Annotated in this window: 50 protein-coding genes, 13 pseudogenes and 1 other annotated feature (1 of these 64 only partly in view); of the genes and pseudogenes, 39 read left to right on the top strand and 24 right to left on the bottom strand. The window is 59.9% G+C overall.

Annotated features, from left to right (window positions below; all coding sequences use genetic code 11):
• The 6 genes and pseudogenes from AKL02_RS20965 to proC form a co-directional block, all read left to right on the top strand.
• Positions 1–611 (top strand): annotated as a pseudogene (locus AKL02_RS20965) (amino acid ABC transporter permease); it begins 54 nt to the left of the window's first position.
• Positions 612–621: 10 nt separating this feature from the next.
• The gene (locus AKL02_RS20960; RefSeq protein WP_083080126.1) at positions 622–1,287 is read left to right on the top strand and encodes an amino acid ABC transporter permease; all 666 of its coding nucleotides are present in this window, start codon (positions 622–624) and stop codon (positions 1,285–1,287) included.
• Positions 1,288–1,304: 17 nt separating this feature from the next.
• Positions 1,305–2,078, top strand: coding sequence for an amino acid ABC transporter ATP-binding protein (locus tag AKL02_RS20955; RefSeq protein WP_083080129.1), 774 nt, complete (start codon positions 1,305–1,307; stop codon positions 2,076–2,078).
• Between the two features lie 25 nt (positions 2,079–2,103).
• On the top strand, positions 2,104–3,018 hold the full coding sequence (locus AKL02_RS20950; protein WP_083080132.1) for an aminotransferase class IV: 915 nt from the start codon (positions 2,104–2,106) through the stop codon (positions 3,016–3,018).
• Positions 3,019–3,020: 2 nt separating this feature from the next.
• Complete coding sequence (locus tag AKL02_RS20945) at positions 3,021–4,781, top strand: chloride channel protein (protein ID WP_083080135.1); 1,761 nt, start codon at positions 3,021–3,023, stop codon at positions 4,779–4,781.
• 12 nt (positions 4,782–4,793) lie between these two features.
• Positions 4,794–5,594, top strand: coding sequence for a pyrroline-5-carboxylate reductase (proC, locus tag AKL02_RS20940; protein WP_133052016.1), 801 nt, complete (start codon positions 4,794–4,796; stop codon positions 5,592–5,594).
• Between the two features lie 354 nt (positions 5,595–5,948).
• On the opposite strand, the pseudogene tnpC (AKL02_RS20935) reads toward proC, so the two are convergent.
• Positions 5,949–6,986 (bottom strand): annotated as a pseudogene (tnpC, locus tag AKL02_RS20935) (IS66 family transposase); the annotation flags it as partial.
• 159 nt (positions 6,987–7,145) lie between these two features.
• On the opposite strand from tnpC (AKL02_RS20935), the gene istA (AKL02_RS20930) reads away from it, so the two are divergent.
• From istA (AKL02_RS20930) to AKL02_RS20915, 4 genes and pseudogenes are all read left to right on the top strand, one after another.
• On the top strand, positions 7,146–8,678 hold the full coding sequence (istA, locus tag AKL02_RS20930; RefSeq protein ID WP_083080141.1) for an IS21 family transposase: 1,533 nt from the start codon (positions 7,146–7,148) through the stop codon (positions 8,676–8,678).
• Positions 8,679–8,693: 15 nt separating this feature from the next.
• Positions 8,694–9,425 (top strand): IS21-like element helper ATPase IstB, encoded by a 732-nt coding sequence (gene istB, locus AKL02_RS20925; protein ID WP_083080144.1) that lies wholly within the window; start codon positions 8,694–8,696, stop codon positions 9,423–9,425.
• Complete coding sequence (locus AKL02_RS20920) at positions 9,422–9,583, top strand: hypothetical protein (RefSeq protein ID WP_165757059.1); 162 nt, start codon at positions 9,422–9,424, stop codon at positions 9,581–9,583. The genes istB (AKL02_RS20925) and AKL02_RS20920 overlap by 4 nt, the downstream gene beginning before the upstream one ends.
• A gap of 141 nt (positions 9,584–9,724) precedes the next feature.
• Positions 9,725–9,958 (top strand): annotated as a pseudogene (locus AKL02_RS20915) (IS256 family transposase); the annotation flags it as partial.
• A gap of 149 nt (positions 9,959–10,107) precedes the next feature.
• On the opposite strand, the gene AKL02_RS20910 reads toward AKL02_RS20915, so the two are convergent.
• The 10 genes from AKL02_RS20910 to AKL02_RS20865 all read right to left on the bottom strand — a co-directional run bounded on the left by AKL02_RS20910 (position 10,108) and on the right by AKL02_RS20865 (position 19,611).
• The gene (locus AKL02_RS20910) at positions 10,108–10,872 is read right to left on the bottom strand and encodes a hydroxypyruvate isomerase family protein (RefSeq protein ID WP_083080147.1); all 765 of its coding nucleotides are present in this window, start codon (positions 10,870–10,872) and stop codon (positions 10,108–10,110) included.
• A complete protein-coding gene (gene otnC / locus AKL02_RS20905) occupies positions 10,869–11,519 on the bottom strand; it encodes a 3-oxo-tetronate 4-phosphate decarboxylase (RefSeq protein WP_083080150.1) in 651 nt (216 codons plus the stop codon). Before otnC ends, AKL02_RS20910 begins: the two co-directional genes overlap by 4 nt.
• The gene (otnK, locus tag AKL02_RS20900; RefSeq protein ID WP_083080153.1) at positions 11,516–12,787 is read right to left on the bottom strand and encodes a 3-oxo-tetronate kinase; all 1,272 of its coding nucleotides are present in this window, start codon (positions 12,785–12,787) and stop codon (positions 11,516–11,518) included. Before otnK ends, otnC begins: the two co-directional genes overlap by 4 nt.
• Before the next feature lie 58 nt (positions 12,788–12,845).
• On the bottom strand, positions 12,846–13,559 hold the full coding sequence (locus AKL02_RS20895; protein ID WP_083080156.1) for an alpha/beta fold hydrolase: 714 nt from the start codon (positions 13,557–13,559) through the stop codon (positions 12,846–12,848).
• A complete protein-coding gene (locus AKL02_RS20890) occupies positions 13,549–14,292 on the bottom strand; it encodes an HpcH/HpaI aldolase family protein (protein WP_232621811.1) in 744 nt (247 codons plus the stop codon). Before AKL02_RS20890 ends, AKL02_RS20895 begins: the two co-directional genes overlap by 11 nt.
• Before the next feature lie 44 nt (positions 14,293–14,336).
• Positions 14,337–15,464, bottom strand: coding sequence for a cupin domain-containing protein (locus AKL02_RS20885; protein ID WP_083080162.1), 1,128 nt, complete (start codon positions 15,462–15,464; stop codon positions 14,337–14,339).
• A 39-nt stretch (positions 15,465–15,503) separates the two neighbouring features.
• The gene (locus AKL02_RS20880; RefSeq protein ID WP_083080165.1) at positions 15,504–16,556 is read right to left on the bottom strand and encodes an ABC transporter ATP-binding protein; all 1,053 of its coding nucleotides are present in this window, start codon (positions 16,554–16,556) and stop codon (positions 15,504–15,506) included.
• Between the two features lie 14 nt (positions 16,557–16,570).
• Positions 16,571–17,386, bottom strand: a complete 816-nt coding sequence (locus AKL02_RS20875; protein WP_083080168.1) for a carbohydrate ABC transporter permease — start codon at positions 17,384–17,386, stop codon at positions 16,571–16,573.
• The gene (locus AKL02_RS20870) at positions 17,383–18,267 is read right to left on the bottom strand and encodes a carbohydrate ABC transporter permease (RefSeq protein ID WP_083080170.1); all 885 of its coding nucleotides are present in this window, start codon (positions 18,265–18,267) and stop codon (positions 17,383–17,385) included. The genes AKL02_RS20875 and AKL02_RS20870 overlap by 4 nt, the downstream gene beginning before the upstream one ends.
• Positions 18,268–18,336: 69 nt before the next feature.
• Positions 18,337–19,611, bottom strand: a complete 1,275-nt coding sequence (locus AKL02_RS20865; RefSeq protein ID WP_083080173.1) for an ABC transporter substrate-binding protein — start codon at positions 19,609–19,611, stop codon at positions 18,337–18,339.
• A 133-nt stretch (positions 19,612–19,744) separates the two neighbouring features.
• Between AKL02_RS20865 and AKL02_RS20860 the strand changes: the two genes are divergently transcribed.
• The 9 genes and pseudogenes from AKL02_RS20860 to AKL02_RS20820 all read left to right on the top strand — a co-directional run bounded on the left by AKL02_RS20860 (position 19,745) and on the right by AKL02_RS20820 (position 26,891).
• A complete protein-coding gene (locus tag AKL02_RS20860) occupies positions 19,745–20,407 on the top strand; it encodes a GntR family transcriptional regulator (RefSeq protein ID WP_332836475.1) in 663 nt (220 codons plus the stop codon).
• Between the two features lie 174 nt (positions 20,408–20,581).
• On the top strand, positions 20,582–21,514 hold the full coding sequence (locus tag AKL02_RS20855; RefSeq protein ID WP_083080395.1) for an IS5 family transposase: 933 nt from the start codon (positions 20,582–20,584) through the stop codon (positions 21,512–21,514).
• A 53-nt stretch (positions 21,515–21,567) separates the two neighbouring features.
• Positions 21,568–22,005 (top strand): annotated as a pseudogene (locus AKL02_RS20850) (extracellular solute-binding protein); the annotation flags it as partial.
• A 99-nt stretch (positions 22,006–22,104) separates the two neighbouring features.
• Positions 22,105–22,383, top strand: a pseudogene (locus tag AKL02_RS21335) (sugar ABC transporter permease); the annotation flags it as partial.
• A gap of 421 nt (positions 22,384–22,804) precedes the next feature.
• Positions 22,805–23,983 (top strand): plasmid partitioning protein RepA, encoded by a 1,179-nt coding sequence (repA, locus tag AKL02_RS20840; protein ID WP_083080392.1) that lies wholly within the window; start codon positions 22,805–22,807, stop codon positions 23,981–23,983.
• Between the two features lies 1 nt (position 23,984).
• Positions 23,985–24,944, top strand: coding sequence for a plasmid partitioning protein RepB (gene repB / locus AKL02_RS20835; protein WP_083080389.1), 960 nt, complete (start codon positions 23,985–23,987; stop codon positions 24,942–24,944).
• 172 nt (positions 24,945–25,116) lie between these two features.
• Positions 25,117–26,202 (top strand): plasmid replication protein RepC, encoded by a 1,086-nt coding sequence (gene repC, locus AKL02_RS20830; protein WP_083080388.1) that lies wholly within the window; start codon positions 25,117–25,119, stop codon positions 26,200–26,202.
• 102 nt (positions 26,203–26,304) lie between these two features.
• A complete protein-coding gene (locus AKL02_RS20825) occupies positions 26,305–26,562 on the top strand; it encodes a type II toxin-antitoxin system ParD family antitoxin (protein ID WP_038133673.1) in 258 nt (85 codons plus the stop codon).
• Positions 26,559–26,891 (top strand): type II toxin-antitoxin system RelE/ParE family toxin, encoded by a 333-nt coding sequence (locus AKL02_RS20820; protein ID WP_083080386.1) that lies wholly within the window; start codon positions 26,559–26,561, stop codon positions 26,889–26,891. The genes AKL02_RS20825 and AKL02_RS20820 overlap by 4 nt, the downstream gene beginning before the upstream one ends.
• A gap of 71 nt (positions 26,892–26,962) precedes the next feature.
• Here AKL02_RS20820 and AKL02_RS20815 read toward each other — a convergent pair.
• Positions 26,963–28,056 (bottom strand): annotated as a pseudogene (locus tag AKL02_RS20815) (tyrosine-type recombinase/integrase).
• 156 nt (positions 28,057–28,212) lie between these two features.
• Between AKL02_RS20815 and AKL02_RS20810 the strand changes: the two are divergent.
• The 3 genes and pseudogenes from AKL02_RS20810 (at position 28,213) to AKL02_RS20800 (ending at position 30,785) form a co-directional block, all read left to right on the top strand.
• Positions 28,213–29,096: pseudogene (locus AKL02_RS20810) on the top strand (DUF1403 family protein).
• A gap of 2 nt (positions 29,097–29,098) precedes the next feature.
• Positions 29,099–29,689, top strand: coding sequence for an SMC-Scp complex subunit ScpB (gene scpB, locus AKL02_RS20805; protein WP_083080379.1), 591 nt, complete (start codon positions 29,099–29,101; stop codon positions 29,687–29,689).
• A 385-nt stretch (positions 29,690–30,074) separates the two neighbouring features.
• Positions 30,075–30,785, top strand: a complete 711-nt coding sequence (locus AKL02_RS20800) for an IS6 family transposase (RefSeq protein WP_083080377.1) — start codon at positions 30,075–30,077, stop codon at positions 30,783–30,785.
• Positions 30,786–31,008: 223 nt separating this feature from the next.
• Here AKL02_RS20800 and istB (AKL02_RS20795) read toward each other — a convergent pair whose 3' ends face one another.
• The 3 genes and pseudogenes from istB (AKL02_RS20795) to AKL02_RS20785 form a co-directional block, all read right to left on the bottom strand.
• On the bottom strand, positions 31,009–31,851 hold the full coding sequence (gene istB / locus AKL02_RS20795; RefSeq protein ID WP_083080375.1) for an IS21-like element helper ATPase IstB: 843 nt from the start codon (positions 31,849–31,851) through the stop codon (positions 31,009–31,011).
• Positions 31,848–33,080: an IS21 family transposase gene (gene istA / locus AKL02_RS20790; RefSeq protein WP_083080372.1), complete on the bottom strand. Its 1,233-nt coding sequence runs from the start codon at positions 33,078–33,080 to the stop codon at positions 31,848–31,850. Before istA (AKL02_RS20790) ends, istB (AKL02_RS20795) begins: the two co-directional genes overlap by 4 nt.
• A gap of 113 nt (positions 33,081–33,193) precedes the next feature.
• A pseudogene (locus tag AKL02_RS20785) lies at positions 33,194–33,397 on the bottom strand (IS5/IS1182 family transposase); the annotation flags it as partial.
• Positions 33,398–33,618: 221 nt separating this feature from the next.
• On the opposite strand from AKL02_RS20785, the gene AKL02_RS20780 reads away from it, so the two are divergent.
• Together AKL02_RS20780 and AKL02_RS20775 are read left to right on the top strand one after the other, a co-directional pair.
• Positions 33,619–33,951, top strand: coding sequence for a helix-turn-helix transcriptional regulator (locus AKL02_RS20780; protein WP_083080430.1), 333 nt, complete (start codon positions 33,619–33,621; stop codon positions 33,949–33,951).
• Positions 33,938–35,215: a type II toxin-antitoxin system HipA family toxin gene (locus AKL02_RS20775; protein WP_108722459.1), complete on the top strand. Its 1,278-nt coding sequence runs from the start codon at positions 33,938–33,940 to the stop codon at positions 35,213–35,215. The genes AKL02_RS20780 and AKL02_RS20775 overlap by 14 nt, the downstream gene beginning before the upstream one ends.
• Before the next feature lie 240 nt (positions 35,216–35,455).
• Here AKL02_RS20775 and AKL02_RS20770 read toward each other — a convergent pair.
• The 5 genes and pseudogenes from AKL02_RS20770 to AKL02_RS21185 all read right to left on the bottom strand — a co-directional run.
• Positions 35,456–36,145, bottom strand: a pseudogene (locus AKL02_RS20770) (IS3 family transposase); the annotation flags it as partial.
• A gap of 45 nt (positions 36,146–36,190) precedes the next feature.
• Positions 36,191–37,765 (bottom strand): IS66 family transposase, encoded by a 1,575-nt coding sequence (gene tnpC / locus AKL02_RS20765; protein ID WP_198453311.1) that lies wholly within the window; start codon positions 37,763–37,765, stop codon positions 36,191–36,193.
• Positions 37,766–37,819: 54 nt separating this feature from the next.
• Entirely contained in the window at positions 37,820–38,170 is a 351-nt protein-coding gene (gene tnpB / locus AKL02_RS20760; RefSeq protein WP_081874848.1) for an IS66 family insertion sequence element accessory protein TnpB, read from the bottom strand.
• Positions 38,170–38,583: an IS66-like element accessory protein TnpA gene (gene tnpA, locus AKL02_RS21330; protein WP_408648149.1), complete on the bottom strand. Its 414-nt coding sequence runs from the start codon at positions 38,581–38,583 to the stop codon at positions 38,170–38,172. Before tnpA (AKL02_RS21330) ends, tnpB (AKL02_RS20760) begins: the two co-directional genes overlap by 1 nt.
• An 85-nt stretch (positions 38,584–38,668) precedes the next feature.
• A pseudogene (locus tag AKL02_RS21185) lies at positions 38,669–39,069 on the bottom strand (IS3 family transposase); the annotation flags it as partial.
• Positions 38,801–38,917, bottom strand: a sequence feature (AL1L pseudoknot). It overlaps the preceding pseudogene by 117 nt.
• 110 nt (positions 39,070–39,179) lie before the next feature.
• On the opposite strand from AKL02_RS21185, the gene tnpA (AKL02_RS20750) reads away from it, so the two are divergent.
• The 5 genes from tnpA (AKL02_RS20750) (at position 39,180) to AKL02_RS20730 (ending at position 42,408) form a co-directional block, all read left to right on the top strand.
• The gene (gene tnpA / locus AKL02_RS20750; protein ID WP_108722460.1) at positions 39,180–39,560 is read left to right on the top strand and encodes an IS66-like element accessory protein TnpA; all 381 of its coding nucleotides are present in this window, start codon (positions 39,180–39,182) and stop codon (positions 39,558–39,560) included.
• Positions 39,557–39,904, top strand: a complete 348-nt coding sequence (gene tnpB, locus AKL02_RS20745) for an IS66 family insertion sequence element accessory protein TnpB (RefSeq protein ID WP_075777367.1) — start codon at positions 39,557–39,559, stop codon at positions 39,902–39,904. Before tnpA (AKL02_RS20750) ends, tnpB (AKL02_RS20745) begins: the two co-directional genes overlap by 4 nt.
• A gap of 62 nt (positions 39,905–39,966) precedes the next feature.
• Positions 39,967–41,592, top strand: a complete 1,626-nt coding sequence (gene tnpC, locus AKL02_RS20740) for an IS66 family transposase (protein ID WP_083080477.1) — start codon at positions 39,967–39,969, stop codon at positions 41,590–41,592.
• Complete coding sequence (locus AKL02_RS20735; protein ID WP_083080479.1) at positions 41,592–41,888, top strand: hypothetical protein; 297 nt, start codon at positions 41,592–41,594, stop codon at positions 41,886–41,888. The genes tnpC (AKL02_RS20740) and AKL02_RS20735 overlap by 1 nt, the downstream gene beginning before the upstream one ends.
• A gap of 325 nt (positions 41,889–42,213) precedes the next feature.
• A complete protein-coding gene (locus AKL02_RS20730; RefSeq protein ID WP_083080489.1) occupies positions 42,214–42,408 on the top strand; it encodes a hypothetical protein in 195 nt (64 codons plus the stop codon).
• 33 nt (positions 42,409–42,441) lie between these two features.
• Here AKL02_RS20730 and AKL02_RS20725 read toward each other — a convergent pair whose 3' ends face one another.
• Positions 42,442–42,981, bottom strand: coding sequence for an RNA 2'-phosphotransferase (locus tag AKL02_RS20725; protein ID WP_083080491.1), 540 nt, complete (start codon positions 42,979–42,981; stop codon positions 42,442–42,444).
• Positions 42,982–43,180: 199 nt separating this feature from the next.
• A protein-coding gene (locus AKL02_RS20720) for an IS3 family transposase (protein WP_232621810.1) occupies positions 43,181–44,334 on the bottom strand; the annotation gives its coding sequence in 2 pieces (ribosomal slippage) (positions 43,181–44,082 and positions 44,082–44,334; 1,155 coding nt in all).
• Positions 44,335–44,573: 239 nt separating this feature from the next.
• Here AKL02_RS20720 and AKL02_RS20715 point away from each other — a divergent pair.
• Both AKL02_RS20715 and AKL02_RS20710 read left to right on the top strand, forming a co-directional pair.
• Positions 44,574–45,131, top strand: a complete 558-nt coding sequence (locus AKL02_RS20715) for an IS110 family transposase (protein ID WP_165757060.1) — start codon at positions 44,574–44,576, stop codon at positions 45,129–45,131.
• Positions 45,132–45,340: pseudogene (locus tag AKL02_RS20710) on the top strand (IS5/IS1182 family transposase); the annotation flags it as partial.
• Positions 45,341–45,438: 98 nt separating this feature from the next.
• On the opposite strand, the gene AKL02_RS20705 reads toward AKL02_RS20710, so the two are convergent.
• Positions 45,439–46,107: a hypothetical protein gene (locus AKL02_RS20705; protein WP_083080214.1), complete on the bottom strand. Its 669-nt coding sequence runs from the start codon at positions 46,105–46,107 to the stop codon at positions 45,439–45,441.
• Positions 46,108–47,709: 1,602 nt separating this feature from the next.
• Here AKL02_RS20705 and AKL02_RS20700 point away from each other — a divergent pair.
• The 8 genes and pseudogenes from AKL02_RS20700 to scpB (AKL02_RS20665) all read left to right on the top strand — a co-directional run.
• Complete coding sequence (locus AKL02_RS20700) at positions 47,710–48,495, top strand: hypothetical protein (protein ID WP_083080211.1); 786 nt, start codon at positions 47,710–47,712, stop codon at positions 48,493–48,495.
• Positions 48,496–48,639: 144 nt separating this feature from the next.
• On the top strand, positions 48,640–49,107 hold the full coding sequence (locus tag AKL02_RS20695) for a hypothetical protein (RefSeq protein ID WP_133052018.1): 468 nt from the start codon (positions 48,640–48,642) through the stop codon (positions 49,105–49,107).
• A gap of 133 nt (positions 49,108–49,240) precedes the next feature.
• On the top strand, positions 49,241–49,654 hold the full coding sequence (locus AKL02_RS20690) for a hypothetical protein (protein ID WP_083080205.1): 414 nt from the start codon (positions 49,241–49,243) through the stop codon (positions 49,652–49,654).
• Between the two features lie 556 nt (positions 49,655–50,210).
• A pseudogene (locus AKL02_RS20685) lies at positions 50,211–50,468 on the top strand (type II toxin-antitoxin system death-on-curing family toxin); the annotation flags it as partial.
• 266 nt (positions 50,469–50,734) lie between these two features.
• Positions 50,735–51,184 (top strand): helix-turn-helix domain-containing protein, encoded by a 450-nt coding sequence (locus AKL02_RS20680; RefSeq protein ID WP_083080200.1) that lies wholly within the window; start codon positions 50,735–50,737, stop codon positions 51,182–51,184.
• A gap of 196 nt (positions 51,185–51,380) precedes the next feature.
• Positions 51,381–53,159, top strand: a complete 1,779-nt coding sequence (locus tag AKL02_RS20675; RefSeq protein ID WP_198453324.1) for a hypothetical protein — start codon at positions 51,381–51,383, stop codon at positions 53,157–53,159.
• Complete coding sequence (locus AKL02_RS20670) at positions 53,156–54,559, top strand: site-specific integrase (RefSeq protein WP_083080194.1); 1,404 nt, start codon at positions 53,156–53,158, stop codon at positions 54,557–54,559. Before AKL02_RS20675 ends, AKL02_RS20670 begins: the two co-directional genes overlap by 4 nt.
• 370 nt (positions 54,560–54,929) lie before the next feature.
• Positions 54,930–55,448 (top strand): annotated as a pseudogene (gene scpB, locus AKL02_RS20665) (SMC-Scp complex subunit ScpB); the annotation flags it as partial.
• A gap of 344 nt (positions 55,449–55,792) precedes the next feature.
• Here the strand turns inward: scpB (AKL02_RS20665) and AKL02_RS20660 are convergent.
• The gene (locus tag AKL02_RS20660; protein ID WP_083080188.1) at positions 55,793–56,056 is read right to left on the bottom strand and encodes a helix-turn-helix domain-containing protein; all 264 of its coding nucleotides are present in this window, start codon (positions 56,054–56,056) and stop codon (positions 55,793–55,795) included.
• Between the last annotated feature and the right edge of the window lie 163 nt (positions 56,057–56,219).

Raw genomic sequence — 56,219 nt, 5'->3', positions numbered from 1 at the left:
TGGGAATGCTCAACACTGTCAAAATCGCTGTGGTTTCGATCGTGCTGGGTGTCCTCGTGGGACTCGTTCTCGCGATGATGCGCCTCTCGACACGCAAGTGGCTCACAATCCCGGCGCTTGTCTTCATCGAGTTCTACCGGAACACGCCGCCCATTGTTCACTTCTTTTGGTTCTTTTACGCGCTACCGGTGATGCTGGCCATCAGCCTCGACCCCTATTTCGCGGCAGTTCTGGCTCTGTCGACGCAATCTGGCGCCTTTTATGCCGAAGTTTTCCGAGGCGGCATCGTATCGATCGAGCGCGGCCAGTGGGAAGGCGGAAGGGCGCTTGGCATGACCCATTCCGCGCTCATGCGCCGAGTGATCGTGCCGCAGGCTATCTCTCGAATGGTGCCTCCATTCATCGAAAGAAGCTTCGAACTGCTGAAAACGACTGCATTGGCCTCGACGCTTGCCTACGCAGACCTGCTCTACCAGGCCATGCTTGTAAACGCCGAGACCTTCCGTCCGCTCGAAGTCTACACGACCATCGCGCTGATGTACCTCGTGCTGCTGGTTACAGCCAGTCAGCTCGCCCGCCTCGCCGAAGCCCGGCTAACGGCCTACCAGTAAGGACGCCACGATGAATTACGTCCCCGACTTCAGCGTCGTCACCGACAACTGGATTGTCCTAATGCGCGGGCTCTGGGTCACCATCCAGATTTGGATCCCCTCAATTGTCATTGGCCTCGCTGGTGGCTTCCTATTGGCACAGGCGCGGCTGGCGCGCAGCGGCTGGATCCGCGGCAGTGGACTCGTCTATGTCGAGCTCTTCCGCGACACACCGGTGCTGATCCAACTGATCTGGTTCTACTATGCCTTCCCGATCCTCATCGGCGTGCAGCTCAGCCCATTTGCCGCAGCACTTCTCGGTTTGACCCTCAACACGTCGGCCTATGCCTCGGAAATCTTCCGTGGCGGTATCAAGTCGATCCATCGCGGCCAGATGGAGGGTGCGCTTGCCATTGGCATGACCCATAGGCAGGCCATGCGCCGAGTGATCCTGCCGCAAGTGATCAAGCGTATGCTGCCAGCCTTCACCAATCGCACAATCGAAGTGGCCAAGATGTCCTCGTTGGCCTCGGTGATCTCAGTGCATGAACTGATGTACCAAGGTCGCCTGCTGTCCTCGACATACTACCGACCCTTCGAGATCCTGACCGCGGTGGCTTTCATCTACTTCGTCCTGATCTACCCCGGCACCTTCCTCGCAGGGCGCCTCGAAAAGCACTTGGCGCGGTCCAACTGACCCGGAAAGGAACTCTCATGACCGGCAAACCCATTCTAGAAATTAAGGGGCTGCACAAGCGGTTCGGCGACCACCACGTGCTCAAGGGAATCGATTTTACCGTCGAGCCGGGCGAGCGCATCGCGATCATCGGCGGCTCTGGCTCCGGAAAGTCCACCTTCCTGCGATGTATGAATTTCATGGAAACGCTGAGCGAGGGCGAGATCTGGCTAGACGGAACTCGCATCGGTGTCGAGAAGAAAGGCACCGTCACCTATCCTGAGAAGCAGCTTTGCCAAGTGCGCGAAAGGCTCGGGATGGTTTTCCAGCAGTTCAATCTTTTCCCTCACATGAGCGTTCTCGACAACGTAATGGAGGGTCTGGTGACGGTGAAGGGTATGTCAAAGGCCGAAGCCCGCAAGACCGCCGAAGCTGAGCTCGCCAAGGTCGGCCTGTCGGAAAAGCACGATGCCTGGCCTGGGCTCCTCTCCGGCGGTCAGCAGCAACGCGTCGCAATCGCTCGCGCGCTGTCGATGCAGCCCGAGATCCTTCTGTTCGATGAACCAACCTCCTCACTCGATCCCGAACTGGTGGGTGAGGTTTTGCGTGTCATCAAGCAGCTGGCCGAAGAGGGGCGCACCATGCTCCTCGTCACCCATGAACTTGGCTTCGCCTATCACTTCGCTACCAAAGTGATTTTTCTCGCAGAGGGCGTCTTTCACGAGGTCGGCACCCCGGACGAGGTCCTCAAGCACCCCAAGCAGGCGCGCACCCAGGACTTCCTGCGTCGTTTCGGCGAATTCGCATTCTGAACATCCCTGACTTCAAGGTAAGACTATGACCCCCCTCAGCAATTCCTCTTCTCAAAGCTACGTGAAAGACCCGCGCAATGACGCCGTGGAAATTTACGTGAACGGTGAATTCTTCAGCCGAGACGAGGCCAAGGTCTCGATCTTCGACGCGGGTTTCGTGCTTGGCGACGGCGTCTGGGAAGGCATTCGCCTGATAAACGGCAAGCTTCTTGCCATCGATGAACACATCGACCGCATCTTCGAGGGCGCGCGCTCGATCCAGCTCGACATCGGTTACGACAAGGCCGGCCTCGTCGAGGAAATCTGGAAGTGCCTGCGCCACAACCGGATGGAAGATGGCGTCCACATCCGCATGATGATTTCGCGTGGGCGCAAGTCGACACCGAACCAGGATCCGCGCTTCATCGTCGGCGGTGCCACGATCGTCATTGTCGCCGAATGGAAGCAGCCCAACCCCGAGCTTAAGGCCAAGGGGCTCAAGTTGATGACCTCGACGATTCGCTGTTCGACACCGGACGTCTTCGACCTGCGTCTGAACTCGCACAGCCGACTCAACTTTATCCAGGCGCTGATCCAGGCGATCAACATGGGTGCCGACGAGGCGCTTATGCTGGACGATCGCGGGTTCGTGGCGTCTTGTAACTCGACAAACTTCTTCATCATCCGTGGTGAGGAACTTTGGACTTCAGATGGTTTGACTTGTTTCAACGGCATCACGCGCAAAAAAGCCATCAAGGTCTGGAAAGATGCAGGGCTCACGGTAAGAGAAGCCCCCTTCACACTGGCGGAAACCTACTCTGCAGACGAGGCCTTCTGCACCGGAACGCTCGGTGGCATCACCCCCGTGGCCAGCATTGACGGTCGTCCCATCGGCACGGGCAAGCCTGGACCGAAAACGGCCAGAATGAACGAACTCTACCAAGCCTATATTGAAGGCTAGTGATGGCAGATCGCTTGCGCCTTTTTCGCAGGCGGTCAGTCCTGCGCCGACTTTTCGCCCCTTTCCGGCTGCGAACACTGATCCGGCGCAATGAAATAGCCTATACTGCACTCGCGGCCATCGTTGGGCTCTTTTCGGGGCTCGCGGTGGTCGGGATGCAGGAGCTGATCCAGCTGATGGGGCTCTGGATATTCGGCTCTGAGACTCCCGTAAGCGGGGCTGACACGCTCGCCCCCCTGCGGAGGCTTGCCGGGCCGGTCATCGGCGGGGTGCTCGTCGGGTTGAGCTACCTTATCGGCAGGCGCTGGTTCCGCCGTGTCGCCGACCCGATCGAGGCGAACGCGGTCGGCGGCGGCAAGCTCAGCATTCTTGGCAGCCTGTACATCTCTGCCCAAACCGTCCTGTCGAGTGGTTTTGGCGGCTCGGTGGGCATGGAGGCGGCCTATACGCAGGTAGCCTCAGGTGGCAGCTCCTGGCTGGGGCAACGTTTACGCTTACGGCGCGAGGAATTACGCCAACTCGTTGCTGCGGGTGCCGGTGGCGCCATCGCTGCGGCCTTCGACGCACCGCTGGCCGGGGCATTCTACGCCTTCGAGTTGGTGCTGGCTACCTATAACGTGGCAGCGCTGCTGCCGGTGCTGGCAGCATCCATAGCGGCAACTTCCATTACTAGATTGATCAGCAACAGTCATGGGCCAAACCTCTTCTTTGCTGGCGAGATCCCTGTGGAGGGATACCTGCCCATTGCCCTGCTGGCAGTGCTGTCCGCTGGCGTCGGCATTGTCATCATGCGCTCGGTGGCGATGATGGAGCACGTCTTTGGCAAAAGTCCGATCCCCGGATGGGGGCAGCCAATTATCGGCGGGCTGGTGGTCGGCGTCCTCGCCCTGACCTCACCTCAGGTGCTGTCCTCCGGCCATGGCGCGATGACCTTAGTGCTGGGAACCAACATGACGGTCTGGGCACTGCTGGCGCTTTTCGGCCTGAAGATCGTGGCCTCGATCGTTTCGCTGGGCTCAGGCTTTCGCGGAGGCCTCTTCTTTGCCTCACTACTGCTAGGCGCCATCCTGGGCAAGGTCTTCGCTATCGGCTGGATGCTGGCCTTCGGCCTGCAGGTTCCAATCGTTGTTTTTGCCGTGGTCGGCATGTGCGCGCTCGCCACCTCGATCATCGGGGCGCCAATGGCGATGAGTTTCCTCGCCCTTGAAATGACCCAGAGCCTCCCACTCGCGCTCGCGGTGCTCTTTTCGGCGCTGCTTTCAACTTCGATTGTTCGGCAGTTCTTCGGCTTTAGCTTCTCCACTTGGCGCTTCCACCTGCGTGGAGAAACGATCCGCTCGGCCACCGACGTCGGTTGGATCCGTGATCTCTCAGTCGGCCGCCTTATGCGGCGTAGCCCGAACACGATGCCTACGACCGCGACCATCGCCGAGGCGCGGCGGCGCTTCCCACTCGGATCGACCAAGACGGTTCCGCTGTTGGACCAAACAGACAGTTACGCAGGTATGTGCCAAATGACCGATCTGCACTCGGACGGCCAAGATCCAAAGGAGCGTGTGGCGAGCATCGCACGGCACAAATCCGCCTGGCTGCGGCCCGAACAGACCGTGCGAGACGCGATCGACGCCTTTGCCCGAAACGAGGCTGACACGCTCGCGGTGGTGTCCAACGATATGCAGGTGCTCGGCACGCTCAACGAGCATTACTGCCTCCGGCGCTATGCCGACGAAACGAACAAGCGTCTCTACCCGGCGCGACACTGAAAGGACCTTCTTGTGCGACTTCTTTTTATTGGCTGTGGCAACATGGGAGCAGCAATTGCAGCCGGTGCGTTGCGCAAGCGACCTGCCACCAAAATTACCGTCGTCGATCGTAATCCCGAGCGCGCTCGTGGTCTCTTGCCTGCCAGCGGGGCCGAATTTTACGGAGCGCTGCAGGATGTCACCGATGAAACTTTCGACGCAACCATACTCGCGATCAAGCCGCAGCAATTCCATGCGTTGCCCGGATCCTCTCTACCCAAGAACTGCGGTACGCTTATCTCTATCATGGCAGGCGTGACGCTGGACAGGATGCAGGTCAAGCTCGGCACCGACCGGGCCGTGCGCACGATGCCGAACCTGCCCGCGCTTGTAGCGCGCGGCATGACAGTAGGTGTTGCCGGGAAAGCTGTCTCCGAAGCGGACAAGGCATTGGTATCAGATATCTTCGAGGGCTCGGGCCGGTTCGAATGGCTCGAAAGCGAGGATCAGATCGACAGCGTCACAGCGGTTGCAGGCAGTGGACCCGGTTACATATTTGCCTTTGCACACTACATTACAGAGGCTGCCCGGGCCGAGGGGCTGCCGGGTGATCTCGCTGACACTTTGGTACGTCAAACGCTGCTTGGTGCGGCAGAACTCTTGCATTCCGATGCACGTTCTGCGCTGGAACTGAAGCGGGCAGTTACAAGCAAGGCCGGCACAACGGAGGCGGGGCTTGCCGTGTTCGAAGCCGAGGTTGGGCTGTCCGCCTTGTGCCGACGGGGCGTCGCTGCGGCGCGTGCCCGAGCAGAAGAGCTTGCTAGGGAAGACTGATCGGGACGGGTTTCGCGCTCTGGATGCAGTTGCAGAGGACGATCTTTTCGGAATGCAAAACCGCTCCTAGACATTGCGGAAAGGGAAGATTCGTTCGAGATTGCGTGACGGTGCCTTGGGCCATCGCCAGTTATTATCGGCGTATCGAAAATCGATCGAACAATTTCTCGAGCCGGGGGCATAACACCGCCTGTGCAACAAATGAACGCTCATTCGCCACCCGCTGAGCGGACGTCCGCGATAGGTGCAGCGAATGACCGCTTCCCGCCGATTCTGTGGAAAAACACCCGTTCGCGATTGCAGGAATTGGAAGCTTTCGTGATGTGCGAGTGCCGTAAGCGCTACGGCCTCACCCTATGCGGCGAGGCTTGACGGCTGATTGAATCGCCATGGCATCAGGTCTTCGATACCGCTTTGCGGGTGGCCATCGAGGATGGCGCGCAGGGTGGCGGCGATGTAGTCGACCGGGTTCACGTCGGACATCTTGCAGGTAGCGACCAGCGAGGCGAGCATGGCCCAGTTTTCCGCACCGATTTCGCTCCCGGCGAACAGCGCATTTTTTCTCGTCAGGGCGATCGGGCGGATCTGGTTCTCGACCGGGTTGGTGTCGAGCTCAAGCGTGCCGTCCTCGAGGAAGCGGATCAGTCCGGGCCAGTGCGCCAAGGTGTAGCGGATGTCTTCGGCGAGTTGGGATTTCTGCGGTATGCGCGAGAGCTGGGCTTCCAGCCAGGGTTTCAGCGCTGCAATGATCGGGACCGCATGTTCACGCCGGGCAGCGAGGCGCGCAGCCGCCTCCTTGCCCCGCACGGACTTTTCAATCTGATAAAGCAGCGCGATCTGGCGCAGCATTTCCTCGGCGATGGGCGAGCCGTCGCTCTCGAAGCGTTTCACGAAGCGGCGGCGGACATGCGTCCAGCAATAGACCAGTTGCCACGGGCCATTGTCGCGCGCGATTTCGGTCATCGCGTTGTAGGACTGGTAGGCATCGCACTGCAGGAAGCGGCCGCGGTATCCGGCGAGGAAGTTCAGTGGATGCGCCTTGCCCCGGCCGGGGGCGTAGTGGAACAGCACGATGGGTGGGTCGGCACCGCCATGGCCGCGATCATCGGACACGACGGCCCAGAAGAAGCCGCTCTTGGTGCGTTTCAGGCCCGGTTTCAGCACTGGCGCGCGAGTTTCATCCACGAAGATACGGTCGGCGCCACGCAGATTGGCACGCATGTGGTTGATGACGGGTATCAGGTGGAAACAGGCGCGCCCAACCCAGTTGCCGAGTGTGCCGCGGTCCAGATCGATCCCTTGCCGCTTGAAGATCTCGGCCTGCCGATAAAACGGCAGGTGGTCACCGAACTTCGAGACGATAATCGAGGCGATGAACAGCTCGGTGGGCAGCCTGCGCACACCGACGCATCCGGTCGGTCATTCCGACAACATCCGGTCAGGTGTTCCGGGGTATCCGATCATCCCGGTTTCGAGTTGTGAGACCGGCTGCTGGGCGATCGTGCAGCAGGGTAGCCTTGCCGTCATCGAGGACGAGCAAGGAGCCCCAGAATGAGACGATTGCCAATGCGCAAAATTTCAGAAGCCCTTCGCCTGAGGGCCACCGGATTGTCGACGCGGAAGATCGCGAGGAGCCTGAACGTCGGGCAGTCGACGATCAGCGAGTATCTCAAGCGGGCGGAACGGGCCGGACTGTGTTGGCCGCTCCCGGACGGGCTCGACGAAGCCGCGCTGGAACGACGGCTGTTTGCACCGCCGGGCGGCCAAACGCGCCGAGGATTAGCGCAGCCGGATTGGGCTGCGGTTCATCGGCAACTCCGCCGCAAGGGGGTCACGCTGTCGCTGATCTGGGAGGAGTATCGCGCCGCCCATCCGGACGATGGCTATGGATACAGTCGGTTCTGCGACCTCTACCGTCGCTGGGAAGGTCGCCTGTCGCCCACCATGCGCCAGCACCATGCGGCTGGCGAGCGCGTGTTCGTCGACTATTCCGGCGATACCATCGAGGTGATCGATGGCGAGACCGGCGCGATCCGCGTGGCGCAAATCTTCGTCGGGGTCCTGGGGGCCTCGAACTATACCTATGTCGAGGCGACCTGGACCCAGAGCCTGCCGGACTGGATCGGCGCGCATGTTCGCATGCTGGCCTTCTTCGGCGGTGTGCCCGAGCAGATCGTCTCGGATAATCTCAAGGCTGGTGTGACCAAGGCCTGCTTTCATGAGCCGCAGATCAACCGCACCTATGCCGAGATGGCCGCTCATTACGGCACGGCGATCCTGCCGGCGCGTCCCTACAAGCCTCGCGACAAAGCGAAGGCCGAGGTCGGCGTTCTTGTCGTCCAGCGCTGGATCATCGCGCGGCTGCGCAAACGGCGGTTCTTTTCTCTGGGCGAAGTGAACGCGGCGATCCGCGATCTGCTGCCGGGACTGAACGGCAAGGTGACCCGGCACCTGGGCGCCAGCCGCCGGGATCTGTTCGAACAGCCCGACCAGCCCGCGCTCCGGCCGTTGCCCGCGGCCCCCTACGAGTATGCCGACTGGGTCGAGCGGCGGGTCGGCCTCGATTACCATGTCGAGGTTCATAAGCACTACTACTCCGTGCCCCACCAACTCCTGAAGAAGACGCTCTGGGCTCGGATCACGGCCCGGACCGTCGAGATCTTCCATGAAGGACAGCGCGTGGCATCCCATGTCCGGACGTCCGGGAACCGCAAGCATACGACCGTGGCCGCGCACATGCCCGCCAGCCATCGCCGATATGCCGGGCTTACCCCCGCCGAACTGCGGCGCATGGCCGAGAAGATCGGTCCCAACACGGCGACCCTGGTGGATCTGATCCTGCGCGCCAAACCCCATCCCGAGCAAGGCTTCCGCGCCTGCATCGGGATCGTGCGCCTCGCCAAGCCCCATGGCCGGGACGCCCTTGAAGCCGCCTGCCTACGTGCTGGCGAGATTGGCGGCCTGTCTTACAGCTCGGTCAAATCAATCCTCCGGAACAACCTGCATCGCCGACGGCCAGAGACCCCCGCGGAGGGCCCGGCGATCACCCATCCCAATATCCGCGGCGCCAGCTATTTCCACTGAGAAGGAGACATCCGAATGCTCGACCATCCCACCCTGAACCACCTGCGTGCCCTCAAGCTCGATGGCATGGCGGAGGCCTTCGCCGAGTTGCAGCGGCAAGACGATGCCACCGAGCTCAGCCATGCCGAATGGCTGGGCCTTCTGATCGACCGCGAGGCCGCGAACCGCAGCACGAAGCGCTACCAGAGCCGGATGCGCGCGGCCAAGTTGCGCCATGGTGGCGCCGCCATCGAGGACGTCAATTACCGCGCCCCGCGGCAACTCGACCGGGACCTGTTCCGCCAGCTCGCGCACGGCGACTGGATCGGAAAGCGGCAAAATCTGATCATCACCGGCCCCTGCGGTGTCGGAAAGACCTGGCTGGCCTGCGCGCTCGGACAGAAGGCCTGCCGCGACGGTCGCACCGTCCTCTATCACCGCTTGTCGCGCCTGTTCGCCGATCTCGAACTCGCCCATGGTGACGGGCGGTTTCCCCGCTTGTTCCGCCAGATCATTCGCACCGACCTGCTCATCCTGGACGACTGGGGGCCCGAACGGCTGACAACATCGCAGCGCCGGGACCTGATGGAAATCGTCGAGGACCGCTACCAGAACGGATCGATCATCATCACCAGCCAACTGCCCGTCGACGCCTGGCACGACGTCATCGGCGAGCCGACCTTCGCCGATGCAATCCTCGACCGCATCGTCCACAACGCTCACAGGCTGCCCTTGGACGGCCCCTCAATGCGAAAGAACGAAACATGACGCGCGACAGCGTCACCGCCACGCGCGACGCCGCGCCAGCGTCGTGGGGCGCGCACGGCGCCGCGCGCGGCTCCCCTATCGCGAGCCTCGAAAAGCTTGACCGCATCAAACAGAGGCGACATCAAGAAAGCACGCTCAGTGGCGACGTCTCGCGGTGACCGGATATCCGGAACACCTGACCGGATGTTGTCGGAATGACCGACCGGATGCGTCGGTGTGCGCAAAAGGGGGGGCATTTTTGGATGCCTATTACCCCGCTACGGGGTCAAAATTGCATGCCTGTTCACAATCATAAGGTCTGGAAACACGTTCGCACCTCAAACCCTATCGAAAGCACCTTCGCCACCGTCCGGCACCGCACCGGCAAGACCAAGGGATGCCTGAGCCGGAAAACTGGGCTTGCCATGGCCTTCAGGCTGATGATGTCGGCGCAGGCGAAATGGCGAAAGCTGGACGGGGCCAATCGACTGCCCGAGATCGTCCAGGGCATTGCCTTCAAGGACGGGATCAAGCAACTTCAAGACGCCGCCTGATCAGGCCGTCACCAACTTTCGGGCATAGCTCATGTAGTTCAATGGCAGAAGCTCTTCGACCCTGTACATATTCCCAGCCACGATGGCGCTTAGGATAGCGGGCAGCCATCAAGAAGGGTCGACTGTGTTGAGCTTGCAGGTTTTTGCCCTTAGCCCAGAAACTTACGCATCCAACCAAGAGTCTCGCCGGTCTCGCCCACAGGTTTGTATTCTGCCCCGAGGGCCGCGTGATACCCCAGCTTGGAAATCAGCTCGAAAACATGACGGTAATCGACCTCGCCATGATCGGGCGCGCCGCGGTCGGGAACAGAGGCAAATTGGATATGCCCAATGTCACCTTGCAATGCCATAAGCCGATGAGTCAGATCTCCCTCAGTTAACTGCACATGATAGCAATCGAACATTAATTTCAGGTTTCGCTCACCAACTTGCCGAATGATTTCTAGAGCCTGGTCAGTCGTCTTCAGGAAATAACCGGGCGCGTCATAACCGTTAAGCGGCTCTATCAAAATGGTGATATTGCTTGGCGCAGCGGCGGCGCAGGCGTGGCGGAGCGCCTCTACAAACGTTGCATGCGCGGTGGGACCACTTGAGAACCCAGCCATGACATGCACGTTGGAGGCTCCAATCTCGCGCGCGTAGGTGATGGCCTCGTCAATGCTAGCCTTTGCCTCATCTTCACGACCGGGAAGCGCACAAAGTCCGTTATCGCCCGCGGCAACATTTCCACGCGCGGTATTGATCCCGAGCATTTTCAATTCCGTCTCGTCAAGCGCGGACCGGACTTCTTCAGAAGCGACGTTGTAAGGCCAGTGACATTCGACCGCGTCGAAACCTGCGACACTCGCGGCGCGTATCGCGTCGGGCAAAGGTTTGTCCGCCCACAGAAATCCAAGATTGGCTGAGAATTTCATGCATCCCACTCAACATTGAAGGTTTTGACTAGCTTCTGAATCTGGCCCGCATCTAGACCGCGCGGCGCCAAGCCCCTCGTCATCAAACTCAGACGCGCGGTATCCTCTAGCTCCTCGATTGCATTGCAGGCAGCCTCGACATCCTTGCCCGCAACGACCGGCCCATGATTGGCCAGCATTACCGCCGATCGTTTGCCGGCAAGTCCCCGAACCGCCCTACCCATCGCGGCATCGCCCGGCATGAAGTAGGGCAACAACGTCACCTTTCCCAGTTTCATGATCGCGTAAGGGGTGAGCGGAGGCAGGAAATTATCGGGGTCCGCGCACGGGAGCATCGACAAAGCAACCGCATGGCACGAATGAAGGTGTACCACCGCACCCGCATTAGAGCGTGTTTCGTAAAAAGCACTATGCAACGGCATCTCTTTTGTGGGTGCGTCACCGTCAATCAACCTGCCCTGAGCGTCAAACAGGCTCAGCCGCACGGGGTCAAGGCGGCCAAAACTCGTGCCAGTAGGACTAACCAACAACCCACCATCGTCTGTACGCGCTGATATATTGCCCGTACTACCACCAGTCAGCCCACGATCGAACATTGATTTGGCAAGCAGACAAATTTTTTCGCGAAGCCGCGTTTGCGCGCTCATGCTGTTTCCAACCTCCTTTGGGCCTCCGAAAAAAATGCCTCGGTTCCAAAATTACCGGATTTCAGCGCGAGCGCTATCTGAAAGCCATCTGATTGACCGTATGTCCATGGCACTCCAGCAGAGATCTCAGCCCCGATATGAAGCCGATCGAGCCCAAGAGCATTGGTTACCGCTCCAGAAGTCTCGCCCCCCGCTACGATGATCCGCCGTGCGCCCGCATCACGCGCAGCGCACGCGCAGGCAGCAAGAGTTTCTTCAACAATGCGACCCGCTTTTGCGACACCCAGCCGGTCCTGAACCGCCTTAACTTTTGCCGGCTCGGAAGTGGCATAGACCAACGGTGCCGCGGCAAGATCCTGTGCCATCAACCAGTTCAGGACCGGTTCGGCCCCAGTGGCAGCCAGTTCCAGCGGATCAAGGCAGAAGCCAGCTGCCCCTGTCGCCAAGTAGTGTAGCACCTGCTTTTGTGTCATTGCCGAGCAACTACCTGACAACACCACTGTTTCGGGCGGGACCAAAAGAGGCCCGATTCTGACCGCCTCACGCGGCAAAATCTGATCTGCCATTAGCAACTTCGGTAGCGGCATCGCCACCGAGCTTGCCCCCGTAAGAAGGGGCATTTCCCGACAGGCCGTCGCGATCGCTTCCAGATCAGATTCGGCTACGGCATCAATCACTATATGTGTCGTGCCCGAGGCCTTGAACGCCGCTAATTCGGAACGTATCACCTCTGCTCCCCGCGCCACGCTCAATCGGTCCACCAGACCGACCGGCTGCGTTACCTGGGGGCCAAGTAAACGGAGAAGATTGCTGTCGCGCATCGGAGTCAGCGGATGGTCCTTCATCGGGCTTTCCGCTAAAGGCTGCTGCCCCACGAATAGATTGCCCATAAAGATCGTACGGCCGTTTTCTGGAAAGGCAGGACAGTAAATCGTTTGATCGGTATTCAGATCGCGCATTAACGCTTCAGCCACCGGGCCTATGTTTCCGGCTTCTGTGCTGTCGAATGTCGAGCAGTATTTCCAGAAAAAACGTTGCGCACCTGCCTCTTGGAGCCAATGCAATGCAGCACGAGCTTGCGCCACCGCATCCTCGACTGGCGCGGTTCGCGTTTTGAGCGCCACCACTTCGACCATATCCGTTGCCGCGGGCGGCTCTTTGGGCACTCCAATACGCAGCGAAACCGGCACACCACTGCGCGCGAGCAGCGCGGCGAGATCCGTCGCTCCGGTGAAGTCATCCGCGATACAGCCTAGAACCGTCATAATCTATTGCCCTTTCAAAACTGCCATGCACAGCTGACGTGCTCGCGCGAAACGTTCGCGCTCATAGGATATTTGCCCCGTCTTCGTCATCAGGCTGAGTCATAGCCCGGCTGCATCTATCGGGGTCTTCCAGTAGCGCGAAATGACCAAGACCGTGCAATGCGATGACGCGACTTTTCGGCGCAGCTCGCGCTGCTTTCTGCGCGAGATCGAGCGGCGTCATCGTATCACACGTCCCGGTTAAAAACGTTACCGGTACCAGTGTGCGCGAAAGGCTGCCCAAGGCCCCCGGACGGCTCGACGCCAATTCAGTCTGCGCTGCTATATCGCCCGCAGTCTGGTCGGCCATTGACAAAAGCGTAGTTCGGGCTTGAACAGAGTTCTTGCCCGCAAACTCTGAGAGACGTGGTGCCAATGCAGCAGCACCGCCCATTGCAACCACGTCACGTGCGAGGGCCAACCGTTCAGGTCGTTTCTCGGGCGGATCAGCATGAGGGTTGAGCGCGAATAAGATTACTTCGCTTACTGGGAGCCTATCAGCCAAATGCGCCGCAACAATCGCCCCGAGTGAAAATCCGCAAAGGATCGCGCCAGGCACACAGGCCGCTTTTAGGTCTGGCAGATAGTCATCAATGCCGGCATGCCGCAAAGCGACGGTATGTCGGAGGGTATCGGGGACACCAAGGGCGTGTAGGAACGGCGCGAAGACCTCCCCAGAGCAAAGCGTGCCCGGCAGGAGTACCCAACGCCGCTCGGATGCCAGCTCAGTAGCCATGGTTTACCTTGCTGACAGCAGAGGTATCGTCCCCGATGGTGGCTACTGCATTTTTCATGCTCCGAACGAGATGACTAAAATCATTTCCGGGCGTCACCAGCGCACATCCTTGTTCGCGTCGCCTACAGGCCTCTTGCGCATCGGCGCAGAATATCCCGACAGGAATACCCTTGCGCGTCGCACTTTTCACCACCCGTTCAATGGCAAGTTCAGAGTTGGGGCGCGGGAAGCCGACATGGCCATCCAAAGAGTAGGCCAGATCGTTCGGGCCGAGATAAATCATATCGATCCCGTCAACCTCGAGTATTTGATCGATCCGTTCGACCGCTTCTGCAGTCTCGATCATCGGGATCGCCATCACGGTATTATCGGCGTGAGAAACGTAATCCTGTCCTCCATACAGCAATCCTCGTGAGGGCCCAAAACTCCGCGTTCCAACCGGGGGGTAACGACACGCCGCGACCAGGGCTGCAGCTTCCTCCGGCGTTGAAATCATCGGGCAGATCACACCGTAGCTACCGGCATCGAGAAGGTGCATGATCGTGGCCGGATTCAGGTCCGGCACGCGCACCAAAGGAATCGCAGGGGTTGCCGAGATTGCCTGCAACATGTGCAAGGCTTCTGAGAAGCTCAGCATCCCGTGCTGCAGGTCAACCGTGACTGAGTCCACCCCAGAATACCCGATCCCTTCTGCTGAATAGCTAGAAGCGATCGAAAGCCATGCGTTGATCACAGCCTCTCCCGCGGCGATTTTAGATTTTACTGTATTTTCTCGCATCAACTTGCTCGCTTGTAGCTCGGCAGCAAAGCTGCCTTTGCGACGTAACCACCGGCATCAAGCGCAAAACCCATAGCGCGCGCAGCATCAATCACGTCTGGCTCGAATTCGGGACGCTTGCGATGGTCCCCCGAGATCACAATCAGCGCTTCGGCGGGGGCGTCGCCAAGCGCCTCAATAGCACGAACAGTGCCCGCTGGAATCGAGTAGGTATCACGCTCAGCCAGATCGACGGCAACGTCCCCTCCCTCGTTAAAAGTTAAGCGAATCTTCCCGGAACGAACGATCAGCACCATCTTGTCACTCAGGGTGAAACGACTGACATGCGTGCGCACTCCAAGACGCAGCCATTCGATGGAGAACCCATGCGGGTTAGCAATCGGTGACATATGCTCGCGGTTTTGGGTCAGGCCGAAACCAATGACCGGAGCAATTTCAGCACCACAACCTGGCAGCCTGGCGTCGATAAAGGCGGGGCGAAAATCTCGATCAGCATGCGTGACTACGCGCTTGCGCATCTCCTCGGGGGAGACCTCGCGCAGCTGGTCGACATCGGCGGCTGGCATTGGCGCAATACGACCGCTCTCATCGGGCATGGTATCGCCTCGCGTGGTATCTATAAGCGTGTTATCGCTTGAGATGTAGAGCCCGTAATCTGCAGCTTCATTGATGATCTCGGGGTGGAAAATAACGCCGCCAGTATTATCTCCGCCAAGCGCCGTGAAAAGCCAGCCGTCATCGGGGCCGGTATTGGTAAATCCACGGAAGATCCATGTCGGAACTGACACAATATCGCCTTCACGTCCGACAATTTCATTTTCGCCGTTCGAACCCCAACGGAAGGTCCACTCACCTTTCTGAACGATGAAGACTTCGGCGGTGAAATGGATATGCAGATTGTTGGTGATACCGTTGGGCATAGCGGCTGCGCCGATATTGAAGCCGTGCGGCTCGGGAAGGTTTACCACCTGTTCATCGGAAGAGGTCACGCCAGGACCGATGATAGAGTAGTTTTCCTTTAGGTGAGATCCGGGCTTCTTGCAGTCGATAAAAGCCACGGTGCAAGAAACATAATCAGAATTCTTGATTATGCGCGCATCTGCGTCTTTCTGGGTCAGATTCGTCATCGTTCTCTTCCTTGGTATAGAATTGTCCAGCGCTCAGCTTCAGACTCGCTCGCCGCTGTCCTTGTCGAAAAGATGGAGCCGCGCACCCGCCTTCGGGACCAGCGCGCAACGCGTACCGATCGGTGCGTCAAAATCGGCCCCGCCGCGGGCACAAACGACTGTCGTGCCCTCGCGCAGCGTTACCAATGTTGACTCTCCTGTCAGCTCCAACGCGTATAGGAGGCCCGAAAACGGCCCCTCCCCGTCCGCTGGAACAAGATCCAATTCTTCGGGTCGGATTCCCAAGACCACATTGCCACGATCAGCCGCTGAAACAGGCAGGTTAACGCCCGGAGCCGTGAAAGTGCCCTGCGAGATGACGCCGTCGATAAGGTTCATCGGCGGCGAACCGATGAAGCTGGCGACAAACAGATTGGCAGGTTCGGAGTAGATCATCTTGGGCGTGTCGAGCTGCACGATCCGGCCCTTGCGCATAACTGCAACCCGACTTGCCAGCGTCATCGCCTCCATCTGGTCATGCGTAACGTAGACTGTGGTGACGCCCAACTCGTGATGGAGATGTTTCAATTCGGCGCGCATCGTCACGCGCAGTTTGGCATCGAGGTTCGAAAGCGGCTCATCCATCAGAAACAATTTAGGCGTTCGAACAATAGCGCGCGCCAAGGCAACTCGCTGACGCTGCCCTCCTGAAAGTTCCGAGGGACGCCGCTTGAGCAGTTTACCCAGCTCCACCTTTTCGGCAGTTTCCGCGACACGAGCCTCTCGAGCTTGCCGGTTGAAACCACGTAGTTTTAATGGATAGCCAATATTCTCGGCCACCGTCATGTGCGGATAAAGCCCATAATTTTGGAATACCATCGCAATGTCGCGATCTTTCGGCGGCTTGTCATTGACGCGCTCTCCGCCGATCATGAGATCGCCTGCTGTGATTTCTTCAAGACCTGCGATCATACGCATCGTAGTGGTCTTACCGCAGCCCGAGGGACCGAGGAGCACTAGGAACTCCCCCTCCTCGATTGTCAGGCTTTGTTTTGGAACAGCAAGAAAGCTGCCATACCTTTTCTCAACATCGACAAGCTTTACTTCGGCCATCTGTGGCCCCCTTTTTATTTGACTGCGCCTGCGGTCATCCCGCGCGTGAAGTGTTTCTGGATAAGAAGAGCCATGATAAAAATCGGCACCGTGATCATGACGCCTGCAGCGCTCATCAAATTCCAAAGATCACCCTGCTCCGTACGAAAACTTACAAGCCCTACTGGCAACGTCACAGCATTGCGACGTGTCAGGATCAGAGCGAAAAGGAATTCGTTCCAGGTTAGAATGAAGCAGAAAATCGTCGCGGTCAGTACGCCCGGTGCCGCCATTGGCAACACGATGTCGCGTATCACACGAAACCGCGAGGCTCCGTCAATCAGTGCGGCCTCCTCGCTATCTGTAGGGATCGCGTCGATGAACCCCTTGAGCATCCAGATGACGAAGGGCGTAACAATCGCGAGGTTGACAACGATCAGAGCAATGCGGGTGTCCAGAAGCCCGAGCGTGCGAAACATCAAAAAGAAGGGCAGAATGATAACGACGGCCGGAATGAATTGGGTCGACAGGATCAGAAAGAAGAGAAACTTGCGACCCCGCACCCTGAAGCGGGAAAACGAATATGCTGCAAGCGCCGCGCAGGGTACAGCGATCAAGACAGTCGTTGCCGCGACCGTCACCGAGTTGACCACCATTTCTCCGAGGTTCCAGGGATCCGAGAACACCGTGACGAAATTCGACAGCGTCGGCTTGAAGTGGAGAGAGATCGAATAGGCGTCCCTCGGCCGTTTAAACGCGGTCAGGAACATCCAAAGGATTGGAAACAGCACAATACACGAGACCAAAAGGAGCAGCGCGCGCTCGCCCCACCAAAGAAATATACGCTTCATGCTGTGGCTACCTTTCTTTCGCTAAGCAGCATCCGGACGTACCAGATCGAGATCAGCATCATGATTCCGGTAAGTATCCAGGCCAGCGCCGAAGCGTAGCCCATGTCGTACCATTTGAAGCCGACGTTGAAGATGAAATAGGCGAGCGTTTCCGTTGAGTTGCCTGGCCCTCCGCCGGTGAGTGTGACCACCTGATCGAACATCTTGAGCGCAAAGATCGTCTTGAGAACCGCTACAACCATCAGCACGCCCTTCATCTGCGGCAACACAATGCCAAAGAAGATTCGAAATCCCGATGCGCCGTCGATGCGAGCGGCCTCTTCAGTCTCTCGCGGCACCGAGGCAAGCCCGCCCAGACACATAAACGTCATATAGGGGGACCAGTGCCAAACATCCGTCAGTACTAGAATAGCCATAGAGAGGTCGGGGCTCGCCAGCCACGGAACGCCCTGAAGAGCAGGAAAAATTGCGCCCAGCCCTTTCGCAATCACGCCAAATTCCGGATTAAACATGAAGCGGTAGCTAACCCCGATCAGAGCTGGGCTCATTGCGAAAGGTAAGATCAAGATGATGCGCGTAAAGGTATGCATGCGCCCCGTGCGCCGCAGTAGGAGCGCCAGCGACATCGCGATGAAAAGGGTTAGCACAACACTTGTCACAACGAAGATCGTCGTCACCCAAAGCGAATTTAGAAAGCCCGGCTCAGTAAACGCATAGGTGAAATTGTCGAGACCAACAAACGTTCCGGGACGGTTTTGCTTTGTAAGATCCCATTCCCGAAACGCGATCACGAACGAATAGGCGAGCGGGTAAAGCGTGGTCGCCAGAACGATCAAGAACGCAGGCACCAGGAGCAAATAGGATAGTGGTCGATCCCGCATGGGGGGCCTCTCTCAATGTCAGGGGAAAGGCGAGCCCTAGAAGAGGGCTCACCATGAGATTGCAGGCGCTCAGCGGATCCGCGCAATCTCGTCTGCTGCGTGGTCGAGCGCGGCCGAGGTATCGGTTTCTGCGCCGCTTGCCAGGCTAGAGATCGTCGTTTCCAAGATCTCGGATATCCGCGGCCAATTCTCACCGAAGTCCATACCTTCTGCCGTCTCCAGCGTTTTTGCTGCCGCGGCATGCATGCCACCCCAACGCTTGTTCACTTCCGGGTCGCGCATGTTGGAGAAGTGGACTGCAACAACTTCGCTCAGAGACGGATCGAGCAAAATGTCACGCTCTAGTGCCGGATCGGTCAACCATCCAAGATACTCGGCCGCTGCGTCTTTGTTGCGAGTCCCCTTTGTGATCGAGAATATCCAAGTGTTTGTGAAAGTTGTTCGGGGTGCATCTCCAACGGAGGGCATCGGGGCAAAGCCCAGTTGATCGTCGGCAACCTTGGACTGCTCGGGGTCAGTCAATTGCGAACGCACCCACCACCAAGTCGTCAGCATCGCTGAATTGCTTTGTTTGAAGCTGTTAACAGCGTCCTGCTCCACAAAGGTGGCCGAACCCGATGGAGCGATTTTGTCCTTCGTCAAGAAGCCAACGTATTGCTCCGTGGCCGCGACACCCGCATCGGAATTGAAACTTGGCGCACCGCTTGCATCAAACAGCTTCCCACCGTGCCCCCACAGAAGATTGATCCAGACCATGAGGTTCTGTCCGTTCAGCTTCCCGTATGGCAGCGCAATACCACTAACACCCGAGGTGTCCTGAATCGCCTTGGAGGCGCTGACCACGTCATCCCAAGTTTGCGGCACACCAACACCAGCCTTCTCGAGCAGATCCTTGCGATAAAATAGTAGCTGCACGTGGCCGCGCACCGGCAACCCAACAAGCTTATTGTCCAAATAGCCATGACGCAGGAAAGCCTTGGGATAATTTGACAAATCGACGCCCTGTTTGGCGATCTCGTCGCCTATCGGCTGAACCAAGTTCTTCAGCGACGGCACCCATTGATCCATGATTGAGACAACATCATAATTCCCTCCTGCAATCATCTCTGTTGTCAGAGCCTCTTTCATGCTGGGGAACGGAACATAGTCGACGACCACGTTAATGCCGGTTGCCTTCTCGAAAGTAGGCAGGCGGGCCTCCTGAGCCTCGAACTGGCTCGATTTCACCGCTAGAACGTGAACGGTTTCCCCCGCATAGGGCTTGCCCTCTGTAGCCTGCCACGCGCTCGCAGATGTTGCACAAAGCGTCGCCGCGATGGCAGCTACGTATTTAAGCTGCTTCATTTGATCCTCCCAAACCGAAACTGCAAGAACGCTACAAGCGAGGCGACCTTTCGTCAACAAGATTATCAATAATAATATTGTTGAACTTTCAGGCGGTCTTACGTATTCTCATATCTGACACTTCTATGAGAGCATTCATGCCAGACACACTTCACAAGGAATTGGAAAACGATATCATTTTCGGGGTCTACCCCCAGGGACCCGGATCACCGAAGACAGCGTCATGGAACATTATGGCTGCAAACGACACGCGGTCCGCCATGCGTTCGCAGAGCTTGAGAACCAAGGTTTGCTTATTCATCGCCCCCGGCGCGGTGTGGAAGTCGTTGATTTCACACCTGACGAAGTTGACGCGCTTTATGATCTCCGCGTTGTGCTTGAAACGGCCGCAGCAAGGCGAACCCCATTGCCTGCCGACCCCGAATTAGTTGACAAGCTCACCGACATCGCGAAACGCCACGAGGATGCGATAAAGCGAGACGATTTTCGCCAAGTCTATGAACTGAACCAGCGCTTTCACGAGCTTCAATACAGTTGTTGCAAGAACCCCCGCTTGGCCGAGCTTATCGCACGCCACGCGCGCATGGCGCAGCCTATCCGGGTGGTGAAATACGATGACAGGGAACATATGGCGACCATCGTGGCGCAGCACATGGCAATAATCGACGCCCTGCGCGGCGGCTCGTATGACGCATACGAAGCCAGTGTCCGCAATCACTTGCCCGCATCCGCAGAAGCCTACAGGGTCTTGTATGAGCGACGGTTTGCGGCTCGCAGAACCGCAAAATTGAGCTAATGGGATGAACTGCCTTCCCACCAAACGTTGCTACCATGGCGGGCATGGCTTTGTCAGGTTGCCGGGCCGTGAGTGCCACGATCCGCCATCACGGTTTTCAGGCGGCCAGGGGCTCTGTTGCACAAATCCCGTGAAGGGATTCATGTTGTGAATCCAGCGTGGTAGCTGGCTGTCATGAGCAGACCGACGCCCCCGACCTACAAGACCAGGAACTGGCCATCCTACAATGAAGCGCTCAAGCGCCGTGGCTCACTGACGATCTGGTTTGACCCCGAGATGAGCTGGGAGGCCGCGCCGACCGGCAGGCGCGGTCGCCAGCAGAGCTATAGCGACGCCGCGATTCAGACCTGCCTTTCGATGAAGGTGTTGTTCGGTATGGCTCTGCGACAGACGACCGGGTTCGTCGAGAGCCTGTTGCGCTTGGTCGGCCTTGAATGGGCGGTGCCCGACTTCAGCACGCTGTCTCGTCGCCAGAAGACCCTTGCCGTGAACATTCCGTATCGCAGCTCCAAGGGGCCGTTGCACCTTCTTGTCGACAGCACAGGGATCAAGGTCGAGGGTGAAGGCGAATGGCACGCGCGCAAACATGGCGGCCCAAAGCGGCGTGTCTGGCGTAAGCTCCATCTCGGGATCGACGAGCAAACATTGGAGGTTCGTGCCGTGGAGATCACGGGAAGCAACATCGGAGATGCTCCGGTTCTGCCCGACCTGCTCGACCAGATCCCCGAGGATGAAGAGATCGGCAGCGTCACGGCAGACGGTGCCTACGACACCCGCAAATGCCATGACGCCATCGCCGAGCGTGGCGCTCATGCCGTCATCCCGCCTCGCCGGAATGCGAAGCCTTGGAAGACCGCCACCGCTGGCGCTATCGCACGCAACGAAGCTCTGCGGGTATCTAAGTATCTGGGCCGCACCCTGTGGCGACGATGGAGCGGATACCACCGCCGGAGCCGCGTCGAAACCAAGATGCACTGCGTGAAACTTCTGGGTCAGCGCCTCATGGCGCGGGACTTCGATCGCCAGATCGCGGAACTTCAGGTCCGCATCGCCATCATGAACGGCTACACCGCGCTCGGCATACCCGTCACGGAAGCTGTGGGATAAGTCCGTCCGGGGAAAGGGGAACCTCGGCCATCAACCGATTTGTGCAACAGAGCCCCTATTGGGCCTCGCTTGGCGAGGGCAAGCAAAGCTTTATCGGCGGCGCTGCTCTGTTCGCGATGGCGGGCAAGCCCGACGATCAGAACAAATGCACCGCGCAGTTCTTTTCGTTCCTGACCTCGCCGGAAATTCAGGTCTACTGGCATGAAAACACCGGTTATGTGCCGGTCACCACGGCGGCTTATGAACTTGCCAAAAGCCAAGGTTATTATGAGAAAAACCCGGTGGCCGAGATTGGCATCAAGCAGCTGATGTTGCCGGGCGGCGCGTGGACCAAGGGCTATCGTCTTGGCTTTTACCCGCAGATCCGCAGCGTGATGGAGCGCGAGTTCAACAAGATCTTCTCGGGCGAGGAAACCCCGAAAGCGGCCTTCGATACGATCGAGAGCGAAGGTAATCAGCTACTCGCACGGTTTGCCAAAACGTCCAGCTGACACCGTCCTGTGGACGCAGTCTTCCGGCTCCGGATCATCGCATCCGGGGCCGGCCCTCTTTCCCGGCGCGTGCTGCGCCAAGCAAGACAGGTTTCAGACGTGACTCACACCCCGCTCCCGATTACCGAGAGCCCGCTACCTTTTGCTTCCCGTCTTGCGCGCTGGTGGCGCGGAGGCGATGCGCAACCGGCCAAGCGCGTGCAATTTGACCGCCCTCTGACGCCGTGGGTGTTCTTGCTGCCCCAACTGGCGGTGGTCGTGATCTTTTTCTACTGGCCCTCAGTGCAGGCGGTGACCTCGTCCTTTTATATCGAAGACCCCTTCGGCTTTGGTTCGACCTTTGTGGGGCTTGAGAATTACACCGAAGTGCTAAGCAATAATGATCCGCCGGCGAATGGGTACATCCGCTGAAAAAGGGATAGAAACAGCATAGCGCTGCCCCCCACATCAAGAATCGGCCTTGAGCCGAGTCGCGAAAGCAGCCCTACTTGGCTGATGAGGCGCAAGAGAGGGGGTTTTTCCCGAACGCTTATGCAAAACGATGCTTGCGGGACGCGCGCTGGTCTATTGCGGGCCGTGTCATAACAAAATTATATTTTTCAACGCCTTATCTGAAATATACCGCTCGTATAACGGACAACCACAATATCTGGTGGCCCCCCCTGCCCCGCCAGCCCCTGAGAAAAGGTTTGCGCGAAGGCTCAAAACACGGCTATAGAAACGTTAAAAATGAGCATGGCGCAAAACAGCGTTTCTAACAGGGCCGGAGCCGCAATAGGTAACCGGTGACAGGTGAACTATGAGCGACAAGACGATCCGCATCAACGAGCGTATCCGTGAGAACGCGGAGAATATCGCTGCGGCGCTTGAAAATCACATGATGACAGCCTTCGCACCGGATGCGCGCAAGGAATTGCGCATGTTTTCGGCAGGCGAAGTTGCGGATTTGCTGGGGATTTCGGCCTCTTTCCTGCGCAAGCTGCATTTCGAGAACAAGATCGAGGATGTGCACACCAGTGCGGGCGGGCGGCGCTATTATCGTGCGACCGATCTTGCCGCGATCCGCCAGCGCCTTGATAGCGCGGCCAAAGTGCCGGGCACCTATCTGCGCGGCCGCCGCCCCGGCGACAAGGTGCAAGTCCTGTCTTTCCTGAATTTCAAGGGCGGGTCTGGCAAAACCACCAGCACAATTCACGCCGCCCAACGTCTCGCGCTGAAAGGCTACCGGATTCTGTGCGTCGATATCGACCCGCAAGCCTCGCTGACCACCCTGTTCGGGTATCGCCCCGAAGTGGATTTCCTTGAGACAGGCACGATCTACGACGCGATCTGCTACGAAGACCCGCTGCCGTTACGTCAGGTGATCCAGAAAACCTTTTTCGAAGGCATCGATCTGGCCCCCGCAGGGCTTATCTTGCAGGAGTTCGAACACGAAACGCCGCGCGCGCTGATGAACAATGTGCAGCCGCCTTTCTATAGCCGGATGGCGATGGCCTTGTCCGAGGTCGAAGCCGATTACGACCTGATCCTGTTCGATTGCCCGCCCCAGCTTGGCTATCTCACGATGGCGGCGCTATGTGCCTCGACGGGGCTGTTTATCACCGTCGTGCCGAACATGCTTGATGTCGCCTCGATGTCGCAATTCCTGCAAATGAGCGCGGATTTGCTCGACGTGGTCAGCAATGCGGGCGCCGAGATGGATTACGACTTTCTGAGATTCCTGATAAACCGGTTGGAGCCGAATGACGGCCCGCAACAACAGGTCGTGGCCTTTTTGCGCAACCTGTTCAACAAGGAAGTCATGACCAATGCGATGCTGAAATCGACTGCAATTTCGGATGCCGGCCTGACCCATCAAACCATCTACGAGGTCGAACGCAGCCAGTTCAACCGCAATACCTATGATCGCGCGGTGGATTCACTCAATGGAGTGAATGATGAAATTGAATCCCTGATCCAATCAGCATGGGGACGCTAACATGGCACGCAAAGGCATACTAAGCACGAATATCACGCCCAATTCCACAGCACCGGGCCGTCAACGGCCAACGCCGCAGGGCGCAGTCGGGGCATTGCAAAGCAGCCTGACCAAGCTTCAGGAAAATGCGGTGCAGGACATTGATCCGGAGCTGATCGACAACGCGGGGCTTGAGGACCGGCTGGGTCTGGATGCTGCGGAACAGGCGCGTCTGACAGAAAGCCTTCAGATCTATGGCCAACAGGTGCCGGTTCTGCTGCGCCCGCATCCCGAAACCAAGGGCCGCTACGAGATCGTCTATGGCCGCCGCCGTCTTGCCGCCCTGCGCGCGCTGGGGCTGCCGGTCAAGGCGATGGTGCGCCAGCTTGACGATCATGCGCTTGTCATGGCGCAGGGGCAGGAAAATAACAGCCGCTCCGATCTGAGCTTTATCGAGAAGGCCAGCTTTGCGGCGCAGTTGCAAACGTCAGGCTATGATCGCCAGACGATCGCGGCGGCGCTTGCGATTGATCTGCCCATGGTGAGCCGGATGCTCAAGGTCGGCTGCGCCTTTGAGCTGGATTTCCTGCGCCAGATCGGGCGCGCGCCGTCAATCGGGCGCGAACGCTGGATGATGTTGGTGGATCTGTTCCAAGACCCCGCCGCGCGCAGCCGCGCCCATACCTACATGAAGCGGCCCGAATTTGCGCAGATGACCACGGATGCCCGGTTCGAAGCTGTGCTTCTGGCCGCGCAGGACAAACATCGTGTCGCCCCCCCTGCCCCGAAATCCGCGCCCCGCAAGGCCACTGTCACCGCCCCTTCGGGCACGACCCTGGCGCAGGTGAAGGCAACCGACAAATCCGTAAACCTGAGTGTCGGCCTGAAAGGGTTCGATACCTGGATCGAAGAGAACGCAGATGAGCTGCTCAACGAATGGTTTGCCCGCTGGCAATCCGAGCAGTCCGACAGCCCCCAATAACCCGAGCAGTAACAACAAGGAGGCACAGTACAGGACCAGAAAAAAGAAAAGCCCCCCAAGCTAGTGGAAGGCCCTTCTCGTCGTTTGCACCTACGAGATACCCCGCTTCCACGAATCAGTCAACTCCGTCAGCTTGGACAGGGGATGATTTTTGCGGCCTGCGTGACATTTCATGACAGTTCAATCCACCCGATTCCTCGGGCGGCCGGTTGCGGCTGCGCCCGACGAGGATGTTGTGTCCCATGACAAATGGGCACTCGTCGCCGATCTGACAACGGCAGCAGACGATTACGGCCTGTCGCATCGCACGATTACGGTGTTGCGCACGATGCTCACCTTTGTGCCCGATCGCCACCTGCCCCCCCTGCCCGGCTGCTCGATCGTGTTTGCCTCGAACGCGACACTCAGCGAGCGACTTGGCGGAATGCCCGAAAGCACGTTGCGCCGCCATCTTGCGGCATTGGTCGAGGCCCATATCATCACCCGCGTCGACAGTCCCAACCGCAAACGCTATGCCAAGCGGCTTGGCCAAGGCATTGCCTGCGCCTACGGGTTTGATCTTGCGCCGCTGGCAATCATGGCGCGCGATATCTCGGCGCGCGCCCGCGCCTGTGAACGCCGCGCCGAAGAACACGCCGCCCTGCGCAGTGCCGTTCTTGTGGCGCGCCAGACCCTGTGTGAACAGCTGGCAAGCGAAGGGATCGACCCCGATGGCATGCATGAGCTGTCTCCCCTCCTCGCGCGCACCCGTCTGATGTTGCGGCGCAAGAACAACGCCGAAGCCTTACGCGCCCTTCTGATCGAGTTTGAAGCAGCCGTTTTGAGCGCCAGCGACACTGAAAATGAGCGCCACCAACATAGGGAAATAAATAAAAACTCTGATAGAACCCCCGTTCAAAGCGACGTGCAAAATTCTGCGCAACGCTTTGCTCCAAGCGATACCCCAAGCTTTGAAAGCCTTACCGACAGCTTTACCGAGTATCATCGGATGTTCCCCCAAGGCGCCAGTGAATGGTCAGAGCTGGAGAAACAGGCACGACAGTTAGTTCCAATGATGGGCATTGATCTACAAGTCTATGAAGAAGCCAGTCGCATCATGGCCCCTTGCATTGCTCCAATTGCGGTTCTCTGCCTTCTGGAACGGTTTGATACATTGAAAAATCCAGGAGGCTTCTTGCGCCACTTAACCCAACGCGCCCGATCTGGTGAACTGGATATGGCCCGATTGCTGGCGTCATCAGGGATTATTGTCAGCTGACAATCGCGTAACGCAGCAATCGTGCGAATGAATTAGCCTGGCACATGGCCATTGATCAAAACACGGGATTGGCATATATTGCCAAAGCAGGAGGCCCGAGAAATGGTTACACGAAACGTCGTTCTCACGGAAACGCAAGACCAGCTGGTGCAAGCTCTGGTCAGTTCCGGGCGCTACCAAAACGCGAGTGAGGCGATGCGCGCAGGGCTGCGATTGCTGGAGCATGAAGAGGCTCAGCTTGCCGAAATCCGTCAAGGGTTGCTTGAAGGCTTGGCACAGGCCAAGACCGGTGATCTTGCCGAAGGCAGCGGCGCAGATGCGATCCGTGATGCATTCAGACAGGCCCGGACCGCGTCGTGACACGAAGCTTGCGGCTGACACGCCGCGCACAACAAAGCCTGGTCGCAATCGCGCAATGGACCATCGCGCGCTTTGGCCAGCGCCAGTCCGAGATCTACGAGGCCGAACTGATCGAGCGGTGTGAGGCGATTGTGGCCGGGCAAGCCCATAGCCAGAGCTGTGCCATCCTGGTCGATGACGCAGAGGATCTTCGCTTTGCAAGGGCGGGTGAGCATTTTCTCGTCTTCCTCGACACCGCTGACGAAGTCATCATCATTGACATCCTGCATGCCCGCAGCGATCTGCCGCGCCATGTCGCCGCGTTAACGGCAATGAAGCGCGACAGCTAACCCTCTGGCAATCGCCTTGACGAGGCGAAATTGTCAGCTGACAATTTTTCTATTTTCACGAGGACAGCGCGTCACAACCCCGCCTCTTTGGTCAGGTTCACGCGGAACCGGTCGCGGCGGCGCTGATAGCGGCGGGTCATTTCGGCGCTGGCATGGCCAAGCTGCTTTTGAACATGGCGCTCGTCGACCTCGGCGGAACTGGCAAGACCAGCGCGCAGGGAATGGCCGGAAAACAGCGCAAGGCGGTCTTTCTCGGGCAGCTCCGCGCGGATGCCCGCGTCCAGAACAGTTTGCTTGATCAACCGCGCGACGTGTTTATCGCTCAGGCGGGCCGCAAGCGCCTTTTGCCATCGCGGGATGTCCGAACAAACAGCGGGCCAAAGTCGATCCTGGCGAACTGCAACCACTGCTCCAGCGCATGCACCGGGCAGGTCTGATCGGACGAGCCGCGCCCGATCTCGACCTCACGCCAGCCGGTCTTGGCGTTGAGCGTGAGCAGGACGCCCGCGTCCATAATCTCGATCCAGCCACCGCTGTCGGGCGTGTCATCCTTATGCAGATCCAGACTGACAATCTCGGAGCGCCGCAACCCGCCCGCATAGCCCAGCAGCAGAATTGCACGATCACGCAACCCGCGCAGGTCGTAGGGCAGGGTGGCCACCATCGCGAGAATGTCGTCGCGCAGGATCGCTTCTTTCTGCACCGGCGGGCGCGCATGTTTGCGTTTGATCCCCGCCAGAACAGTCGCGATATGGCGGTTCTTGCGATCAAGCGCAAAGCCGCGCTGCGCATAATTCCAGCCAAGGCCGGACAGGCGGCGCTCAATAGTCGAGACCGACAGGGCAGGGACCTTGCCCGCAGGCGCTGCCAGATCGGCAAGGTAAAGACCGATCAGTTCCGGCGAAGGCGGCAAAGGCTCGATGCCCTTCATCCGGCACCAGCGCGCGAAATGCGCCCAGTCCTTGCCATAGGCTTTCAGCGTGTTGTCAGAGGCCGCCGCGCGGGCATAATCGCGGGCCGTGTCCACCAACCGATCTAATGCGCCGGACCCCGCAACATGCGCGGGCAGGGCGATGGCATCGGGTTCGTGATCTCTCTCGTCGGGCTGAGCATCATCAGACAAACCAGACTGCGTTAATCTCGATTTCTTAGTCTCTGAGGGCATTTTTCAGCAAATCCAGCGGTGAAATTGAACTGTTTCCCTGCATATCTTTTAATGTCCGATAAGGCAAACTTATTGGACATAAAATAGGCCAACAAAGCAGGGCGGTTTTGTTGCAATTTTCTGGAGAAAAGCGCCGCGGCGGGATAGGCTCAGGGCATGACGTTCCCGATGCCCGACATCTCTGACACTCAAGAGACTTTACCGCACCTGCCGACTTGGGTCACGCGGGCGTATGGTGAAACCGCTGAAGATGTGGCGTTTTTGTCGGGTGCCGCGTTGAGCCATCTGCATCTGGTGTTCACGCGCGCCGCCCCCCACCATGCCTTGTTGCGCGAACGCCTCGCCCTGCGCGCGGCCGAACTCCGTGTGATGCATGCGGGCCGCCCAGAGCGTGCGCCGGAGCTGCGCGACGCTGTGCATCTGTGGCGCGACGGCGATCTGCCCGGGCCCGCGGGCGAGGTCTATCTGGCATGGCGACGCGCGGTAGAGCGCCCGATCTCAGTCGCGTCGCTGCAACGTGCACTGCCCGAACACGCTCCGGAGGCGCTCGACCGTTGGCTGAGGGCAGGGCAGGGAGCTCCGATCGCGCGGGCGGTAAGCGTTCTCGAGGCGGTGCGCGCTGACGCCCCGCGCGCGCATCTAGCGGCGCTAATCCTCGCCGATGCCGCCTTGGCGCGGGCGCTCGGCTGGCGCCATCTTGTGCCGCTGCTCTCCATCGGCTTGAAACGTGCCGATCTGCGCCTGACAGGGCGCAACTGCACCTCGCCTGCCACCGCGCGCTGCACTCTGCGGCCATCGAGACCGTCCAGCTGTTAACCGACCTTACTCGCCGGACCGCCCGGCTGCGCGCCGTGGCGCCGAAGCTGCGCGCGAAAGGGGCGGCGGAGGCAGTGGCGCTGTTCCTCGCCCGGGACGCAATCGCGCCGGCCGCCCTGCCGCTGCCCGATCGCGCCGCGCGCAGGCTCTGCGACAGGCTCGTTCAACTCGGCGCGATCCGCGAGCTGACCGGGCGCGATACCTTCCGCCTCTACGGGGTGTGAGCATGGCGAAGGACCGGACACCGCTGGACCGCGAGCTCGCCGACCTACCGCCCGAGCTGCGCTGGCGCGAATGGATGCGGCGGATCGAGGCAGTGCTCTTTGCCTCCGCAACGCCGGTCCCGCGCGACGATCTGGCGCGCGTGGTGGGGCAGGGGGCCTCTGTCGACCTGCTGATCGCCGATCTCTCCTCAGACATGGACGGCCGCGCTTTCGAAGTCGCGCGCGTTGCCAATGGTTGGATGCTGCGGACGCGGCCCGCCTATGCGCCAGCGATCCGGGCGGCGGCGGATGTCGGAGACCAGCTTTTCGATCTGAGCGAATTCGATATCGCCGTGCTCGCCGCCATCGCCTATCACCAGCCGATCACTCGCGATGGGCTGAAGGACATCTTCGGCAAGGAAATCAGCCGCGACCTCACGGGTCGTTTGCACGCCCGCGGCCTGATCGCCACCGGGCCGAGGTCGCCTCAACGCGGCGCGCCGTTTACCTTCGTTACCACTGATCAGTTTCTCACGGCCTTCGATCTGGAGAGCCTGCAGGACCTGCCCGACCGAGAAGGGCTGGAGGATGCGGGGGTGATGGGGGCGGGTTGAAACGAGGCGGAGGCGATCAAACCGCCCATCCGCAGTGGGATTTTATGCTGCCCGCTCGCGAACGATGGCTTGGGTCGCCGCGAGGCTGAATGTTTACAAGGGTACGGGAGGTGAGGCTGCCATACGCGAGCCGATCAGCAAGGGTATCAAATAATGCGATAGTATTGGAGTGATCCTCACGGTTTAGCGGCGCTAAGGTGGAGGTGGTTCGGCGCGGTGTAAGCGGCATCTTTGCGCGTTTTTGATTTCAGAACTTCGTCGGGAACTCTAAACGTGGAAACCTGTGCAACCGCCCACAGGGCTGCTGTCTGGCCCGAACCGGAGTGATGCGATGAGAGGGCATTGCCAACTTGTTCGGGATGTCTCCGTTGGATAAGCATCCGGAATGAAAGCACCGTCCGAGATGCCGCGTTTAAAAGGCTACCGCTTCCCCCGCGAGATCGTTGCCTACGCGGTCTGGGCGTACCATCGGTTTGCGCTCAGCACGGCGGATGTCGAGGACCTGCTTGCGGAACGCGGCGTGATCGTCAGCCGGGAAACGGTCCGGAAATGGGTCAACCGATTTGGGCGCCATTTCGCCAACTGCATCAAGCGCGACAGGCCCGACGCCCACGGCAAGTGGCATCTCGATGAGGTCGTCATCTCGATGCACGGGAGGAAACACTGGCTCTGGCGGGCCATCGACGCGGACGGTGACGTGCTCGACATTCTGGTACAGCCCCGGCGGAACGCCAGGGCTGCAAGGCGTTTCCTCAAGGGGCTGGTCAGCCGGTTCGGCGCATCGCGTGTCATCGTCACCGACAAGCTGCGCAGCTATATTAAACCAATTTGCGAATTGGCGCCGGGTGCCGATCACCGAGCGCATAAAGGCCTGAACAACCGCATCGAAGGGTCCCACCGACCGACCCGAAAGCGCGAGAAGTTTATGGGCAAGTTCAAGTCACCAAGGCAAGCACAGAGGTTCCTCGCCGCGCATGACCAGATAAACACGATCTTCCGGCCCCGCCGCTATCGCTTCTCCGCCACATCCTATCGCCACGCCAGATCCGATGCCCATGACCTGTGGGCCGGATACACCATTGAAATGACTGCCTGAAAGACGCCGCTCAGGCCAGATTCGCGCGCATCAGAACAAGTTGGCAATCCCCTTGTAGGTTCACGACTCATAACCAGAACAGCACTGTAGTGGCCACGCAATGACATAGAGAAACTCCTTCGGACATCTGTCGTAGCTGGTCGCCTGTCAACGCCGTCTTAATTTTCCCCAAAAGTGCCGAAGTAAAATTCCCCACTACGGCGGTTGCGGCGATCAGCCGGTTTCAGTGATCGGCGCCTCCATTCTGGTTTTTCGGTGGCCGTCCGCGGCGCTTGGGCGGTGGCGGCGGAGCGATGGGGGCGTTCGCCCTGACATGCTCGGGGATGAGGTCGGCATGGGCGCGTAGCCGGTAGCTGGCCCCTTCGATCTGGATGACGACAGCATGGTGCAAGAGGCGATCCAGCAGGGCTGTCGCGACGACCGGATCGCCGAACACCTCGCCCCATTCGGCGAAGCCGCGGTTCGAGGTCAGGATCATGGCGCCTTTCTCGTAGCGGGCGTTGACGAGCTGGAAGAACAGGTTGGCGCCGCCGGTCGTGATCGGCAGATAGCCGATCTCGTCGACGATGAGCAGCGCGGCCCGGGCATAGAACCGGATCTTTTCGGGCAATCGTCCCTCGCGTTCGGCCTGGTTCAGCGCGGTGATTAGTTCTGCGAGTGTGGCGCGGTAGACGCTTCGCCCCGCCTTTACTGCCGCGACGCCGAGCGCAGTTGCGAGATGGCTCTTGCCGGTGCCCGGCGGCCCGAGGAAGTGAACGACCTCGGCGCGCCGGATGAAGTCGAGCTGGGCCAAGGCCGCGATCCGATCTCGGTCGAGCGAGGGCTGGAAGCGGAAGTCGAAGCCTTCGAGCGTTTTGACCGGCAGCAGCTTGGCCGTGCGCAGGGCGACGTCGATCCGGCGCGTCTCGCGGGTCGCGTATTCCTCGCTGAGCAGCCCGTCGATCGCCTCGATCGCGGTGATCTCGCCCGTCTCGAGCTGCCGTATGGTGTGATCGAGCGCCTCCAGCGCACGCGGCATCTTCAAGCCGACAAGGGCGCCGCGGATACGGTCCAAAAGATCGGTCATGATGGCGCCCCCGTAGCGGCCAGGCGTCGGCCAACCGCATCATAGAAGTCGAGCGGCCGCCGTAGCCCTTGCGATGACGGCGGCGGGGCCGGTTTCTTCGGCGGTGTCTTGCGATGGGTGGGGTCGACCCGGCGGCAGGCCTTGCCTTCCAGAACCGGATGGCAGGCGATCAGTTGCCCGTCTTCGAAGATCCGAAGTTCCTCGGCGTGATGCTGGACCTCGAGTGTCCGGCGACGGGTCGTGTCGGGCACGGAATAGAAATTGCCACCGACCGAGATCATCCCCTCCTTGCTCACGCGCCGTTCTACGGTGAGGACGGCGCTGTAGGGGATCACCGGGAGCGGCTTCAGACTGGGCTGTTCTTCGGTGAAGGCCGCGTCCACCACCCGTCGGGTCGTGGCATGAACCCGGGGATTGGCGATCTCGGTTCGCCAGGCCTCGAACTGGGTGTTGAGATCGTCGATGTTGCGGAATGTGCGGGCCAAGAAGAAGTCTTGCCGGATGTAGCGGAAGGGACGCTCTACCTTGCCCTTGGTCTTTGCTCGATACGGCTGGCAGGCCCGCGGCACCGCGCCATAGTGGTTCAGCAACGCAACCAATGCGGCGTTGTAGGTGACAACTCCGGCCTCGTCTTCGCCAATCACCGCCGTCTTCATCCGGTCATAGAGGATCTCCTCTGGCACGCCGCCGAGGGCAGCGAAGGCCGCGATGTGGCAGCGCAGCACCGATTGCAGGTTCTGACTGGCAACGAACCGGCCCCAGAGCCAGAGACTGTGGCCGAGCACCAGCGAGAACAGCCAGACCTTGCGAACCACGCCCGGCTCGTCGGTGAACTCCACCGTGAACTCCGCGAAGTCGACCTGGGCCTGCTTGCCGGGTGGGGTTTCGAACCGTCTCTCGAACGGGGCGTGCCGCGCCGGGCGCACCTCGCGCAGGAAGTCCGTCACCGCGGTGTAAGCGCCTTCATAACCCAGCTCCCGGATCTCGCGTAAAAGCCGCGCGCCGCTGAGATCGGGAAAGGCCTGAACCCGTTCCTGCAGGTAGCGCTCATAGGGCTCAATCACCCGTGCCCGTGGCTGGCGCGGCCCGTAGACCGGAGCTTCCAGCCCCAGCTCGAGATACTTCCGCACCGTCTTCCGGTCGCAGCCAACCTTCCGCGCGATCGCGGTGATGCTGAGACCCTGGTTCTTCAAATTCTGGATCAAGACAATCTCCCTCAGTCCTATCACCTGCCTGCCCCTGTCGCTCTCCGTTCGGAGCATCAGGCCTGTGTCCCGCGACAGTGCCAATTCCGAATAGATGAAGTTCGGAATTGGCCCTGACGCTCACGTCTGGGGAAAATTCAAACGGCGGTTTCGGGGAGATTACGTCCGGCGGTTACAGGCGCCACGCGTCGCCAGTCCTTGAGCCCGCCGAACATGATCTCCACCCGGTTGCGACGTTTGTATCGGCGCTTGTCGTGTTTGTCGGGGATCTTGCGCGCCTTGCGACCAAGGATGTAGGCCCTTATCCTGTTTTCCTGCAGGGCTTCTCGGAACCAGTCGGCTGGCTTTGTTTGGGGCGAGGTACTGTTTTGTGAGGTTGTTTGCCAAAGCAGTCCGGCCACGCTGCGCGAGCAAGGAGCATTATTGACTTCTATGGCGGTCACATGTGCTCGTGTGGCTGCGATGGCGGTCAAATTTGCAAAATGTCCAAAATTACGCTATGATCGCCATGACGGTCACATAGGGCCATATGACCGCGAGTGTGGGCACTGGAGAAAAACGCATGTCCGAGAATCGCACATATTCGAAGTTTACCAAGGAAGCGCTGCTTTTATTGGGGAAGCGCATTCGGTTGGCGCGCAAGGAGCGGCGGATGTCTGAGAAGGACTTGAGCGAGCGCGTTGGGATTGCCCGCAGCACACTGCAAAAGATTGAGCGGGGCGACCCAGTTGTTGACATCGGCCTGGTGTTTGAAGCCGCAACCATTACTGGCGTGCCGCTGTTTGAGCCTGACGCCACATCACTTGCACCGCAGATTGCGCAGGTGCGTGATAAGATCGCGTTGTTGCCAGCCTATATTCGTAAACCCAAAACGGAGTTGAATGATGACTTCTGACGGGGTGAGGGAGAATCAGGCCTATGTCTGGGTTTGGCTCCCCGGCGCAACGGAGCCCGTCGTGGCCGGCCTCATCAAGCAGGATGGTGAGCGCTACGTCTTTAACTATGGCCGCTCCTATCTGGAGCATAAAGACGCGGTTGCACTTTACTTGCCCGAACTGCCGCTAAAGCAAGGTCAGATTGATCCGATCGAACCTCTAAAGTTTGCAAGCGCATTACGGGACGGCGCCCCAGATGCCTGGGGGCGTCGTGTCATTATCAACCGTTTGATGGGCATTCGCGGCGAAGAAGCGGATATGGCCGACTTGGGTGAGATCAGTTTCCTGCTGGAATCTGGGTCAGACCGGATTGGGGCCTTGGACTTTCAAGCGTCTGCTAAGGAGTATGTGCCGCGTCAGGGATCAAATGCGTCTCTGGACGAGCTGCAACGCGCATCCGACATCGTTGAAGAAGGTGTCCCCTTGACTGAGGAGCTGGCTGAGGCCTTGCAGCACGGGACTGCCATTGGCGGAGCAAGGCCCAAAGCCCTCATCGATGATGGAAACAGAAAATATATCGCCAAATTTTCGTCGTCCGCCGACACCTACAGCGTGGTGAAAGGTGAATATATTGCGATGCGTCTGGCGCAGGAGGTCGGTCTAGACGTCGCCCCGGTGAAACTTGAGCAAACAATGGGCCGAGATGTCCTTCTGATCGAACGCTTTGACCGCAAGCACCTCGAAACAGGTTGGTCCCGGAAGATGCTGGTCTCCGCGCTGACGCTTTTTGGTCTTGATGAAATTATGGCCGCGCATGCAAGTTACACCGAACTGGCGGAGATCATCCGGCGGCGATTTACCGACCCCAAAGACACATTGCGTGAGATGTACTCGCGGATGATTTTCAACATCCTTGTCGGCAACACGGATGATCATGCACGTAACCATGCGGCGTTCTGGGACGGCGTTCAGCTGACGCTCACACCAGCATATGACATTTGCCCCCAGGCGCGGAACAGCCGAGAAGCGTCACAGGCCATGCTGATGGGGCGCGAAAGGCGCAGCCAACTGATGCACGGCTTAGCCGTGGCGAAGGATTTTCACCTCTCAGAGGAGGAGGCCAGAGCGATCGTTGCCAAGCAGGTACAGATCATTGACGAAGCTTGGGGGCCGCTCTGCAAAGAAGCTAATCTGTCTGAAACGGACCAAAAGGTGTTTTGGCGCCGGCAGTTCTTGAATGAACTGGCGTTTGAAGGCGTGGAAGGACAGTTTTATGAACAATGAAGATGGTGGTGCGCTTTACCGGCAAAGCGACGCTTTACGAGAGATTTTGATCTGGTCTGAAGATCGAGGCCTTTGACAACGCGATGCGCTGCGCCGGTTGTTCTCGATAAATCCCACCTGTTAATTGAGGCATCAGCTGAACAGGCAGTGTCTCTGACAAAGATGACCGAGATTGCCGGGGGCAATGCTCTTGTCAGCGACTGAACCGCACCGGGTTTGCCGGAGATTGATTTGGGTTAGTTACGCGGCCATGTTTTCAGTTTCCAGAGCGGCGTAGAAGTTTGCCTCTGCTTCCGCCGGCGGGATGTTCACGATCGGCTCGAGCAGTCGGCGGTTGTTGAACCAGTCGACCCATTCGAGGGTGGCATATGCGACGGCTTCGAAGTTGCGCCACGGCCCGCGACGGTGGATGACCTCGGCCTTGAAGAGACCGTTGATCGTCTCCGCCAGGGCGTTGTCGTAGCTATCGCCGACACTGCCGACGGAAGGTTCGATGCCGGCCTCTCTCATCCTCTCGGAATATTTGATCGACAGGTATTGCGACTCGCGGTCGGAATGGTGGACGAGCCCCGCGCCCTTGACTGGGCGACGATCGTGGACAGCCTGTTCGAGGGCATGGAGAACGAAGCCTGCGTGCGCTGTTTGGCTCGCCCGCCAGCCAACGATGCGACGCGCGTAGGCGTCGATGACGAAAGCGACATAAATACCCCCCCCTCCAGGTGGCGACGTAAGTGAAATCGCTGACCCAGAGCATGTTCGGCGCGGGCACGCGGAACTGCCGGTTCACCTTGTCCAGCGGGCACGGGGCCTTCTTGTCGGGGATCGTCGTCTTGTGCGGCTTGCCCCGGATGATGCCGTGAATACCCATCCCTTCATCAGCCGGGCCACTGTATAACGGGCGACGGCGAAGCCTTCCCGATCCAGCTGACGTCAGGCCTTGCGCACTGTATGCGGCGGCTGCATCCCACCCCAGGTTCAGCTTGACGACTTGAAGTTCCACGGGAGAAGTTCGTCGATGCGGCCTTGCGGATGGCCGGCGGCGATGGCTTCGAGGGTGGCCTTGAGATAGGCGAAGGGCTCGACGCCGTTGATCTTTGCGGTCTCGATGAGCGACGCGATGCGTCCCCAAGCGCGCCCGCCTTCGTCATGTCCGGCGAACAATGCGTTCTTCCTGTTCAGAGCGATGGGCCGGATCAGGTTCTCGACGCTGTTGGAGTCGATCTCGACCCGACCGTCGTGCAGGAAGGTCTGCAGCCCGTCCCAGTGACGATGAATGTATGTAAGCGAGCTTCTCCCCAGGCGCGATTTCGCGGAGATGCGGAGGCGCTGTTGTTGCAGCCACTCGCCGAACTCGGTCACGAGGGGCGCGGTGCGCGCCTGCCGGGCCGAGAGCCGCTGTCCCGGCGCCGTGCCGCGGATGTCGGCCTCGATCTTGTAGAACTCGGCGATGCGGCGCAGCCCCTCGGCGGCGATCTCGGAGCCGTCGCGGTCGAACACCTCCTTCAGCTTGCGCCGCGCGTGGGCCCAGCAATGCGCCACGCGGACCGGGTCGCCACCCTTGCGGGTGGGCCGCGTCAAACGGTTGTAACCCTGGTAGCCGTCGAGTTGCAGGGTGCCGTCGAAGCCGCGCAAAATCTTCTCCGCGTTCTCCCCGGCGCGGCCGGGCGCGTAGAAGAAGACCACGCCCGGTGGATCATCTCCGCCCCATGACCGGTCGTCACGGGCGAGCGCCCAGAGATATCCCGTCTTGGTCCGGCCGCGCCCCGGATCCAGCACAGGGGCGGTGGTCTCATCCATGAAGAGCTTGGTCGACGTCTTCAGATGCTCGGCCAGCCGGTCGACGACGGGACCGAGATGGAAGGCGGCGGTGCCGACCCAGTCGGCCAGCGTGCTGCGGTGGATCTCGATGCCCGATCGGGCAAGGATCCGGCTCTGCCGATACAAGGGCAAGTGGTCCGCATATTTGCTGATCAGGACATGCGCGATGGCGCCCTCGGTCGGCAGGCCGCCGTCGATGAGATGCGCCGGGGCGCTCGCCTGGGTCACGCCATCGGTGCAGGCGCGGCAGGCGTATTTGGGGCGAACCGTGACGAGCACGCGCAGCTGGGCGGGCACGATGTCCAGCCGCTCTGTGCGGTCCTCGCCGATCTTGTGCATCTCCCCGCAGCCACAAGGACATTGCAAACTGTCCGGCTCGATCACGCGCTCGATGCGCGGCAGGTCCTTGGGCAGGTTGCCTCGATTGCGCCGGGCTGCACGCCGGGGGCGGCTCTCGGACGGCGCTTGCGTCTCCTGCTTCTCCTCGGCTTCGGCGACCGCAATCTCGAGATCCTCGAACGCCAGCTGCCGGTCATCTTCGCTGAGCTTCTCGGATCGTTTGCCGTGGACTGCCTGGTTGAGTTCGGCGACCAGATGCTCGAGGCGCTTGATGATCTCCTTGAGGCTGACCCTCTCACCTTTGAGCTCCTCATGCTCGCGCAGCAGCGCGGCGACAGCTTCGCGCTGCGCCTCGGGGATTGCGGACAGGTCAATGATCGCGGTGGATGGCATGGCCGGAGGCTACCCCGAAGCCGCCTCGAAGGCCCGCCTTTTCTCGTGCCTGATTCACTCTGCCGCAGCCGGGCGGCGGATCTCCAGCGCCTTCACCTTGCGCCAGTCGAGCCCGGCGAACAGGGCCTCGAACTGCGCCCGGTTCAAAGTCATCACGCCGTCCCGAACCGCCGGCCAAGTGAAGGAACTCTCCTCAAGCCGCTTGTAGGCCATCACCAGCCCGGTGCCGTCCCAGAAGAGTATCTTCAGCCTGTCTGCACGCTTCGCCCGAAACAAAAACACGGTGCCAGTGAACGGATCCTCCTTCAGGACCGATGCGACCTGCGCGGCGAGACCGTCGTGGCCTTTCCTGAAGTCGACCGGCTGGGTCGCCACGAGGATACGGACGGTGTGGGACGGCATCATCACGAGGACGCCCCGAGCGCATGGACGATCTCGGCAATCCGCACCGCCGGGGTGTCGGCGGCAAGCGCGATCGTCACGTCACCGAAGACGAGGCGCAGGCTGTCGTCCGACTGCCTCGAGGGATGCGGCGCCTGCGGGGGCTTCGGCTCGCACAGGACAACCGGCGCGAAGGCAGTCGGCTCATCCGACATCTCGGCGGCGGGCAGGACCAGCTTGCCCTCTTTGGCCAGGCATCGCCACGCCGACAACTGGTTCGGCTTCATCCCGTAACGCGCCGCCACGGCGTTGACCGTCGCGCCCGGCTCAAGTGTCTCCGCGACAGCCTGTGCCTTCACCTTCTCCGGCCACCGGCGGAGCCCGCTGCCGAAGATCTCCACTCCGAGCGATCTGAGAAACGCAGTCTGAGCATCCATTGCGAAACGCACTCCCATCTTGAGATGGGTATCACCTCGCAGTCCGCGCCGGCGCAGACAACGTGCCGCTCAGACACCGCTTACTGCGCACTCCATAGACGCGCCAGTTCTCCTCGAAGACGCGCTCGATCTCGGGCCGCAGCCCCGCGTCCCGCCGGGCGAGATCCTACAATCGGGCCGGATCGGCCGGCTTGGCCAGGTGATCGTAGTAGGTGGATGGGGCGATCGGAAGAACCCTGCAGATCGGCTAGACCCCGTTCGCCTCCCGATGATAGTCGGTGAACCCAATCATCACTTCGACTGGCGGTCGAACTCCGCCATCGCAAAATACGCCGATGCCTTACGAAGGATCGCGTTCGCCTGGCGAAGCTCTCGGTTCTCCCTCTCAAACGCCTTCAGTCGGTCGGCCATCTCGGTCGGAATGCCCGCCCGCTGGCCGCTGTCGACCTCGGCCCGCTTGACCCACTCATTGAGCGTGTTCGCAGCAGAGACGATCGTAACGGCCCGGTTGGCACCGCCTGCCAGATTCCGGCGTGAGGCCCTAAGACACGTGCATAACGACGTCGCAAACGACGTCTCTTATGCGCGGAGGGGCTATGCGGGGCGAGGTTTTGGGTATTGAGCGCCGCCGGCGTTGGGACGACGAGATGAAGCTGGCGATCGTGAGCGCGGTGGGGATCGACGGCGCGACGGTGACCCAGGTTGCGCAACGGCACGAGGTGACGCGTCAGCAGATTTACGCGTGGCGTCACGAGCTGAAGCGGAAGGGGTTGTGGTCACCCGAGACGGGCGTGCTGTTCCTGCCCGCCGGCATGGTGCCCGCGATGGACCTGACGGTGGTTGAGGATCGAACCACAGCTACCACTCCCGTAGTCTGGGTTGAGTTGCGGCTTGTGAAGGGCCGCGTGCTCCGGTTCGAGAGCAACATCGACGATGCAGCGCTGTCCCGCTTGGTTCGCGCGGTGGATGCCGCATGATCGGGCCGGGGACCGGGGTGCGGGTGTATCTGGCCTGCGGGACGACGGATATGCGCAAGGGGATCGGTGGGTTGGCGGCGCTGGCGCAAGACGTGCTGCGCCAGAAGCCGACCGGCGGTGCAGTCTTTGCCTTCCGGGGCCGCAAGGGGGATCGGCTGAAGCTGCTTTACTGGGACGGCCAGGGGTTCTGTCTTTACTACAAGGTCCTCGAGCGTGGGCGCTTTCCCTGGCCGAACACCAGCTCGGGGGCGGTGCGACTGACCTCGGCGCAGCTGGCGATGTTGTGGGAAGGGATTGATTGGCGGCGGCCAGATTGGGGCGCTCCACCGGCCCGTGTCGGGTGATTTATCTACCTGAAACACCTTGTTTTTATAGCGCTTCCTGATGGGGTGTGTTAGATGGTGGCATGTCAAGCGATGCGCCCATCCTCCCCGAAGATCCCGCTGTTCTGAAAGCGATGATCGCCGCCTTGCAGGCGGAAAACGCCAGGATGTCGGCGACGATCCGGGCGCATGACCAGCTGATCCAGACGCTGCGGCTGCGCATCGCGAAGCTCAAGAAGCAGGCCTTCGGCAAGTCCTCGGAGAAGATTGAGCGCGAGATCGAACAGCTGGAACTGGCGCTTGAGGATCTGTTGATTGCCAGCGCCGAAAGCGCCACCATCCCGACGGACGAAGACGAGGCGGATCCTGCCCCTGAGGCGAAGACCGGCGATGTGGACAAACACAAGCCCCGCCGTCGTCCCCGCGTCTCGGAGGCTACCCCGCGGGAGCGGCGCGAGCTCGACCCCGGCAGCTGCTGCCCGGATTGCGGTGGCGACCTGCGGCTCGTTGGCGAAGACATGAGCGAGATGCTCGACCTGGTTGCGGCACAGCTGAAGGTCCTGCAGATCGCGCGGCTGAAGAAGTCCTGCCGCCGCTGTGAGAAGATGGTGCAGACACCGGCGCCCAGCCGTCCGATCCCCGGTAGCATGGCGAGCGCGGCGCTCTTGGCCTGGATCCTCGTCTCCAAGTTCGATGACCATCTTCCCTTGTATCGCCTGAACGAGATCTTCGCCCGCATGGGGGCCGACATCCCGGACAGCACGCTGGTCGACTGGTGTGGGCGCGCCATGAAGGTGCTGGCGCCGCTGGTCGAACGGATCGAAGCCGATGTGATGGCCAGCGACCTGCTGCATGCGGACGACACCCCGATCCGGGTGCTGGACCGGTCCCTCAAGGACCGCGGCCTCGGCAAGGGGGTGAAGCAGGGCCGGATCTGGGCCTATGTCCGCGATCCACGACCTTGGGCCGGAACCGCGCCACCCGGGGCGGTCTACCGCTTCGCCCCGGACTGGAAGCAGGAACACGTGCATGGGCATCTCGCCCAGACCCGCGGCATCCTGCAGGCCGATGGCTACAAGGGCTACAACAAGCTTTACGAACCCGATCCCGATGGCACGCCCCGCCTGCAGGAGGCGTCCTGCTGGGCGCATCTGCGGCGTGACTTTCATGACGAATGGGGCAAGACGAAATCCGCCATCGCGCGCGAGGCACTCGACCGCATCGGCGCGCTCTACGACATCGAGCGCGAGATCAACGGGCAGCCCGCCGAGATCCGCCTTGCCGCGCGGCAGACGCACAGCGCCCCGAAGGTCGAGGCCTTCTTCGCCTGGTCCGAAAGCCAGCTCACGCGGATCCCCGGCAAGGGGGACCTCGCGCGCGCGTTCCGTTATGGGCTGGCCCGCCGGGCCTCGTTCAGCCTCTTCCTCAGCGATGGCCGCGTTGCCATCGATAACAATCCAGCCGAGCGCGCCCTGCGTCCGATCGGCATCGGTCGGAAGAACTGGCTCTTTGCAGGCGCCGACACCGGCGGCGAAACGCTGGCCCGCGCCATGACGATCATCGAGACCGCAAAGCTGAACGGCCTCGATCCGCAGGCCTACCTCGCCGACGTGCTCGACCGCATCAACGATCACAAGATCAACCGGCTCGACGAGCTACTCCCATGGAACTGGAAACCGGTCGCCGCCGCTCAGGCCGAGGCCGCCTGATGGCGACCGTCACCCATGTCTGCACGATCGACTATGTCGCGAAGATACTCGGCGAAGACCGCGAGTTGCTTGAAGCCATCGTCTCCAACGACGACAATCTGACCTACGGTGACATCATCAGCGTCTATACCAGTTCGGAAGAGGCCATTACGGCCCTCACAGACCGCGGCATCGAAGAACTCCGAGACATGCTCACTGCCGCGCGCATCACTCCCGAAACTTGGCATGAGTTCCTCGACGACTTCGTCCATGACGCCGATCTCGTCGCCCGCATCAAGGCCCAATCGCCGCGGTAGCAACCGGCCGGTTACAGACGATCTTCGCCTAGATCGACACGATCGCCTGCCGGCGAGAGCCATGCTGGCCCTCGTGATCCAAGACCATCCGCACGGCACGCTCGCGCACTTCGGGGGAAAACTTGTTCGTCGCATTGCTCATGATGCTTCATCCTACTCAGGAGTTGGAGCCTCCGGCAAAAATGGGGCGGTTCACATCGCCTCATGCTCATTACTGATGAGATGTTCTCAGATGAATAGACGCGCTCTGATTCAGGCTGAGATGTAAGGTCTTCTTGATTTTTGACGATTTCACTGCATCTGAGAGAAGCTCAGGGAGTACGTGATGAAGTCTGAGAAACACTTTTCATTCGAGCAGCGCGCCGTTGAAAAAGCCGCCGCGCGGGCCAAGGATGAGCGCGATATCCGCTCAGGCGTCGTTTCCGCGGCACAAGTCGCACGCGAAAATGGCGGCGGTCGGCACAAGATTGAGCTTCTCGGCCCTTCCGCTCGCATGCAGAAATTAGCTTCTCAGTATTAGGCACTGATCCTTTCAGAGCGAATTACGTCGAGATTAATCGACACTTCGAACGCCAAAACGAAGATACTCGGACGGCACATGGTCGGTCAGCCATACCCCGTTGTCGGCACGGCAGAACACGTAGCCATCACCGTGCATTCTGATAGCTTCGACTTGAAGAACCGTCGGCTTTCCGTGCCTTTTGCCGACTCCAGCTGCCGTCGACAGATCGGCCGACAAATGCACTTGTCGGCGCCCCCCGGGAAGCAGCCCGGATGCGAAGATCGCATCGAGGCTTTGAGATGCGGTGCCATGATATAGAAACTCCGGCGGGGAAAGCGGCTGCAAACCAAGATCGACGGAAATCGAGTGACCTTGGGCAGCTCGGATCATGTCTTTTCGAATCGTGAAACGACGCTTGTCATTCGTCTTGACGAGATCTTCGAGTTGCGCGCGTGTCATGCCGCGACCCGCTTTTTTCATCGCACGAAGCAGTAGGTCAATGCGCACCCATCCAGCAGGATCGAGCGTCACACCGATCTCGTCCGGCGCGTGGCGCAGTATTCGCGCGAGAAACTTGCTCTCTCGGCTCATGTGAATCGACCTCTTTGGGCTCGAGCGTATATCCTGCCACATGTACATTCACGAAACGAAAACACGCTATGGCCGCTTAAAACGCAAAGTCGATTAGAGGCAAGCGCTCGCTTTGGATGACTGCACACCATCGAAAAATGATGCGCCAGCAGCGAAACTGTGAGCTACTCCCCATCTCTTGGACAGGATCTGACGTAATTTAAGCTACTCGTTGCACCTGCTGACCGGGTTGGTTGATATCATGTCTCTGCCAATAGACCAGCGCCGGTGGCTTGCCGCCGAGGGCTGAGTGAGGGCGCTGGTGGTTGTAGAAGGTCATCCATTTCCGGATCGCCGCCTTTGTCTCCGATCCTGTCTCCCAGGCATGCAGGTAGACGCATTCGTATTTCAGGGTTCGCCACAGCCGCTCGATGAAGATGTTGTCGAGGAATCGGCCTTTCCCATCCATCGAGATGCGCACGCCCGACCGGCGGAGCCGATCCGTCCAAGCGAAGGACGTGAACTGAGAACCCTGATCCGTATTCATTATCTCGGGCGGGCCGAACTTGTGGATGGCTTCGTTCAGCGCCTCGACACAGAAGTCGGCCTCCAGCGTGTTCGAGATCCGCCAAGACAGAACCTTGCGGGTGTGCCAGTCCATGATCGCCACGAGGTAGAGGAACCCGCGCCGCATGGGCAGGTAGGTGATATCCGAGCACCAGACCTGGTTCGGGCGATCCACCCGCAGACCTCGCAGCAGGTAGGGATAGGTCTTGTGCCCCTTCGCCGGCCTGCTTGTGTTGGGTTTCTGGTAAATCGGCATGAGCCCCATCAGGCGCATCAGTCGCCGTATCCGCTTCTCGTTCACCAGGTGGCCGTCGTTACGCAGGTGCCAGGTCATCTGGCGGACACCGAAGAACGGGGTCTCCAGGAACTGCTCGTCGATCTGCCGCATCAGGCCGAGGTTCTGTTCGGTTTCGCCCTTCGGCTCGTAGTAATAGGATGAGCGTGCGATCGACAGCAGCTTGCACTGCTGCCCAATCGACAGATCCGAATGGTTCGGCTCGATCATGCCACGCCTCACTTCCCGCCCCAAGGCTTCAGCTTTCGTTCCAAAAAAGAGTTGGCCACCGCCAGCTCCCCGATCTTGGCGTGGAGCTCCTTCACCTGCTCCTCGTCGATCTCGGGCTTCCTTCGGCCCCCGCGCTCGAACACGCCCGACGCGCCTTCGAGCAAGGCCCGCTTCCATTGATGGATCATCGTTGGATGCACCCCGAACCGGCTCGCCAGCTCGGCCGCTGTCTCTTCACCCTTCAGGGCTTCCAGCGCGACCTTTGCCTTGAACTCGGGTGCGTGCTGCTTGCGTTTCGACATCTCTGATCTCCTTCTCGTCGAAGATCAGCAGACTGCAAATCGTAGCTTATGTCAGTGTCCGAATTTCAGGGGGTAGCTCACTGATAGCGTTACAGGCAAATCTACTTCTTGTCGGTAACTGCAAATTCGCGAACCGAATTTCGCATCTTTCGCTTACCAACGACTGACCTACTGGGATGAACTGCCTTCCCACCAACCCGCTGCTACCATTGCGGGCAGAGGTGGAGAGGGAGCATCTGATGGACATCAAGGTTTTGGGCATTGATCTGGGCAAGGCCGTTCGCAGTCATGCAGGGCTGGATAAAGCGGGAGCGGTTGTGTTTCGCAAACGGCTCCAGCGGCATCGGCTGTTGGACTTTCTTATTCCGCTCCCACCCTGCTTGGTTGCGATGGAAGCCTGCGGCGGGGTGCATCACATCGGGCGATTTTGTCTTGAGAAGGGACATGAGCCTCGGTTGATGTCGCCGCTCTACTTCCGGCCCTATGTGAAGGTTTACAAGAATGACGACCGTGATGCGGAGGCGATTGCCGAAGCTGCGACGCGCCCGACGGTCTCATTCGTTGCGATCAAATCGGAAGAACAGCTCGACCTTCAGGCTTTGCACCGTGTGCGCACACCGTGCGCGGGAGCGCCTCGTGTCGGACAGGACGCGCTTGATCAACCAGGGTCGAGGCTTCTTGATGGAACGCGGCATTCGGGTTGGCACTGGGCGCCACGTTTTCCAAAAGGAACTTGCCAGACTGGCTGCAGAGGGCGCTTCCGATCTTTCCACGCGAATGCGCCTGCTTGTGACTGACATCCAACGGCGACCAGCATTGCCGTTAAGAAAGGGAGCGCGTCGCCTGATCGGGCGAACCAACGGCGGCATGAACACGAAACTGCACGCCATCTGCGACAGCGAGGGACGACCGATTGACCTGTTTGTCATGGCCGCTCAGGTCAGCGATTACATCGGTGCGCGCGCTGCTCGGTGGTCTGTCAAACGTCAAATGGCTACTCCGGGATAGCACTCGCAGCAACCGTCATCTACTGATTATGAATCCTGACACTAAGTCTACCGCGGCGCGCTGATGCCTCCATCGCGCCGCAGTAGAGCCTCCAGACTATAGCACGACTGAATCGTGTTCAGCGTCATGGCAGCAGAAGTCCTCCGGACGGGGCCGTTCGATGTTCATGTGCACGCTGGCTCGTTCGTACTGCGGAAGAAGCGAGTGGAACAGCTCGATGTAGCGCATTGCCTTCTCGATGCATCGCTCGCCTTCTTCCCGCGACTTTGCACTCTCCATCAGAACCACCAGAGGGCAAAGCTCGGAGTGGCTTTCACGCCAGCCCCAGATGCCCTGAATCCAGTGGGGGTGTACGTAGAGGAGCGCATCGGCGAACTGGACCAAGTGTATTGTGTATGGTGTCCATTTCTCAACCATCCGGGCTTGATGCACGATGCGGTGATGATTCAGTCCGGCGAAGGGCACGGCGGTGATCTCGCGGAACGCCGCGGCGTTGGATACCGACATCTCGTCATCGAAGATGGTTTGCGGTTCGAGTGCGCCCTGTTGATAGGCGACTTCGATAATCGATTGAGTGTTGAAGCTCTGGCCTGTCGAATTGTGGATACCCCCAAATACCCCGATAAGGTTGCCGGGGCGGGCGGAGTCCGGTTGAACGAGATGTGGGGTGTGTGGCAGAGGCCCCGTCAGAGGGAGGGCTGCAAGACGGGCCGGCTCTTTGGAAAAGAGATCGGTCCACTTGGTAGATTTGCTGTCTGTCATCATGATGATAAGGTCCTTTATGTGCAGGTATCTTTGAGAAGGTCGGGTTTTGTGAGCCGGGGGACTCTTTGCACTTGGTGAGACGTCTTCTGGCCGCCCGCTGCGCGCAACCTCTTCATCCTGCTGCGACGACGAGGTCTTGCCCTGCTTGACGATTGGAAGGCCGCCGATCGCGTCGCCGCCAGGCAGAACAGGGCCATGTCGGCCATCAGTGCAGCTTCCTTGACTTCGAAGGGATGGAGACGTGGGTGGAGGGTGGCAGGCCAACCAGACCTCCTGAGCCAGGCGGTCGCCCGGTCGCTTGCAGAGCCTGCAGAATGAACTTGAGGTTGCTGAGGTCCTCGGGTTTACGTAGGGGAAATGGGTGCTTGGGCATTGGGTGGTCTCCTGTCGGGATGTAAGAGGTTTGACGGTGTCGTCGTCTCTGCTTGGAGGGAGATGGGTTCATCTCTCGGTGTACGGAAACGGATTTCGTGATGTTTTTTGGGGGGTGGTGGTTGGCAGACGGTCGTCGGCGCGCGAACATGCACTCCGCTCGAAATCGAAGCGAGTTTCTGGAAGCCGAGCCGCGGTTAATCGGATTCCCAAGATGTTTCAGACAGGATCGAGAGGTCGAGCTTGGCAGAAGGGATCACACGGGGTTCTTTTAAAGAGAGTTGGTCCAATTGGCGACGGTGTTTCCGAGCGCCTCAGAAGGGAGATCGGATCCAACGGAAGCGGACGGAAATCGGAACAGACGATTTTTTCGGCCAGTTCCGTGGCGTGATCGCTGCATCGAAATGGTTCACTGGCACTGGAGCATCAGGCCGGGTCTCACGTCTGCTGGGCGCCTCGGGCTCCACCGATGAAACCATTGATGACCTGGAGCGTTTGGTCTTCGTAGAGTCGTGGGACAGTCATGATGGGCAGCAGGGCCGCTGAAGATAAGGTGTCACGAAGGCAGGACCATAACTGTTGGCTAAACCCAAGTCTCGAGCGTCTCCCTCGGATATCCGCATGACGTCGCGAATCCAGAAAGCTGGATTCGCGCGCTTATTCGATCAGTTTAGAGCCGCACTATTGGGACGGGGTGTCGGCTCGTCTCGTCCGTTTCAGAAAGGGACGCGCTCGCATGAGCGCTCCCAGAGCCTCTCCTCTCAATTGCAAGATACGCACTGGCGGCAAGGGGGATCTGGAATGCTTGAAGCTGCACACAAACTTGGTCGGCCAAGGACCTCCTCTTACGAAACCTTCCACGTTTCCGCCGGTGCCCAATCTGTGAACTGTTCGCGAGCGGCTTGGGCTTGGTGTGACCAAAACAAATCCCCCAAAACCGTTCGGGATTCCTGATGATTTCTGGGATTTCTTCTAATTTCTACCATTTCAAGCAGACGTATTCCTCGCGAAATCAATCACCTACGTAAAATCTACAGGTTCAGATCCGGGGTAGTGCTGATCAGAAGCGGGGCAGGAGGCCGGTGTTCCCGGGGGCTGCCACCTCACGAACGGGTTTGCCAAACAGTAGAAACGGGTTGGTCGAGCCCCGAAGTGAGCCGCTCTCGCGATTTCCGTGCGCTTGGTAAGAAACACATCTGCTCATCGATAGTCATCGAAAGAGGAGCAGACATGCCGGCCGACAACGGCAAAATTCAGATCGCGCAGGTGCTCGTCGAGCATCTCAGACGGGCGGGGTTCAGTCTCACGTCGTTCAAGCTGATCCTCGCGATGCTTCATCACCAAGACCGACAAGAGCTCTGGATTCGTGAGGCGATTGAGACCCCGAGCCTTGCGAAGACATGGATCGAGGGGACCCGGCTCCGAGCGATCGTTGGCCCATACCGCGAGAACGGCGCGACGTCGCTGCATCGGCTCGTTGCAGAAGCGAAGAGGACGGACTTGTTCGATGACATCCGACTCATTGAACGTAACAGAATACTGGCATGGCAGTTTTCCGGCCTTACTCAACGGCTAATGGCTGCTCGGATATCTGACTATTACACGCTCCTCGATCTTGCCGAAGTCGGAGACTGTCGGAGCCTCGACGATCTCAACTATCTCATCGTGATCCGACATGTCTTCAAAGGTAAGGCTCCGAAATTCTATGGCCCTTCGTCGATGAACTGGAGCCGTCTACGCGGCAAGCACATGGCGTCTTTGACGCGGATTGCGAAGATGACAGGGGTAACGCTCGTAGTCATCGAGAGCCGGGACAGACAAGACTATGGCTTGCGTCACGTCGAATGCAGGGTCTGTCACGCTCAGACAACCTGGTGGATTTCGGCGATCCGAAAGCATCCCGCTGGTGCGAAGGTGACGCTGATTGACGCGTCTGGCAGCCGGAAGGTCGACGCAAAAACGTTCGACTTCAGCCATTTGCCGGGGATCGTTCCAGATCCTCCGCCCCGCGGCTAGCAACCGGCCCGGCGGCGGGTACCGCCGCATGCCTCAAGCCGCTCCCTAATCGTAAAGAAGACGGCAGCGGCTGAGGGCCGATGCGGTGCTGTCGGGCCACCGCATCGGCCCTCAGCCGCTGCCGTATACACAGGAGTTTTATTCGTGTTTCGTCTGCTGCCTAATCCCCTTTTCCCGGGCGATATTGTCTCGTTCAGATTTCCTCATTCCGAGGGAATGGCGCCCTACGCCCGGCCTTGCCTCGTTCTCGACGCGAGCGATAAGGAAGTCCTTCTCGCATACGGTACCACCTCTCGCTCGCGCGCGAATGTTGGCTTCGAACTGCGTGTGACTGCCGAGTTCGCTGAATGTGGACTCGATAAAGCGAGTCGGTTCGTGCTGGCGCGTCGCGTGCGGGTGGCCCGCGCGGATCCGCGGCTTGTGCCGAATGCTCTGGGAACCCCTGTCCTCGGACGACTGACCGAGGCTTTGCGACGGCGTCAAAACGATCTCTTTGCCCAGATTGAAGCCAGCTGGCCGACCGCGGAACGCAGGATCGAAGCAGAGCGCCGCGGATTGCACCCGCGCCGAGGCGATCGCCGTCGCAGGGGAGGCGAGCCGTATCTGGTCTGAGCGGTTCCGGCGGGCGCGGACCCCGCGTACAGGCTCTGATCCGGTTGGATCCGCGGGCATCGCGCATGGCGCCCGCGGATCCAACCCGGATCAGAAGCCGGGTGCGATATCGCAACAAGAGATAGGTAATGTTATGCACAATCCCGAGAAACTCAGTGCCGTTCAAGCTTTTGGCCAGCGCAATCTGCCCGCTCTGCAGTCTCTGCTCACTCACGCACATGACGCGGTTTGGAGCGAGCGGCTGAGGACGTGGCTGACAGCGTGTATCCTCTCCCCAGACAGTGCGCTTCGTGCGGCCGCTCTCGAACATGCCGTCGTCGATCTCGTCACGCTGGAGCTTTCCCGCCAATCTTACGCACTTGCAGATGATGGCCTTCGTCTGACGGACCGGGGCGGCACACTCCTGGTCCGCCGGACGCTGGCAGAGCTACTTTTCGTTCTCAGCACGTCTGATGCGCGATCGGCGCGCCAGCTCGCCACACTCGCTTGCGCGAGCCGCAACGAACGGTTGGAGCAGATACGATCCAAGATCATCGAAACCGTATAAATGGAAGCCGGCTGCTGGATTTCCCGCAGCCGGCACGGCTGAACCGAATGAACGACATATGAAGATCGCAACCGGAAGACGGCGCTCAAGTTCCGACCGACTTGGTCGGTGCGTGCTCTTTCCCACACAAACTATAGTTTGTGTGGGAATCGATCGGGCTCGAATTTTGGTAGGGAGACCTCCCCTCAGTATCCGCTGCTGTGCGAACAAAATGGGCGGCGCCGTCAAGTGTAAGTAAAGGATGATGAAAAATGGCAGGCATCTCCCGCGCAACCGCAATGCAGGCCGGGATGGAGCGTACGAGGGCAGCGTCGCAGCAACTCGAACGTGATATCATTCAGATCGCATGCTAGATCGAAATCAGGCACCCCGGCTCACTCACCGCTCTCGAAGTACAGTGGCGCTATTCTTGCGGTGACAACGAGATCGCAAATGTTGTTCCGCTCGTTTCCGATGAGGAGACCCGTCATAAGATCCGGCGCAAGGCAGAGGCGGCGTATCGCGCGCTCGACGACGCGCTCAAGCCCGAAGGGCGCCACTCTGCGCCCGCGCGAGGAATCTCGCCGCATACACCGACGCTGGCCTCGCGGAAATCGCAGCGGCCTACGCCTTCGGCATCTCCAAGACATGTGCCTTCATGGATGGAAACAAGCGCACAGCATTCGTGACCGCGGTCACGTTTTTGCGGTTCAACGGCTACTCTTTCCGACCAACACCGGTCGAAGGCGTCCGGGCGATGAAGGATCTGGCCTCGGGGCAAGTCAAAGAGCCGGATTTTGCCAAGTGGCTCTCGAGCGGGATGAACCCGATCTGAAGCCTCGAAGAATTCTTCGAGCGGCGCAGCTACCCAAGTACAGAGCCCCTCTGGAGACGGAGAGGAGCTACCAACATTTTCCCTCAGGGGTTGAGCCTTCGGCGCCCCATCGCCTCCGATAGCGGGTGCGCGCGAATTCGTTGGCGTTACTATACTGATCATTTGATCAACAAGTTGTTCCGACACCCTAAAATATTCTGCTGGCGATTTTGAAACTCCCCGCATTCTCCCTTTGTCTTCTCTGCCCCCAAGAGAATGGATAGAGAATGCCCACAGGACACGAAAATCCCGATTGCGACTCTCCGCCAGTGCTGCTCGACCGGGCGTTTCTGCGACGTCGATGGCGCTTTTCAGCAAGTGACACCTTCCTCTGGCGACACGAACAGCGCGGCCTGCTCGTTCCTGTCACCGACGGCACGAAGCTGCGCTACACTTGGGACGCTGTTTTCGCATTTGAAGGCGGGCCACCTCCGGAGGGCATGGTCGCGGCGTATAAGGGCGATCTCCTGACGGTGGAAGAGGCGGCGCGGCTCTGCTCCGTGAGTCCATCGTACATTAGGGCGGAGGCCCGTGCGGAAAACCTTCCGAGTCGGCGTGCCGGGCGGGCATGCCTCTTCGTTCCGGCGGAAGTCGAAGCCTGGCGCGCGCGGCGCTTCGTGAACCGCAAAACACTGAAAAAGGCGGGAATTTCCTCCGATAAATGGAACGGGGGGTGAAGTTTACGGGCCAAACTTCGCACCCCGTTCCATTCATATTGTCGCAATGAACGGTCGGGCGGTCGAATGAAAACCGACAGGAGGAAATGAAAAGATGAGCAACGAACAATCTATCGGGCTGAAAACCCTCAAAGACGTCGCGCATGTCCTGCCGTCGGTTTATTCCGAGGCGTCCGCGAAGACCCTCGCGGCCGCGTTGCACAAGGCCGAACGTCTTACAGGGCTGCGGCTGTCGCAAATTCCCGCCAATGAAAACGACTGGATCCGTCGCGCGAAGTCGATCATCTGGGCCGACGAATTCCGCGGCGCTACGCCGGGCGATCAGGAAGCAGTGTTCAACATTTGGGTGAAGAAGATCGCGTCGACGATCCGGCGCGCGCAGGAGAGCGTGACGGCCCCCGTAAAGGTCTCCGACCAGCGCGGCGCCTGGGATCAGATCGTGGACTACGCCGCGCGCGTCGAGAATACCTTCGATGACGAAGGCAATCGCATTCTGCCGAACATGTTCTCGGTCTCGATGACAATCCTGCGCTCGCACGGCGGTCATCTGCACCCGAGCGAGCTGACGACTGAAACTGCCCGCCAGACCTTGATTGCCTGCCGCGCGGACAAGGCTGCATCGTTTCGCAACGCTATAGCCGCGTTCAATCGCCTCGTGCGTGAGCAGAACCGGCATCCGGCGATCGCTCATCTTCTGCCGCAGCTTCCGATCGGTCCGATCCCGCATCTTCGGGATGGGCCACTCGATTGGACGCTCTTTACGCCCGCCTTCGTTGCCTCCCGGGACCGCGCGATCACACGGGCGATCACTGGGGATCGCACGCGGCGCGGCGACCGGTTCAAAGGCAAGCTCGGAAAGGGACAGCTTTCTGCGGCGGGCCAGCGCAAGGGCCGTCGCCGTGGCGTCGGAAATCCTGACAGTGCGCGCAAGAACCATCTCAATGCGCTGAGCTGGCTGGTGCGGCACGCGTATCCCGATCGGTCTGATGCCTATGATCTGAACGATATCCGCGACCTGTTCACCACCGAGATCGTCAAGCAAGCGGTCGATACCTATATCGCGCGTGCCGAGGCGTCCGAGGTTCTGCTCAATCCGACGGAGACGTCATCCGCAGGTGGGGTGCTTGCGCGCCTTCAGGTCCTCGCGGATCGCAACGAATGGTCCGAGGACGTGGTGTTTGAGTTGGAAGACGCGCGGTTTGATCGCGTCGACAGCCACCAAAGCCGCGAAATGTCGAAAGGGCGGGAGCAATTCGTGAAACTCGTGCAGCGCGATCCCGCCGTGCCTCGCGCGATTGTTTCAGGTCCGCGCCGGCTGGCCGAGGAGGCTCAATTGGTCTTCGACGACTGGAAAAGTTTCAAGACGCGCGAGCGTGAGACGGCGCTGCATCTCTCGATGGGGGCAAGTTTGCTGGCGCTGCTACTTGCGCGTTCGGTGCGCTCGAAGAACGTGCACGAACTCATCATAGACGGTGACGATGCCGAGTTGCTTCGACCCCTCCGCGATGCCAGACCCTGGCTTGAGATCGATCGTCGGCGTGTGAAGAACGCCAGCCCGATCGCCGGTGAGATTCCTGAGCGTCAGTGGCGTGTCATCATGCAATGGCTCGATCAGGGTCTCCCCAAATGGTGCGAAAAACATGGGATCGATTTCGACGAAAACGTGTTGCTCCTGCCCGGGCCGAAGGGGCTGCTGTCGCGCCACACATACAACAGGGTCTGGAATAAATGTGTCGCGCGGATCGGTGTTCCGGGCCTTCAACCACACCTGATGCGGCATGTCATGGCGACGATCTGGCTTGCCGCAAATCCGGGTGATTACACGACCGTCGCCGCGTTCCTTTGCGACAAGGTTTCCACTGTGGAAAAATTCTACGCCCGTGGCGAAGGCGCAGCGGCCGCGAAGCTATTTGCCGAAGCGCTCGAGGCGCTCGACCCGACGCTCGAGACCTTTCTGAAAAGGAGAGCCGCATGACCAAGACCCGAGACCAAAGGGCAGGGGAGCTGCCCGCGCGAATGCCGCATGTCCCGCCACGCGTGGTGGAACGGATGCAGGACCATCTGCGGCAGCAGGAGTTCTCTCAGCGCGGCATGCCCGCCGCGCTGGAGGCTTTCTTTGTCGAACTGGACAAGGCTGGGCTCGCACCCGAACAGGTGACCGCGGAGGTGTTTCGTGCCACCGGCACGTCGCGGTCCCGGTTCCGCTGTCTCGTCGCAGCCCTGCGTCAGTTTGCTCCGGACGTGCCGCTTTCCCCATCGCACCCGGTCAAGCAGGACTGGGATCGATGGCTCAATGCGAGGTACAACAAAAAAGAAAAAGTCGAAGGATCAAGCCGCCGTGTGGGCCTGGCGCCGGATGACTGGCCGGTGGCCTGGCGCACGGCTCTGCCGACGCTGGAGCGGAGCGTGCGGCCCTACGGGGTGCGATTGAAACCACTCGCGCCGAAAACAAAAAGCACCTTGGTGTCCGCCGTCGGAATGCTGGCTCGCTCACGGAGCTGGGCGGCCAGTCGGGGCGTGGCCCTTCCCGAGTGGCCCTCGGACGAACTCTACGATGGCTTCCTGCACTATCTCGACGAGGAGCGGGACGTCTCATTCGGCACCGCGCGTGACTACCTCCAAAATGTCCGAATGTTCTTCCTGCGTGCCGGGCTGTTCGACGAGGGCAGCTTCGAGGCGATCGGCGAGCTTATCTCTGCGCTTCATTCTGAAGCGGTGGCCACCGACCCCGGGAAATGGGCGCGGCTGAAAGAGTTTCGCGCGAGGTTTACGCTTGCAGGCTTGTTGGACGAGGCCGAGGCGGCGCGCGCGGAAGCGGAGTCCCTGCCGGGAGGTTCCACATCGGCGTTCAAGCTGCGCCAGAAAGCGATGGTCTATGCGTTGCTGGTGAACACCGGTGATCGTCAGGGTGATCTGCGGGAATACCGCGTCGGGGTGGAGATTTGCCGCAGCGATACAGGCGACTGGGGGCATGGGATCCGGCAGAATAAGACAGGAAACAAGAAAGACCTGGACCTGCTTTGGCCCGGCACCTCGGCATTGATCGACCGGTTCATCCTGGGAGACCGCCCGGACTGGATGCTGGCTCAACGTCTCGATGAGGTCGAAGGCATGAACCTGCTGACGCTCTCTGAGCGGGTCGTGAACAAAGGCTATATCAACCGGCGTCTTGCCCACGACTTCGGGATCCACGGACATCTTGTGCGCACCCTCATCGCCGATCTGCTTCGCAGGGCACGGCCGGATGCTCTCTGGGCACTTCAAAAGATGCTGGGGCATACCAGTAGGACCACACAGCGGGTCTATCGGTCGGATTTCGACGAAAGTGCCGCAGTGCGCAACTTCGATGCGCTGATCGGCACGCTCGCCGATTGAGTGGCGCGGAAACGTTGACGCACATTTTTCTGGGGCTGAGCCTGTCGAACGGCGGGGCTACGTGGCGACCTCGCTCAGGGCGAGAAACGGGGTTATGAAGCCAAACCATTTTGTGCGGATAGCTTCCGCTGCGAACGCCGACCGCAACGCTCGTGTCTGAACTCATGAAAAACGGGAGAAGCGAACTCGCCTCTCCCGTTTGACGCTGGTCGCTTCTTGCGCGGACGGAAATGAAGAATCTAGCCTGCGCCGCATTTTTCCACTGTTGCTCCTGCAGTGACCTGCCGGATGAAGCCTGACCCCCAACCGCCTGTTCGGCGGCCATTTTCGGGTCAGTTTCCAGTGTTTTCTCAGCCGCCTATTCGGCGGTCTGCTCTTTGCCTCCGCAAAGCCGGTGCCGCGCGATGATCTTGCACGGGTGGTAGGGCAGGGGGCCTCGGTCGAGTTGTTGATTGCGGACCTCGCCGCCGATCTGGAATGGCGCTCATTCGAGGTGGCTCGCGTCGCCGACAGTTGGATGCTGCGCACCCGGTCCTCTTATGCGCCCGCGATCCGGGCGGCGGCGGATGTCGGGGACCAGCTTTTCGATCTGAGCGAATTCGACATCGCCGTGCTCGCCGCCATTGCTTGCCACCAGCCGATCACTCGCGATGGGCTGAAGGACATATTCGGGAAGGAAATAAGCCGCGACCTCACGGGTCGTTTGCACGGCCGCGGCCTGATAGCCACCGGGCCGAGGTCGCCTCAACGCGGCGCGCCGTTTACCTTCGTTACCACCGACCAGTTCCTCGCGGCCTTCGATCTGGAGAGCCTGCAGGGCCTGCCCGACCGAGAAGGGCTGGAGGATGAGGGGGTAATGGAGGCGGAACAGGCCAACGTCCCCGGTTGAGTCGCCCAAGGGAACTTGATCGCGACGACCCTTGGTGTCGCCTTGGTGGGGCGGATGGGTGATGACGCTCTCAACCTTCGGTTCGCTGGTCCAGATCATCGCGCCGCGGAGCGATTGGGCCTGCAAGAGGCGCTTGCGATCTCGGGAGTTGCCTTTGGGGGCAGTGCTGTGGGTTGTCTGGTTTCGATCCCTGAACATGATGTAAGCCGAACCATCTCAATATTGAGAGCTCGGGATGCGGGTTGAGAGGCAGTCGAAGGGTGCCGCTTAGGACTTGGTTTCTCTATGTAAGCCAATGAAGAATGTGCGGCAGCTTCTCTCCGGTTTCAGAATGACCGAGCGTTTCAGCCAGTCGACTTATACGCGTGAACCGTGGAGCGATATGCCGCGACATCCTCAGGCGCCGGCATATCGCCGGTGAGCGACTCGCAGGTCTGAACATCTCCGAGCGACAACTCCGAAAGAGTTGCGATCTGTTCCTGGCTTAGGTTCGCGGTGTCGCGCAGAGCACGGAGCTCCATTGCTAGGTCGATCTTGTCTCGAAATTCGGCCTCGCGCACAGCGATCTCCGGGCGTACTTCAAGCATTTTGTCGCGAAAGCTCTTCATGCATCTCTTATAGCATGGTTTGGGTGTTGGTGGCAGCTTCGAGTTTGTGAGGCCTCGGAGCAATCGGCCCTAACCAGACATTCGTTGTCCTCGTCGGCGCTGCCGCGCAGCTTCTCCGAAGCGGTCTTCTAGGCCCGCCGCAGCACCTTTCCGGCTCCTATAG

Origin of the sequence: Thioclava electrotropha (assembly GCF_002085925.2) — a bacterium.
In the GTDB taxonomy this organism is placed as follows: Bacteria; Pseudomonadota; Alphaproteobacteria; order Rhodobacterales; family Rhodobacteraceae; genus Thioclava; species Thioclava electrotropha.
This window is presented reverse-complemented; position numbering and strand designations above follow the sequence as displayed.

What these genes read in the sequence shown, in the direction of transcription:
- AKL02_RS20960 (WP_083080126.1), top strand. Translation starts at nt 622, where the DNA reads ATGAATTACGTCCCCGACTTCAGCGTCGTCACCGACAACTGGATTGTC.
- AKL02_RS20955 (WP_083080129.1), top strand. Translation starts at nt 1,305, where the DNA reads ATGACCGGCAAACCCATTCTAGAAATTAAGGGGCTGCACAAGCGGTTC.
- AKL02_RS20950 (WP_083080132.1), top strand. Translation starts at nt 2,104, where the DNA reads ATGACCCCCCTCAGCAATTCCTCTTCTCAAAGCTACGTGAAAGACCCG.
- AKL02_RS20945 (WP_083080135.1), top strand. Translation starts at nt 3,021, where the DNA reads ATGGCAGATCGCTTGCGCCTTTTTCGCAGGCGGTCAGTCCTGCGCCGA.
- istA (WP_083080141.1), top strand. Translation starts at nt 7,146, where the DNA reads ATGAGACGATTGCCAATGCGCAAAATTTCAGAAGCCCTTCGCCTGAGG.
- istB (WP_083080144.1), top strand. Translation starts at nt 8,694, where the DNA reads ATGCTCGACCATCCCACCCTGAACCACCTGCGTGCCCTCAAGCTCGAT.
- AKL02_RS20920 (WP_165757059.1), top strand. Translation starts at nt 9,422, where the DNA reads ATGACGCGCGACAGCGTCACCGCCACGCGCGACGCCGCGCCAGCGTCG.
- AKL02_RS20910 (WP_083080147.1), bottom strand. Translation starts at nt 10,872, where the DNA reads ATGAAATTCTCAGCCAATCTTGGATTTCTGTGGGCGGACAAACCTTTG.
- otnC (WP_083080150.1), bottom strand. Translation starts at nt 11,519, where the DNA reads ATGAGCGCGCAAACGCGGCTTCGCGAAAAAATTTGTCTGCTTGCCAAA.
- AKL02_RS20895 (WP_083080156.1), bottom strand. Translation starts at nt 13,559, where the DNA reads ATGGCTACTGAGCTGGCATCCGAGCGGCGTTGGGTACTCCTGCCGGGC.
- AKL02_RS20885 (WP_083080162.1), bottom strand. Translation starts at nt 15,464, where the DNA reads ATGACGAATCTGACCCAGAAAGACGCAGATGCGCGCATAATCAAGAAT.
- AKL02_RS20880 (WP_083080165.1), bottom strand. Translation starts at nt 16,556, where the DNA reads ATGGCCGAAGTAAAGCTTGTCGATGTTGAGAAAAGGTATGGCAGCTTT.
- AKL02_RS20875 (WP_083080168.1), bottom strand. Translation starts at nt 17,386, where the DNA reads ATGAAGCGTATATTTCTTTGGTGGGGCGAGCGCGCGCTGCTCCTTTTG.
- AKL02_RS20870 (WP_083080170.1), bottom strand. Translation starts at nt 18,267, where the DNA reads ATGCGGGATCGACCACTATCCTATTTGCTCCTGGTGCCTGCGTTCTTG.
- AKL02_RS20865 (WP_083080173.1), bottom strand. Translation starts at nt 19,611, where the DNA reads ATGAAGCAGCTTAAATACGTAGCTGCCATCGCGGCGACGCTTTGTGCA.
- AKL02_RS20855 (WP_083080395.1), top strand. Translation starts at nt 20,582, where the DNA reads ATGAGCAGACCGACGCCCCCGACCTACAAGACCAGGAACTGGCCATCC.
- repA (WP_083080392.1), top strand. Translation starts at nt 22,805, where the DNA reads ATGAGCGACAAGACGATCCGCATCAACGAGCGTATCCGTGAGAACGCG.
- repB (WP_083080389.1), top strand. Translation starts at nt 23,985, where the DNA reads ATGGCACGCAAAGGCATACTAAGCACGAATATCACGCCCAATTCCACA.
- repC (WP_083080388.1), top strand. Translation starts at nt 25,117, where the DNA reads ATGACAGTTCAATCCACCCGATTCCTCGGGCGGCCGGTTGCGGCTGCG.
- AKL02_RS20825 (WP_038133673.1), top strand. Translation starts at nt 26,305, where the DNA reads ATGGTTACACGAAACGTCGTTCTCACGGAAACGCAAGACCAGCTGGTG.
- scpB (WP_083080379.1), top strand. Translation starts at nt 29,099, where the DNA reads ATGGCGAAGGACCGGACACCGCTGGACCGCGAGCTCGCCGACCTACCG.
- AKL02_RS20800 (WP_083080377.1), top strand. Translation starts at nt 30,075, where the DNA reads ATGAAAGCACCGTCCGAGATGCCGCGTTTAAAAGGCTACCGCTTCCCC.
- istB (WP_083080375.1), bottom strand. Translation starts at nt 31,851, where the DNA reads ATGACCGATCTTTTGGACCGTATCCGCGGCGCCCTTGTCGGCTTGAAG.
- AKL02_RS20780 (WP_083080430.1), top strand. Translation starts at nt 33,619, where the DNA reads ATGTCCGAGAATCGCACATATTCGAAGTTTACCAAGGAAGCGCTGCTT.
- AKL02_RS20775 (WP_108722459.1), top strand. Translation starts at nt 33,938, where the DNA reads ATGATGACTTCTGACGGGGTGAGGGAGAATCAGGCCTATGTCTGGGTT.
- tnpC (WP_198453311.1), bottom strand. Translation starts at nt 37,765, where the DNA reads ATGCCATCCACCGCGATCATTGACCTGTCCGCAATCCCCGAGGCGCAG.
- tnpB (WP_081874848.1), bottom strand. Translation starts at nt 38,170, where the DNA reads ATGATGCCGTCCCACACCGTCCGTATCCTCGTGGCGACCCAGCCGGTC.
- tnpA (WP_408648149.1), bottom strand. Translation starts at nt 38,583, where the DNA reads ATGGATGCTCAGACTGCGTTTCTCAGATCGCTCGGAGTGGAGATCTTC.
- tnpA (WP_108722460.1), top strand. Translation starts at nt 39,180, where the DNA reads ATGCGGGGCGAGGTTTTGGGTATTGAGCGCCGCCGGCGTTGGGACGAC.
- tnpB (WP_075777367.1), top strand. Translation starts at nt 39,557, where the DNA reads ATGATCGGGCCGGGGACCGGGGTGCGGGTGTATCTGGCCTGCGGGACG.
- tnpC (WP_083080477.1), top strand. Translation starts at nt 39,967, where the DNA reads ATGTCAAGCGATGCGCCCATCCTCCCCGAAGATCCCGCTGTTCTGAAA.
- AKL02_RS20735 (WP_083080479.1), top strand. Translation starts at nt 41,592, where the DNA reads ATGGCGACCGTCACCCATGTCTGCACGATCGACTATGTCGCGAAGATA.
- AKL02_RS20730 (WP_083080489.1), top strand. Translation starts at nt 42,214, where the DNA reads ATGAAGTCTGAGAAACACTTTTCATTCGAGCAGCGCGCCGTTGAAAAA.
- AKL02_RS20725 (WP_083080491.1), bottom strand. Translation starts at nt 42,981, where the DNA reads ATGAGCCGAGAGAGCAAGTTTCTCGCGCGAATACTGCGCCACGCGCCG.
- AKL02_RS20715 (WP_165757060.1), top strand. Translation starts at nt 44,574, where the DNA reads ATGGACATCAAGGTTTTGGGCATTGATCTGGGCAAGGCCGTTCGCAGT.
- AKL02_RS20705 (WP_083080214.1), bottom strand. Translation starts at nt 46,107, where the DNA reads ATGATGACAGACAGCAAATCTACCAAGTGGACCGATCTCTTTTCCAAA.
- AKL02_RS20700 (WP_083080211.1), top strand. Translation starts at nt 47,710, where the DNA reads ATGCCGGCCGACAACGGCAAAATTCAGATCGCGCAGGTGCTCGTCGAG.
- AKL02_RS20690 (WP_083080205.1), top strand. Translation starts at nt 49,241, where the DNA reads ATGCACAATCCCGAGAAACTCAGTGCCGTTCAAGCTTTTGGCCAGCGC.
- AKL02_RS20680 (WP_083080200.1), top strand. Translation starts at nt 50,735, where the DNA reads ATGCCCACAGGACACGAAAATCCCGATTGCGACTCTCCGCCAGTGCTG.
- AKL02_RS20670 (WP_083080194.1), top strand. Translation starts at nt 53,156, where the DNA reads ATGACCAAGACCCGAGACCAAAGGGCAGGGGAGCTGCCCGCGCGAATG.
- AKL02_RS20660 (WP_083080188.1), bottom strand. Translation starts at nt 56,056, where the DNA reads ATGAAGAGCTTTCGCGACAAAATGCTTGAAGTACGCCCGGAGATCGCT.